54 protein-coding genes, 1 other RNA gene and 1 pseudogene (1 of these 56 cut by a window edge) are annotated in these 52,099 nt (G+C 65.7%); 43 read left to right on the top strand and 13 right to left on the bottom strand.

Annotation, left to right across the window (positions count from 1 at the left end; genetic code table 11):
• Together D5S18_RS34915 and prfB are read left to right on the top strand one after the other, a co-directional pair.
• The coding region (locus D5S18_RS34915) for a hypothetical protein (protein WP_203236785.1) at positions 1-219 on the top strand (219 nt) is incomplete at its 5' end.
• A 79-nt stretch (positions 220-298) separates the two neighbouring features.
• Positions 299-1,417 (top strand): peptide chain release factor 2, encoded by a 1,119-nt coding sequence (gene prfB, locus D5S18_RS18095; RefSeq protein ID WP_120042134.1) that lies wholly within the window; start codon positions 299-301, stop codon positions 1,415-1,417.
• Positions 1,418-1,468: 51 nt separating this feature from the next.
• On the opposite strand, the gene D5S18_RS18090 is transcribed toward prfB, so the two are convergent.
• Positions 1,469-2,665, bottom strand: coding sequence for an alpha/beta hydrolase family protein (locus D5S18_RS18090; protein ID WP_120042133.1), 1,197 nt, complete (start codon positions 2,663-2,665; stop codon positions 1,469-1,471).
• A 107-nt stretch (positions 2,666-2,772) separates the two neighbouring features.
• Between D5S18_RS18090 and D5S18_RS18085 the strand changes: the two genes are divergently transcribed.
• From D5S18_RS18085 to ssrA, 14 genes and pseudogenes are all read left to right on the top strand, one after another.
• Positions 2,773-3,375 carry a TetR/AcrR family transcriptional regulator gene (locus D5S18_RS18085; protein WP_120042132.1) on the top strand — a complete coding sequence of 201 codons (603 nt, stop codon included), beginning with the start codon at positions 2,773-2,775 and terminating at the stop codon, positions 3,373-3,375.
• 127 nt (positions 3,376-3,502) lie between these two features.
• A complete protein-coding gene (locus D5S18_RS18080) occupies positions 3,503-4,354 on the top strand; it encodes a mechanosensitive ion channel family protein (protein ID WP_120042131.1) in 852 nt (283 codons plus the stop codon).
• Positions 4,341-4,490 (top strand): Rv3103c transmembrane domain-containing protein, encoded by a 150-nt coding sequence (locus tag D5S18_RS34910; protein ID WP_158607899.1) that lies wholly within the window; start codon positions 4,341-4,343, stop codon positions 4,488-4,490. The genes D5S18_RS18080 and D5S18_RS34910 overlap by 14 nt, the downstream gene beginning before the upstream one ends.
• Before the next feature lie 80 nt (positions 4,491-4,570).
• Positions 4,571-5,251 carry a cell division ATP-binding protein FtsE gene (ftsE, locus tag D5S18_RS18075; protein ID WP_439651149.1) on the top strand — a complete coding sequence of 227 codons (681 nt, stop codon included), beginning with the start codon at positions 4,571-4,573 and terminating at the stop codon, positions 5,249-5,251.
• Entirely contained in the window at positions 5,251-6,153 is a 903-nt protein-coding gene (gene ftsX / locus D5S18_RS18070) for a permease-like cell division protein FtsX (protein WP_120042129.1), read from the top strand. Before ftsE ends, ftsX begins: the two co-directional genes overlap by 1 nt.
• 116 nt (positions 6,154-6,269) lie before the next feature.
• Positions 6,270-8,138 carry a DNA helicase RecQ gene (gene recQ, locus D5S18_RS18065; RefSeq protein ID WP_239003838.1) on the top strand — a complete coding sequence of 623 codons (1,869 nt, stop codon included), beginning with the start codon at positions 6,270-6,272 and terminating at the stop codon, positions 8,136-8,138.
• A gap of 124 nt (positions 8,139-8,262) precedes the next feature.
• Positions 8,263-9,738 carry an alkaline phosphatase gene (phoA, locus tag D5S18_RS18060; protein WP_239003837.1) on the top strand — a complete coding sequence of 492 codons (1,476 nt, stop codon included), beginning with the start codon at positions 8,263-8,265 and terminating at the stop codon, positions 9,736-9,738.
• A gap of 49 nt (positions 9,739-9,787) precedes the next feature.
• Positions 9,788-10,867, top strand: coding sequence for a metallophosphoesterase (locus D5S18_RS18055; protein WP_239003836.1), 1,080 nt, complete (start codon positions 9,788-9,790; stop codon positions 10,865-10,867).
• Between the two features lie 67 nt (positions 10,868-10,934).
• Positions 10,935-11,171 (top strand): WLR motif membrane protein, encoded by a 237-nt coding sequence (locus D5S18_RS18050; RefSeq protein WP_120042126.1) that lies wholly within the window; start codon positions 10,935-10,937, stop codon positions 11,169-11,171.
• A gap of 24 nt (positions 11,172-11,195) precedes the next feature.
• Entirely contained in the window at positions 11,196-11,399 is a 204-nt protein-coding gene (locus D5S18_RS18045; protein ID WP_439651140.1) for a CopG family transcriptional regulator, read from the top strand.
• Positions 11,396-11,770 carry a type II toxin-antitoxin system death-on-curing family toxin gene (locus tag D5S18_RS18040; protein ID WP_203236784.1) on the top strand — a complete coding sequence of 125 codons (375 nt, stop codon included), beginning with the start codon at positions 11,396-11,398 and terminating at the stop codon, positions 11,768-11,770. Before D5S18_RS18045 ends, D5S18_RS18040 begins: the two co-directional genes overlap by 4 nt.
• Positions 11,771-11,946: 176 nt before the next feature.
• Positions 11,947-12,420 (top strand): SsrA-binding protein SmpB, encoded by a 474-nt coding sequence (smpB, locus tag D5S18_RS18035; RefSeq protein ID WP_120042240.1) that lies wholly within the window; start codon positions 11,947-11,949, stop codon positions 12,418-12,420.
• Positions 12,417-13,335, top strand: a pseudogene (locus D5S18_RS18030) (EamA family transporter). The gene smpB and the pseudogene D5S18_RS18030 overlap by 4 nt, the downstream one beginning before the upstream one ends.
• Before the next feature lie 100 nt (positions 13,336-13,435).
• Positions 13,436-13,804: a transfer-messenger RNA gene (gene ssrA, locus D5S18_RS18025) on the top strand.
• A 150-nt stretch (positions 13,805-13,954) separates the two neighbouring features.
• Here ssrA and D5S18_RS36390 read toward each other — a convergent pair.
• Together D5S18_RS36390 and D5S18_RS34905 are read right to left on the bottom strand one after the other, a co-directional pair.
• Positions 13,955-14,407, bottom strand: a complete 453-nt coding sequence (locus tag D5S18_RS36390) for a Scr1 family TA system antitoxin-like transcriptional regulator (protein ID WP_369410408.1) — start codon at positions 14,405-14,407, stop codon at positions 13,955-13,957.
• On the bottom strand, positions 14,353-14,493 hold the full coding sequence (locus D5S18_RS34905; RefSeq protein ID WP_158607898.1) for a hypothetical protein: 141 nt from the start codon (positions 14,491-14,493) through the stop codon (positions 14,353-14,355). The genes D5S18_RS36390 and D5S18_RS34905 overlap by 55 nt, the downstream gene beginning before the upstream one ends.
• Positions 14,494-14,798: 305 nt before the next feature.
• Between D5S18_RS34905 and D5S18_RS18015 the strand changes: the two genes are divergently transcribed.
• From D5S18_RS18015 to D5S18_RS17980, 8 genes are all read left to right on the top strand, one after another.
• Positions 14,799-15,680 (top strand): VWA domain-containing protein, encoded by an 882-nt coding sequence (locus D5S18_RS18015; protein WP_120042123.1) that lies wholly within the window; start codon positions 14,799-14,801, stop codon positions 15,678-15,680.
• 221 nt (positions 15,681-15,901) lie between these two features.
• Positions 15,902-16,390 carry a hypothetical protein gene (locus D5S18_RS18010; protein ID WP_147403989.1) on the top strand — a complete coding sequence of 163 codons (489 nt, stop codon included), beginning with the start codon at positions 15,902-15,904 and terminating at the stop codon, positions 16,388-16,390.
• Positions 16,391-16,422: 32 nt separating this feature from the next.
• Positions 16,423-18,327: a lipopolysaccharide kinase InaA family protein gene (locus tag D5S18_RS18005; RefSeq protein WP_158607897.1), complete on the top strand. Its 1,905-nt coding sequence runs from the start codon at positions 16,423-16,425 to the stop codon at positions 18,325-18,327.
• A gap of 11 nt (positions 18,328-18,338) precedes the next feature.
• Positions 18,339-21,137 (top strand): AAA domain-containing protein, encoded by a 2,799-nt coding sequence (locus tag D5S18_RS18000; protein ID WP_120042120.1) that lies wholly within the window; start codon positions 18,339-18,341, stop codon positions 21,135-21,137.
• 623 nt (positions 21,138-21,760) lie between these two features.
• On the top strand, positions 21,761-23,212 hold the full coding sequence (locus tag D5S18_RS17995; RefSeq protein ID WP_120042119.1) for a short-chain fatty acid transporter: 1,452 nt from the start codon (positions 21,761-21,763) through the stop codon (positions 23,210-23,212).
• A 170-nt stretch (positions 23,213-23,382) separates the two neighbouring features.
• Entirely contained in the window at positions 23,383-23,868 is a 486-nt protein-coding gene (locus tag D5S18_RS17990; RefSeq protein ID WP_203236783.1) for a hypothetical protein, read from the top strand.
• The gene (locus D5S18_RS17985) at positions 23,869-26,562 is read left to right on the top strand and encodes a DUF4132 domain-containing protein (RefSeq protein WP_203236782.1); all 2,694 of its coding nucleotides are present in this window, start codon (positions 23,869-23,871) and stop codon (positions 26,560-26,562) included.
• A 134-nt stretch (positions 26,563-26,696) separates the two neighbouring features.
• Positions 26,697-27,155: a hypothetical protein gene (locus tag D5S18_RS17980; protein ID WP_120042117.1), complete on the top strand. Its 459-nt coding sequence runs from the start codon at positions 26,697-26,699 to the stop codon at positions 27,153-27,155.
• A gap of 575 nt (positions 27,156-27,730) precedes the next feature.
• Here the strand turns inward: D5S18_RS17980 and D5S18_RS17970 are convergent.
• Positions 27,731-28,126 carry a RidA family protein gene (locus D5S18_RS17970; protein WP_120042115.1) on the bottom strand — a complete coding sequence of 132 codons (396 nt, stop codon included), beginning with the start codon at positions 28,124-28,126 and terminating at the stop codon, positions 27,731-27,733.
• Between the two features lie 117 nt (positions 28,127-28,243).
• Positions 28,244-28,504: a hypothetical protein gene (locus D5S18_RS17965; protein WP_120042114.1), complete on the bottom strand. Its 261-nt coding sequence runs from the start codon at positions 28,502-28,504 to the stop codon at positions 28,244-28,246.
• A 151-nt stretch (positions 28,505-28,655) separates the two neighbouring features.
• On the opposite strand from D5S18_RS17965, the gene D5S18_RS17960 reads away from it, so the two are divergent.
• Positions 28,656-28,946, top strand: a complete 291-nt coding sequence (locus tag D5S18_RS17960) for a hypothetical protein (protein ID WP_120042113.1) — start codon at positions 28,656-28,658, stop codon at positions 28,944-28,946.
• Between the two features lie 434 nt (positions 28,947-29,380).
• On the opposite strand, the gene D5S18_RS17950 is transcribed toward D5S18_RS17960, so the two are convergent.
• On the bottom strand, positions 29,381-30,223 hold the full coding sequence (locus D5S18_RS17950; RefSeq protein WP_120042111.1) for an NAD(P)H-binding protein: 843 nt from the start codon (positions 30,221-30,223) through the stop codon (positions 29,381-29,383).
• 110 nt (positions 30,224-30,333) lie between these two features.
• Here D5S18_RS17950 and D5S18_RS17945 point away from each other — a divergent pair, with 110 nt between their 5' ends.
• Positions 30,334-30,822: a MarR family winged helix-turn-helix transcriptional regulator gene (locus tag D5S18_RS17945; RefSeq protein ID WP_120042110.1), complete on the top strand. Its 489-nt coding sequence runs from the start codon at positions 30,334-30,336 to the stop codon at positions 30,820-30,822.
• Between the two features lie 17 nt (positions 30,823-30,839).
• On the opposite strand, the gene D5S18_RS17940 is transcribed toward D5S18_RS17945, so the two are convergent.
• Positions 30,840-31,403 (bottom strand): TetR/AcrR family transcriptional regulator C-terminal domain-containing protein, encoded by a 564-nt coding sequence (locus tag D5S18_RS17940; protein ID WP_120042109.1) that lies wholly within the window; start codon positions 31,401-31,403, stop codon positions 30,840-30,842.
• Positions 31,404-31,493: 90 nt separating this feature from the next.
• Here D5S18_RS17940 and D5S18_RS17935 point away from each other — a divergent pair, with 90 nt between their 5' ends.
• Entirely contained in the window at positions 31,494-32,909 is a 1,416-nt protein-coding gene (locus D5S18_RS17935) for a glycoside hydrolase family protein (protein ID WP_147403988.1), read from the top strand.
• 242 nt (positions 32,910-33,151) lie between these two features.
• Here D5S18_RS17935 and D5S18_RS17930 read toward each other — a convergent pair whose 3' ends face one another.
• Both D5S18_RS17930 and D5S18_RS17925 read right to left on the bottom strand, forming a co-directional pair.
• Positions 33,152-33,613 (bottom strand): MarR family winged helix-turn-helix transcriptional regulator, encoded by a 462-nt coding sequence (locus D5S18_RS17930; RefSeq protein WP_120042107.1) that lies wholly within the window; start codon positions 33,611-33,613, stop codon positions 33,152-33,154.
• A 154-nt stretch (positions 33,614-33,767) separates the two neighbouring features.
• Positions 33,768-34,559, bottom strand: coding sequence for a helix-turn-helix domain-containing protein (locus D5S18_RS17925; RefSeq protein WP_120042106.1), 792 nt, complete (start codon positions 34,557-34,559; stop codon positions 33,768-33,770).
• A 131-nt stretch (positions 34,560-34,690) separates the two neighbouring features.
• On the opposite strand from D5S18_RS17925, the gene D5S18_RS17920 reads away from it, so the two are divergent.
• A complete protein-coding gene (locus D5S18_RS17920; RefSeq protein ID WP_120042105.1) occupies positions 34,691-35,131 on the top strand; it encodes a hypothetical protein in 441 nt (146 codons plus the stop codon).
• 35 nt (positions 35,132-35,166) lie between these two features.
• Here the strand turns inward: D5S18_RS17920 and D5S18_RS17915 are convergent, their stop codons facing one another.
• Complete coding sequence (locus D5S18_RS17915) at positions 35,167-35,820, bottom strand: GntR family transcriptional regulator (protein WP_120042104.1); 654 nt, start codon at positions 35,818-35,820, stop codon at positions 35,167-35,169.
• Positions 35,821-35,939: 119 nt separating this feature from the next.
• Here D5S18_RS17915 and D5S18_RS17910 point away from each other — a divergent pair, with 119 nt between their 5' ends.
• From D5S18_RS17910 to D5S18_RS17880, 7 genes are read left to right on the top strand one after another with little or no spacing between them, the layout of a single operon-like run.
• A complete protein-coding gene (locus D5S18_RS17910; protein ID WP_120042103.1) occupies positions 35,940-36,383 on the top strand; it encodes a nuclear transport factor 2 family protein in 444 nt (147 codons plus the stop codon).
• A 5-nt stretch (positions 36,384-36,388) separates the two neighbouring features.
• Entirely contained in the window at positions 36,389-37,147 is a 759-nt protein-coding gene (locus tag D5S18_RS17905) for an alpha/beta fold hydrolase (protein WP_158607896.1), read from the top strand.
• A gap of 29 nt (positions 37,148-37,176) precedes the next feature.
• Entirely contained in the window at positions 37,177-38,022 is an 846-nt protein-coding gene (locus D5S18_RS17900; RefSeq protein WP_282434858.1) for a carbon-nitrogen family hydrolase, read from the top strand.
• On the top strand, positions 38,023-38,697 hold the full coding sequence (locus D5S18_RS17895) for a DUF2848 family protein (RefSeq protein ID WP_120042100.1): 675 nt from the start codon (positions 38,023-38,025) through the stop codon (positions 38,695-38,697). It begins immediately after the preceding gene.
• Positions 38,697-40,178, top strand: coding sequence for a 4-hydroxyphenylacetate 3-hydroxylase family protein (locus D5S18_RS17890; protein ID WP_120042099.1), 1,482 nt, complete (start codon positions 38,697-38,699; stop codon positions 40,176-40,178). The genes D5S18_RS17895 and D5S18_RS17890 overlap by 1 nt, the downstream gene beginning before the upstream one ends.
• Positions 40,179-40,188: 10 nt before the next feature.
• Complete coding sequence (locus D5S18_RS17885) at positions 40,189-40,548, top strand: cupin domain-containing protein (protein ID WP_120042098.1); 360 nt, start codon at positions 40,189-40,191, stop codon at positions 40,546-40,548.
• On the top strand, positions 40,545-41,063 hold the full coding sequence (locus D5S18_RS17880; protein WP_120042097.1) for a flavin reductase family protein: 519 nt from the start codon (positions 40,545-40,547) through the stop codon (positions 41,061-41,063). Before D5S18_RS17885 ends, D5S18_RS17880 begins: the two co-directional genes overlap by 4 nt.
• Before the next feature lie 65 nt (positions 41,064-41,128).
• On the opposite strand, the gene D5S18_RS17875 is transcribed toward D5S18_RS17880, so the two are convergent.
• The gene (locus D5S18_RS17875) at positions 41,129-41,803 is read right to left on the bottom strand and encodes a DUF899 domain-containing protein (protein WP_120042096.1); all 675 of its coding nucleotides are present in this window, start codon (positions 41,801-41,803) and stop codon (positions 41,129-41,131) included.
• Between the two features lie 351 nt (positions 41,804-42,154).
• Between D5S18_RS17875 and D5S18_RS17870 the strand changes: the two genes are divergently transcribed.
• The 5 genes from D5S18_RS17870 (at position 42,155) to D5S18_RS17850 (ending at position 47,290) form a co-directional block, all read left to right on the top strand.
• The gene (locus D5S18_RS17870; RefSeq protein ID WP_239003834.1) at positions 42,155-44,506 is read left to right on the top strand and encodes an AAA family ATPase; all 2,352 of its coding nucleotides are present in this window, start codon (positions 42,155-42,157) and stop codon (positions 44,504-44,506) included.
• A 70-nt stretch (positions 44,507-44,576) separates the two neighbouring features.
• Complete coding sequence (locus D5S18_RS17865) at positions 44,577-44,909, top strand: WXG100 family type VII secretion target (protein ID WP_120042094.1); 333 nt, start codon at positions 44,577-44,579, stop codon at positions 44,907-44,909.
• Complete coding sequence (locus D5S18_RS17860; protein WP_120042093.1) at positions 44,906-45,199, top strand: WXG100 family type VII secretion target; 294 nt, start codon at positions 44,906-44,908, stop codon at positions 45,197-45,199. Before D5S18_RS17865 ends, D5S18_RS17860 begins: the two co-directional genes overlap by 4 nt.
• 1 nt (position 45,200) lies before the next feature.
• The gene (locus tag D5S18_RS17855; protein ID WP_120042092.1) at positions 45,201-46,826 is read left to right on the top strand and encodes a hypothetical protein; all 1,626 of its coding nucleotides are present in this window, start codon (positions 45,201-45,203) and stop codon (positions 46,824-46,826) included.
• 29 nt (positions 46,827-46,855) lie between these two features.
• Positions 46,856-47,290, top strand: coding sequence for a hypothetical protein (locus D5S18_RS17850; RefSeq protein ID WP_120042091.1), 435 nt, complete (start codon positions 46,856-46,858; stop codon positions 47,288-47,290).
• Here the strand turns inward: D5S18_RS17850 and D5S18_RS17845 are convergent.
• Positions 47,258-48,760, bottom strand: a complete 1,503-nt coding sequence (locus D5S18_RS17845; protein WP_120042090.1) for an FAD-dependent monooxygenase — start codon at positions 48,758-48,760, stop codon at positions 47,258-47,260. The genes D5S18_RS17850 and D5S18_RS17845 overlap by 33 nt on opposite strands.
• Before the next feature lie 59 nt (positions 48,761-48,819).
• On the opposite strand from D5S18_RS17845, the gene D5S18_RS17840 reads away from it, so the two are divergent.
• Both D5S18_RS17840 and D5S18_RS17835 read left to right on the top strand, forming a co-directional pair.
• The gene (locus D5S18_RS17840; RefSeq protein WP_120042089.1) at positions 48,820-49,359 is read left to right on the top strand and encodes a PadR family transcriptional regulator; all 540 of its coding nucleotides are present in this window, start codon (positions 48,820-48,822) and stop codon (positions 49,357-49,359) included.
• Between the two features lie 93 nt (positions 49,360-49,452).
• Entirely contained in the window at positions 49,453-50,244 is a 792-nt protein-coding gene (locus D5S18_RS17835; RefSeq protein ID WP_239003833.1) for an SAM-dependent methyltransferase, read from the top strand.
• Between the two features lie 7 nt (positions 50,245-50,251).
• On the opposite strand, the gene D5S18_RS17830 is transcribed toward D5S18_RS17835, so the two are convergent.
• The gene (locus D5S18_RS17830; RefSeq protein ID WP_239003832.1) at positions 50,252-51,229 is read right to left on the bottom strand and encodes a hypothetical protein; all 978 of its coding nucleotides are present in this window, start codon (positions 51,227-51,229) and stop codon (positions 50,252-50,254) included.
• Positions 51,230-51,497: 268 nt separating this feature from the next.
• Here D5S18_RS17830 and D5S18_RS17825 point away from each other — a divergent pair, with 268 nt between their 5' ends.
• A protein-coding gene (locus tag D5S18_RS17825) for an alpha/beta hydrolase (RefSeq protein ID WP_239003831.1) crosses the window boundary here: on the top strand, positions 51,498-52,099 show its 5' portion. It continues 421 nt past the right edge of the window; only the first 602 of its 1,023 coding nucleotides appear in the window; it begins with the start codon at positions 51,498-51,500; the stop codon falls past the right edge of the window.

The raw sequence follows: 52,099 nt of genomic DNA, 5'->3' as shown, positions 1-52,099 counted from the left end.
GGCATCATCGCCGGGACCGTCGTCGACCTCGCCGGACAGATCGGCCGGGCTGTCCTGGCCGTGCCCCTACCTGCCCGCCGGGTCCGCGCCTGCCCCCGCGTCGTCAAACGCGCCATCTCCAAGCACCGCGCCAAAGTCGGCATCGACCGCAACAGCTACCGCATCACGATCCACATCGAAGTCCTCAACCAAGGCTTGACGACACCGGCCAAGACTTAACTGCGCGGCATTGGGTCTAGACCATAGTGTGGGCGTGGGGTTTCGCCGCTGTCGGGCCGGGCCGGTAGCCTGGATTACTGTGCACCCCGATGTCTCCGCCGATCTCGCCGAACTCGACACCACCCTGAAGACGGTCGAGTCCGTCCTCGATATCGAGGAGTTGCGCCGCCGCATCGATGAACTCGAGCACCAGGCCGCCGATCCGGACCTGTGGAACGATCAGGAGCACGCCCAGCAGGTCACCAGCGAACTCTCGCACGCCCAGAGCGAGTTGCGCCGCGTCGTCGATCTGCGGCAGCGCCTGGAAGATATGCCGGTCCTCTACGAATTGGCCGAGGCGGAGGAGGGCGAGTCGCGTACCGCCGCCATGGCCGACGCCGATGCCGAGCGCGCCGCGCTGCACGGCGATGTGGAGGCCTTGGAGGTGCGCACCCTGCTGTCCGGTGAATACGACAAGCGCGAGGCGCTGGTCAATATTCGTTCCGGCGCGGGCGGTGTCGACGCCGCCGACTGGGCACTGATGCTGATGGATATGTACATCCGCTGGGCGGAACGGCACAAGTACTCGGTGGAGGTCTACGACACCTCCTATGCCGAAGGCGCGGGCATCAAGAGCGCCACCTTCGCGGTGAAGGCCCCCTACGCCTACGGCACCCTCTCGGTCGAGATGGGCACCCACCGCCTGGTGCGCATCAGCCCATTCGACAACCAGGGCCGCCGCCAAACCTCCTTCGCCGAGGTCGAGGTGCTGCCCGTGGTGGAGACCACCGACCATATCGAGGTGCCGGAGACGGAGATCCGCGTCGATGTGTATCGCTCGTCGGGTCCGGGCGGTCAGAGCGTCAACACCACCGACTCCGCCGTGCGCATCACCCACCTGCCCACCGGCATCGTGGTGACCTGTCAGAACGAGAAGTCCCAGCTGCAGAACAAGATCTCGGCCATGCGGGTGTTGCAGGCCAAACTGCTCGAGCGCAAGCGCCAGGAGGAGCGCGCCCAGATGGACGCCCTCAAGACCAACGAGGGCGCCTCCTGGGGCAATCAGATGCGGTCGTACGTGCTGCATCCGTACCAGATGGTCAAGGATCTGCGCACCAACTTCGAGGTCAACAATCCCGACGCCGTGCTCAAGGGCGATCTGGACGGTTTCATCGAATCGGGTATCCGCTGGCGGATGCGCGAGGAAGTCGCGGGCTAGGGCCTCCGCCTTCGCTGCGGCCATACGCAGGTCTATGGCAGGCAGCGCCCGTCAGGCGAGGACGGTGCTCAGCCAGTCGAACAGGTGCTGATGGGTGCGCAGCATCGCGCCCATGTGGCAGTGCTCGCCCGAACCCTCGTCCTCGGTGCCGAGGATGTAGTGCTTCTCACAGGTCAGCGCATCGTAGACCCGGCGCGCCTCACCCTTGAAGAACAGATCGTTCTCGGCATCGAAAACCAGTGTGGGGCAGGAGATCAGATCCGTCAGCCCGGCCAGGGTGTAGGGCGCGGTCTTGCGGATGTAGTCGGCCGGGTTGCTCGCGCCGAAGGTCCACACCCCGTTCTGCAGCGCCCATCGCACCGTGGTGTCGAAATGCATCATCATGCCCGCGACGGGCACCGCCTCGGCGTCGCGACCCGTCATCACCCACTGCTGCAGGAACGGGGGCATTTGGCGGACATTGGCGGCGTGATAGTCGTAGAGGCCGTCGTTGAGGATGAGCGCGGCGATGCGGTGCTCGAAGGCCGCCGCCCTGGCCACCAGGTGGCCGCCGAGGCTGTAGCCGAACAGGGCGATGCGGCGCGGATCGATCGCCGCGATGGTGAGCGCGTAGTCGACGACCGGGGTGATGACGGCCTCCCAGTCGTGCCGGAACGGTAGCCCCTGCTCCCGGATGACCGCGCCCTGTCCGGGTCCGTCGAAGGCCAGCACCTGGTAGCCGCGCGCCAAAGCGCCTGCGGCCAAGGCGAAGTAGGCCTCCTCGGCGGGGGAGTCGTAGCCGTTGTTGAGGATGATCGTCGGCCGGGGTTCGCCCGAATCGTCCACCAGGAACAGGTATCCCGGAAGGGTGGTGCCCTCGTAGGGGATCGACACCGGTCGCACGGGGGTGTCCATGAGTTGGGCGGCGGCGGCGAAGGTTTCGCGGTAGCGGCCGGAGAGTTCTTTGGCCTCCGCGTCGTTGGCCGGGTCCTCGCGCCGGTAGAACTCGGCGGTCCGGTAGTAGTTCGAGGCGCGCAGCAGCGCTTCGCGGGCGCTGACCCGGTGTCCTTTGGCGAGGCTGTCGAGGCCGATCTGGTGCACGTGCTCGGCGGTGGCTCGCCATTCGCGCAACCATGCCTCGGTATCGCCGTTGGGGATGCGCGCGGCGGTTGCCAGCACCTCGCCGAGCTCGGCGCCGCCGTAGCAGGCGAAGCCGGCCGCGCGCAGTGTCTCGAAGGAGAATGATTCGTCGTCGAAGAGGAATTTCACGGTTCTACCTCGCTGTTTGCGTCGATACGACTGCGTTTCGTCGTATGGGAAGACGGTAGCGGACATTTACGTGTAAACGCAAGCGTTTCGTCGTTTAGGCTGTTCGCATGCCCGAATCAGTCACCCGTCGCCGCGCCCCGGCCGGGGCCGCCGTCATGCAGCCGCAGGTCACCGCCGCCATCACCGAGGCGGCACTGGCCGAGTTGGCGGAGGTCGGCTACGGAAAACTGTCGATGGAGGCCATCGCGCGTCGGGCCGCGGTGAGCAAGCCGACGCTGTATCGACGCTGGCCCACCAAGGAGCGACTGGTCATGGCCCTGATCACGCAGGTCGCGGTCGCGGCCGCCGAGGTGCCCGACACCGGCGACCTGCGCGGCGACCTCATCGCCTTCCTGGACACCAACATTCGCGGCCTGTCGCACCCGCAGGCCGCGCGCATCATCCCCGACCTGCTGGCCGAGGCGGGCCGCAACCCCGTACTGCGCGAGGCCCTGCAGACCGATATCGGCCGCACCCGCCGCGCCAAGGTCGTCGAACTGCTGCGCCGCGCCATCGATCGGGGTGAACTGCCCGCCGACCTGGATATCGAACTGGCATTGGATTTCCTTGCCGCACCGACCTTTTGGCGCTCACTCACCGGCGGCGACATCACCGAGCCCGGCTATCTGGACCGACTGGTCGAGATGATCATCGGGGCGCTGCGGGCATGATTCGGCCACTCGCGCGGCGGGGTAACCTTTTGCCCGTGCGTGTTCGAGAAGCCGGTCGGCGGCTACAGGAAGCCTGTCGGCGGCCACATCGGGGAGCCTGTCGGCTCGGGTCCCCTGGACGGGCGGGATGAACATCACCCTCGCCTCCTCCTCCGACACCGTGAACTGGCTGCGCTCCAGCGGCCTGGAAATCGTGCTGCTCATCCTGGGCGCGATGCTGTTCAGCCGCTTCGCCACCTTCGTGCGCGACCGCGTCACCCGTCGGATCGACGCGGGCTTCCGCAGCAGCGACGCGCTGGTGCGCTCGGAGGCCGCCAAACATCGGCACGCGCTGGCCCAGGTCGTCACCTGGGTGGTGCTGACCATCGTGTACGTGCTGGTCGGCATGGAGGTGCTGCGCCGACTCGGCTTCCAGGTCAGCGGGCTCGTCGCGCCCGCGGCGGTGCTCGGCGCCGCGCTGGGTTTCGGCGCGCAGCGCATAGTCCAGGACATCCTGGCGGGCTTCTTCCTGATCACCGAGCGGCAATACGGATTCGGCGATGTGGTGCGCATCGCGGTCACCGGCCAGCCCGAACCGGCCGAAGGTACGGTGGAGGACGTCACGCTGCGCATCACCACCGTGCGCAATTCCGATGGCGAGGTCATCACCGTCCCCAACGGCCAGATCGTGAAAGTCACGAACCTGTCCAAGGACTGGGCCCGCGCCGCCATCGACGTCCCGGTGCCCGCCAGCGCGGACATCACCAGGGTCAACGAGATCCTGCATCGGGTCGGCACCGAGGCGTACGCGGATACGAAGCTGCAACCGCTGCTCCTCGACGAGCCGAGCGTGATGGGCGTGGAGGACCTGGCGATGGATCAAATGAATATCCGAATGGTTGCCCGAACATTGCCGGGCAAGCAGTTCGAGGTCGGACGCGAGCTGCGGGTGCGGGTCGCCGCGGCGTTGCGCCGGGAGGGTTTGAGTGAGAACACGTAGATCGACAGCGATCCTGATGGCCACCTGGGTCGCCACATTCGTGCTTTACCTGTTCGTCAAGCCGGATCACACCATGTTCTCCGGGCCGGAACTGGTGGTGAATACCGTGCCCACGGCAGGCAATACGGCTCCGTAACCGCGTGGGCCGCCCCGACGCCGCCTTCCACCGCATGGTTGTCGCGCGGTTGCTGGCTACACTGGCTCCCCGTGATCACCATGCGGAACGTCACCAAGTCGTACAAGACGTCGACGCGACCCGCGCTGGACAATGTCTCGGTCGAGGTGGACAAGGGCGAATTCGTCTTCATCATCGGACCGTCCGGTTCGGGCAAGTCGACGTTCATGCGCCTGCTGCTGCGCGAGGAGGCCCCGAGCGCCGGGGAGATCCGGGTCGCCGACTTCCGGGTGGACCGGATGCCCGGCCGCCGGGTGCCGGGACTGCGGCAGCGCATGGGAGTGGTGTTCCAGGACTTCCGGCTGCTGCAACAGAAGACGGTGCAGCAGAATGTGGCCTTCGCGCTCGAGGTCATCGGCAAACGCCGCCAGTTCATCGAGCGCACGGTGCCGGAGGTATTGGATATGGTCGGTCTCGGCGGCAAGGCCGACCGGTTGCCCAGCGAATTGTCCGGCGGCGAACAGCAGCGGGTCGCCATCGCCCGCGCCTTCGTCAATCGGCCGCTGGTCCTGCTCGCCGACGAACCCACCGGCAATCTCGATCCCGATACCAGCGGCGACATCATGATGCTGCTCGAGCGGATCAACCGCACCGGGACGACGGTGCTCATGGCCACCCACGACAACCACATCGTGGACGCCATGCGCAGGCGGGTGGTCGAACTGGACCGGGGCAAACTGGTGCGCGACGAGGCGACGGGTGTGTACGGGGTGGATCGATAATGCGCGTCAGCTTCCTAGTCGGCGAGGTCCTGCGCGGGCTGCGCCGCAATGTCACCATCACCGTCGCGATGATCCTCACCACCATGGTCTCGCTGACCATGCTCGGCGGCGGACTGCTCTCGGTGCGGATGGCCGACAAGACCGGCGAATTCTTCGCCAGCCGTATCGAATTGCGGTTCTACCTCGACGACGATGTCTCCAAGAACGATCAGGACTGCTCCCAGGAGCCCTGTAAATCGCTGGTGTCGGACCTGAAGAAGTCCAATGGCGTGGTCAGCGTCCAGTTCCTCAATCGCGACGCGGCGCTGAAGGAGGCACAGGACCTGTTCAAGGGGCAACCGACGATGGCCGAGTACGTCACCCAGACTCCGCTGCCCGCCTCGCTGCGCGTCAAGATGACCGACGCGCGCGACTATCCGCGGGTGCTGGACGAATTCGGCAAGCGCAAGGGCATCAAGTTCGGCACCAATGACAAGGAGATCGTCGACCGCATGATCAGCGTGTTCGACGGTCTGCGCAATGCCGCGTTCGGCCTGGCCATCGTGATGGCGTTGGCGGCGCTGCTGCTGATCGCGAATATGGTGCAGATCGCGGCCTTCACCCGGCGGACCGAGGTGGGGATCATGCGGCTGGTCGGCGCGACGCGCTGGTACACGCAGTTGCCATTCCTGTTGGAGGCCGTGGTCGCGGCGATCTTCGGGTCGATTCTCGCGGTGGGGGCGCTGCTGTTGGCTCGACCCATGGTGATCGACAAGGTGCTGGGGCAGTTGTTCGACGAGAATGTCTTTCCGCGCATCACCGGGTCCGATATCGCCAATGTCGCGCTGACCATCGCGCCGATCGGGATCGTGTTCGCGGCGCTCACGGCGTATGCGACGCTGCGGTTCTACGTGCGGGAATGAGGTCGGAAGTCGCCGGTGCACCGTGAGTTATCCACCTGTGCACAACCTTTCGTGCGACCTGGGATCTGCGGTCCGGGACGCGGGGGCGGTCGGTGGACGCTCGTAGGATGGGCCGCGTGACTCTCCCCGACCAGGTTGGCACCCCCACCACCGCATCCACCGCCGCCGCGGAATCCGGTGCGGCGCAGGAGGTTCTGCGCCGCGTCTTCGGCTACGACCGCTTCCGCGGCGATCAGGCCGAGATCGTGGCCCATGTGATCGACGGCGGGGATGCGCTGGTGCTCATGCCCACCGGCGGCGGCAAATCGCTGTGCTACCAGGTGCCCGCCCTGGTGCGTCCAGGCGTCGGGGTGGTCGTCTCCCCGCTCATCGCCCTGATGCAGGACCAGGTCGACGCGCTCAGTGCCCTGGGCGTCCGCGCAGGCTTCCTCAACTCCACCCAATACCCGGACGAGCGCCGCACTGTCGAGGCGCAATTCGTGGCGGGCGAACTCGACCTGCTCTACCTCGCCCCCGAGCGGCTGCGCCTGGAATCCACCACCCAACTGCTGGCGCGGGGCGAGATCGCGCTGTTCGCCATCGATGAGGCACACTGCGTCTCCCAGTGGGGCCACGACTTCCGGCCCGACTATCTGGAACTGTCGGTCCTGCATCAACGCTGGCCCAAGGTGCCACGGGTCGCCCTCACCGCCACCGCCACCGAACGCACCCGCGACGAGATCGTGCACCGGCTCGACCTCGGTTCCTCCCGGCAGTTCGTGGCCAGCTTCGACCGCCCCAATATCCAGTACCGCATCGAGCCCAAGAATCGTCCCGAGCGGCAACTGCTGGATTTCATCCGCACCGAGCACGCGGGCGATGCGGGCATCGTCTACTGCCTGTCCCGCAATTCGGTGGAGAAAACCGCCGCCTTCCTGAACGAGAACGGCATCAGCGCCGTCCCCTATCACGCCGGTCTCGACAATCGGGTCCGCGCCGCGAATCAGTCGCGCTTCCTGCGCGAGGAGGGGTTGGTGGTGGTGGCCACCATCGCCTTCGGCATGGGTATCGATAAACCCGATGTGCGCTTCGTCGCCCATTTGGATCTGCCGAAATCCGTCGAGGGCTACTACCAGGAGACGGGCCGCGCGGGCCGCGACGGTCAACCGTCCACCGCGTGGATGGTCTACGGGCTGGCCGATGTGGTGCAGCAGCGCAAGCTCATCGACAACTCCGAGGGCGACGCGGCGCACCGCCGCCAACTTCAGTTGCATCTGGACGCCATGCTCGCCCTGTGCGAGACGGTCGGCTGTCGCCGCACCCGCCTGCTGGCCTACTTCGGCCAGCCGGACCAAACCCCCTGCGGCAACTGCGATACCTGCCTCACCCCACCCGAATCGTGGGACGGCACCGTCGCCGCGCAGAAGTTGCTGTCCACGGTGCTGCGCCTCAAGCGCGAGCGGGGCCAGAGCTTCGGCGCGGGCCACATTATCGAGATCCTGCTCGGCAAGCAGAACCCGAAGGTGCTGCAATACGACCATCACGAGCTCAAGGTCTTCGGTATCGGCACCGATCTGCGCGATACCGAATGGCGCGGGGTGGTGCGGCAATTGCTGGCGGCGGGTCTGCTCGCGGTCCACGGCGACTACGGCGTGCTCACCCTCACCGAAGCCAGCAATGAGGTCCTCTTCGACGGGCGCAAGGTGCCGCTGCGCCGCGAGCCCGAACGCGCCGCCAAACCGGCCCGCGCGGCCAAATCCCCCAAGGTCGCGGTCGAACTCGCCCCGGCCGACGCCTCCCTGTTCGATCGGCTGCGCAAGTGGCGTGCCGCCACGGCCAAGGAGCAGGGCGTCCCCGCCTACGTCGTCTTCCACGACGCGACGCTGCGCGAGATCGCGGCCCGCAAACCCGCGAGCCTGGCCGAACTGGGCGCCATCAGCGGAATCGGTGAGAACAAGCTGGCCAAATACGGCGCGGGCGTCTTGGAGGTGCTGGCCGAGGAATAGTGCGTCCCGGTCCTTCATCCAGCGCTGGCACTTCATCCAACGGCCACCGCGCCTTTGCTGTTGATTAAGACAATCCGGGCACGCTCTGTCCGTATTTCTATCTGGAACAGATGAGGTTATAGCGATGTTCGATGTCACCGGGTCCCGGATCTTCCGGGCCTGCGCCATGGTTGGAGCCGCCGCGCTGCTGACCGGCGTGGTCGCGGGCTGCGGCTCCGATACGCCCAAACAGTCCAACGGCGAGCTGTTCAGCCAGGCCGCACCGGGCAAGGTCAGCGAGAACGGTGGCGCCCGCAGGCTCACCGGCGACCGCAGCGAGGCGCTGCGCGCCTCCATCAACTCCGCGCAGGCCAAGAATGTCATCCTGCTCATCGGCGATGGCATGGGCGATTCGGAGATCACGGTGGCCCGCAATGTCGCCGAGGGCGCGGGCGGCTTCTTCAAGGGCATCGACGCGCTGCCGCTCACCGGTTCCTACACCCACTACGCGCTCGACAAGTCCGGTAAGCCGAACTACGTCACCGATTCCGCGGCCAGCGGCAGCGCCTGGGCCACCGGCACCAAGACCTACAACGGCGCGATCGGCGTCGACATCGCAGGCAAGCCGCAGGCGAACCTGATCGAGATCGCCAAGGCCAATGGCAAAGCCACCGGCAATATCACCACCGCCGAGATCCAGGACGCCACCCCGGCGGTTCTCGCCGCCCACGTCACCGACCGCAAGTGCTACGGGCCGGAGGAGACCGCCGCCAAGTGCCCGACCAACGCCAAGGAGCAGGGCGGCCTCGGTTCCATCTCCGAGCAGTTGCTCGACACCCGCGCCGATGTCACCCTCGGCGGCGGCGCGAAATCCTTCGACCAGAAGGCCACCGCGGGGCAATACAAGGACAAGACGCTCAAGGAGCAGGCCCAGGCCCGCGGCTACACGATCGTCAACGACAAGGCGGGCCTCGAGGCCGTCACCAAGGCCGACCAGGACAAGCCCGTGCTCGGGCTGTTCGCCTCCGGCAATATGCCGGTCCGCTGGACGGGGGAGAAGGCCGTGCACAACGGCCTGAACAACCCGGCCCAGACCTGCAAGGACAATCCGGAGCGCAAGGCGGGCCAGCCCGAACTCGCCGCCATGACCCGCAAGGCGATCGACCTGCTCAAGGATCGCAAGGACGGCTTCTTCCTCCAGGTCGAGGGCGCGTCGATCGATAAGCAGGATCACGAGGCCAACCCGTGCGGTCAGGTCGGCGAGACCGTCGACCTGGACGCCGCCGTGCAGGCCGCCCTGGAATTCGCCAAGCAGGACGGCAACACCCTGGTCGTCGTCACCGCCGACCACGCGCACTCCAGCCAGATTGTGCCGCTCGAAACCAAGTCGCCCGCGCTGACCAGCAAGGTCGTCACCAAGGACGGCGCCGAGATCGGCATCTCCTACGGCAATGCCGAGGAGGGCGGTTCGCAGGAGCACACCGGCACCCAGTTGCGGGTGGCCGCCTACGGTCCGCGCGCGGCCAATGTCGTCGGACTCACCGACCAGACCGATATGTTCTTCACCATCAGTGACGCGCTCGGACTCGATCGCGCCAAGAAGGCCGCTCCGGGCAAGTGAGCGCGGCCCCCGGTCCCCGTGCGGGGCGCGCTCAGTAGTGTCACGGGATGTGAACGCTGAGCACGGATTCGGTCGCCGCGGCTTCCTCGCCGGGGCGGGCGCCGTCGCGGCCGGGCTGCCGTTCGTGGGACGCACTCCCGCGAACGCGGTCCCGGTCGCGGCGGATATCGCCAAACTTCCCTTTCCTACCGAGCGCTCGCTGCGCATCCTGATCACCGGCGATGCGGGCACCGGCAATCGCAACCAGTGGGCCGTCGCCGAGGCCATGCGCGAACAGCACCGCCGCGCACCCTTCGCGCTCGCACTCGGACTCGGCGACAATATCTACGAGCGCGGCCCGAACGGCGCGGACGATCCCCAATTCCGCGAGAAGTTCGAAAACCCCAATGCCGGACTGGATTTCCCGTGGCTCATGGCGCTCGGCAATCACGACAACAGTTCGGTTGTCCCCGGTGACGGCGGCTGGCTGCTGCGCGGCAATGACGAGGTCGAATATCACGCCCGCTCGGCGCGCTGGTGGATGCCGAGCCGCTACTACTCGGTGGCGATTCCGGCCCGGCAGCCCGTCGTCGAATTCTTCGTCCTGGACGTGAACCCGCTGGCCGCCTATCTCCCGCCGATATTCTCGCCCTACTGGTCGCCGGACGGGCAGTTCATGAACGAGCAGCGCGCCTGGCTCGACGCCGCACTGGACGCCTCCGCGGCCACCTGGAAAATCGCCTGCACCCACCACCCGTACCTGAACAACGGTCCGCACGGCAATGCCGGACGCTACGAGGGTATCGATATCGCCCCGCTCAATGGTGTGCACGCGCAACGCTTCTTCGAGGACCACGTGCTCGGGCGGACCCACCTGCTGCTCTCCGGTCACGACCACTCCCTGCAGGTGCTCGAGCCCACCCCGGCGACTAGGGGCACCCGCCAGATCGTTTCCGGCGCCGCCGCCAAAACCGTTGCCGCCGAACCGAAGATCAACCCCACCGGCACCAATCCGGCCCTGTTCGAGAACTACCACCAGCTCGGCTTCATGGTCATGGATCTCACCCCGGACCGCATCGACCTCGCCGTCCACACCGTCGACCCGACGGGCGGCCCCGCCGTCGAAGCCTTCGCCCGCCGTCTCGCCTGAGTTCCAATACCGTTGCGGTGCCGCATAATTACGCAACACCCAGGGTTCGCCCGACTACCGTGGCGGCATGCAGAACGACGGCCCCGCCGGGGCCGACCCCGGCGCGTCGGCCCCGGACGCCCCCGACCCACCGGACCCCATCCCGGCGCGCCGCCCCCGCCGCACCGACCCCGCCGTGGATCAGACCTGGCTGGTCCACCACCACGACCCCGCCCCGTCACCACCCCGCCTGTCCACCCTGCTTCTACTGGCCTGCTTCCTCGCCGTCCTGACCGTCTATCTCCTCTACGCCCCCGCCACGTAGCCGATGAGGTACCACAATGGTACCTTGGTGGTTGTGCCGATTCGATTGAGCGAGGACAACGAGATCAGACTGAGCAAGCAGGCCGAAGTGGAGGGGGTGAGCATGAACCAGATCGCGAACAAGGCAATCGCCGAGTACGTGGAGCGCCATGCCCACCGCGACCGGGTGCGCAAATCTGCCACCACCCAGGCTGCTCGGTTCGCTGAACTCATGGAGCGGTTGAAGTGATCGAGTACCTCGATCTCGAGGATGTGGTGTGGATTGCCAACGAACTCGTGATGGAGGGAAGCGCGCGGATTCGGGACCTAGGGCTATTGCAATCGGCGATCTTCCGCCCAGGGGCGAGCGCGTTCGGTGAAGATGCCTACCCGGACCTGTTCGACAAGGCGGCAGCGTTGCTGCAATCGCTGGCACGCAATCACCCATTCATCGACGGGAACAAGCGGACGGCGTGGCTGTCCACCGTTACGTTCCTGGATATCAACGGGATTCGGCTGAATGTGGAAACCGACGCTCAGGAACGCCTCGTGATTTCCATAGCAACCGGGGAGATGGAAGAGATAGACAAGATCGCCGCCGCCCTGCGGCACTTCCGCTGAGCGATCGGAGCGTTGGCTGCGCCGAGCGAAGTGAAACCGCTTGCCGCGCGGGTGGGTGCATCGGCTACAAAGGGTTGACGATCCCGCGGCTGCCGCACGGCCACGCCGGGGTGCAGAGCCGGAATATCGGACGGCAACAGGCCGTTGACCGGGCCGGACGGTGAGGAAAGGTGTTCATGAAGGAGAAGGGGCGCAAGGTCATCGCGACCAATCGCCGGGCGCGGCACAACTACACGATCCTGGACATCTACGAGGCCGGGATCGCACTGGTCGGCACCGAGGTCAAGAGCCTGCGCGAGAGCAAGGCGTCGCTGGTCGACGCGTTCGCCACCGTCGACGACGGCGAAGTATGGCTGCGCGGACTGCACATCCCGGAGTTCAGCCACGGCACCTGGACCAACCACTCCCCGCGCCGGACCCGCAAACTCCTGCTGCACCGCCGCGAGATCGACAAACTCACCGGCAAAGCCAAAGAGGGCAACAACACACTGGTCCCGCTGTCGATGTACTTCGCCGACGGCAAGGTGAAGGTCGAGTTGGCGCTGGCAAGAGGTAAACAGGACTACGACAAGCGGCAGGACCTGGCCCGGCGCACCGCCGAGCGCGAGGTCACCCGCGAGATCGGGCGACGGGTCAAAGGTATGCATTGATCACCGTCCTGCTCGCGTTGTCGGCCGCGGTCGGTTACGGCGTGAGCGATTTCTTCGGTGGTGTCGCGTCCCGGCGGGTCACGGCGCTGCGCGTGGTCATCGTCTCCTAACGGGCGCTGTCGGCGCAGCCGCCCGCAGACCCGCGCACGGCCGGAGCGGAGGCGGAGGTACGCCTACCCGCTGTCGATCCTGCTGGTCTCGCTGGTGCTGCCACTGGTCGGCGGCCGTCCCGACCTCGGATCCATCCTGTGGGGTCTGGCGGCCGGAGTCGCGGGCGGTCTGGCGGTGTGGTGGTTCTACGCCGCGTTGGCCGACGGGCCGATGGCGGTGGTGTCGCCGATCACGGCGGTCCTGGTCGCCGGGATCCCCGTCCTCGTCGGGCTGGGGCTCGGAGAGCGGCCCGGTGCGCCCGCCATCGGCGGGATCGCACTCGCCCTGATCGGGGTGCTGCTGGTCAGCCGGGAATCGCCCGGCGAGGCCACCGACAGCAGTGGACCGCGCTTCAACCGGCGGGTGGCACTGCTGACCGTCGGTAGTGGTCTGGCCTACGGGTTCGCCTTCGTCTTCCTGCACGAGACCTCCGGCGGATCCGGACTCTGGCCGCTGCTGGCCCAGCGGCTCGCGGCCACCGCCGTCGTCTGGGTGATGGCGCTCAGCGCGGGCGAATTCCGGGCGGTGCGCGGCAAGCCGCTCCGCCTCGCCGCCTACATCAGCGTGCTGGACGTGATCAGCAACGCGGCGCTGCTGTACGCCTTCCACGGCTCGCTGCTCTCGCTGGTCAGCGTGCTCGGCTCGCTGTACCCGGCGGCGACGGTCCTGCTGGCCATGGTGCTGCTCGGGGAGCAGGTCCGACGATCACAGCAGTTCGGGCTGCTGCTCGCCCTCGGGGCCGTCGCACTCATCGCCGTCGGATGAAGGCCGGTGCGGGGCAGCGCATTCGGCGCAGCCGGATATCGGGATGATCTTGGCCGCGCCCGGTGTTAACATAACTATCCCGGCACGGTGCCGGGCGTACGGGGCTGAACGGTTTCGACTGCGTACGTTGAATCAGGGGAAGCGTGTCGGTGCAGGCAAGAGACCACCGTAAGCGTCGCTGCAACCAATTAAGCGCCGATTCTCATCAGCGCGAGTACGCTCTCGCTGCCTAAGCGATAGCGTCTCTGTCGGCCCGGGATATGCCCTCGATTCCGGTGCCGGCATCAGCTAGAGGGCTCACCGTCTCACCCGGTCGCGGGGCGAGCCGGAACATCGAACAGCGACTGGGATCGTCATCCGAGCTCGTTCGCGTGACCCGGAGATCCAAGTAGAGACATAGCGAACTGCACACGGAGAAGCCCTGAAGACACGGCGGAGGACCCGGGTTCGATTCCCGGCAGCTCCACTTGATAGGCGGCCCATGCTCATGGAGAGCATGGGCCGTTTCTCGTTCCGCGTGTTTTTGTGGGGCGAAGCCCCCACGCCCCACCCGGCGGGCTGCGCCCCCGGACCCCCTTTGTGTTGGTCACCTTTTCTGGTGATGTCCAGTTGTTGGGTCTCATCCGTGCGCGCTGGTCCTGTTGCCTGCCCCCGGACCCCTTTTCTCGGCTCGCCTCCCCGATGCCGCGCCCCGGTCAACAATCATTTTCATTGTCAAGCAGTCCTGAACGCCGCGTCGGCGTTCGGCCTCGACACCTGCCCGAATTCCCTCTTCGTCGACGACCATGTCACCGCAGCCACCGCCATCGAGGTAGGCGGTCGCCGGTTCGGTGGGGATGTCCAGGACAGCGAACGAGCTGGGTGGGTGACCGCCGAGTTCGGCGGTGAAGGGCAGGAGACGGATGGTGATGTTCGGTCGCTCGCTGTCGAGGATCAACTTGTGTATTTGCTCCGCCATTGTTCGGGCACTGCCGACTACTCGGTAGAGCATCGACTCGTCGAGGACGACTGTGAACTTCAGTGGCGCGGACCGTGATACGAGAACGGATCGGCGTGCGAGTCGAGTCTCGATTCCGGACCGGGACCGATCAGCGCTTGGGCGTAGGAGGATCCGACGCCCACCGGGGCGGCGGTGCAGAAACGCCTCGGCATCGACATCGATGTCCTCGACGCCGAACTTCACGAAGCCCTCACCCAGTGCGGCGGACAAGGTGAGTGGGTCGTGCATCTGAGCGGTCCCCGATGACGAGACCACCCAGAACTTGAGTCCAGGCGATTTCGGTCCGTGTTCAGTTGGTCCGGCAGGCCACGGGTGGCTGAGTTGGTCCAGCCGCACATTTTCGGTCCGTGGGGCGTAACCTACGCGCAGGAACTCGTCGCGTACCGCACGGGGACGTGACGGGGTCGGCCATCCGCCGACGATCACGGGTGGTCAACACTTTATTCTGCGGGGAGGTACTTGGATGTATTCGGCCGAGATCAACAATAAGCAGCCGGCGCTACTCGTACTGCTCATTGATCAGTCCTTTTCGATGCTGGAGTCTTGGGCGGAGACCGAGCAGTCGAAGGCGGCTGCCCTGGCCGCGGCGGTCAACAATCTGCTGGGCAATGCCGTGGCCCTGTGCAGTCGCGGAGAAGAGGAGGTAAACGGATACTTCGACATCGGCGTGCTGGGATACGGGCAGACGGTGGGACCCGTGCTGAATGGCACCGACACCGAGCAGGTCGTCGCATCGATCCAGCATGTGGCCGATAATCCGCTGCGGTTGGACACGGTGACGCGGCGGGTCCCCGACGGCGCCGGTGGGGTGGTCGCGCGGCAGCAGTTGATGCCGATCTGGCTGGATGCCGCCGCCAACGGCGCGACGCCGATGACGGCCGCCTTCACAGCGATCGAGCCGGTGGTGCAGTCGTGGTGCGCCGCCCATACGTCGAGCTTCCCGCCGATCGTCATCAACGTGACCGACGGCATGAGTACCGACGGCCAGCCACGGGAGGTGGTGAACCGTATCCGGCAGCTGGGCACCGATGACGGGAAGGCGCTGGTGTTCAATCTGCACCTTTCCGGTATCCCGAGTCAGCCGGTTCGGTTTCCAGCGTCCGCGGCTGGTCTCACCGATCCGAATGCGGCCATGCTCTACGACCTTTCGAGTGAGTTGCCGCCGGCGATCCTGGAAGCCGCTGCGGCGCTACACTATCCCGTCGAACCGCATGCCCGCGGTTTCCTCTACAACGCCGATGCCGCAACCGTCATCGACTTCCTGGATATCGGTACGCGTTCGGTCACGCCGACCGGGTTACGAGAGCTGACGGCCGGAGATTCGGAGGACGGGACCGCTGGGTGACGACGCCTTCGGCGATTCTGGGATCAGTGCCCAAAAACGGTCGTACAGAGGCAGAGAACGATGATCGAGCAGCCGCGGGGCAGCTTCGGTACGCGGTGGCCGATGGTGCCACCGACTCGAGTCGCGCGGGAGTCTGGGCGGAGATTCTCGCCGCGGCATTCGTGCTGAACTGGCCGGTGCCGGTGCGCATTTTCGACACCCGGATACTCGACAGGCTGCGCATGCGCTGGCGGCGCACGGTGTATCGCGACACGCTGCCGTGGCATGCGATATGGAAGCTCGACCGCGACCCTGGCGCCGCGGCCTTCGCCGGGGTCGAGCTAGACCCGCCGTCGCGATCGTATGACGTTGTCGCGGTGGGAGATTGCTGCGTCTTTCACATCCGGCACCGGGAACTCGTGAATGTGGGACCGATAGACGATTGGCGAAAGTTCACCTCGCGCCCGGATCTGGTGAAAGCGACGCGAGGCGAGGAATCTCACCGCGCCGCCCTCTGGCGGTATCACGGGACCTATCAGCAGGGTGATCTTCTCGTCCTGGCCACCGATGCCTTGTCGAAATACCTGCTGCGCCGGTATGAACGCACCGGCGAGGTCGATATCGATGAGTGTGATGTCGGCTCGGATCATTTCGCCGACTGGGTTGCCGGCGCCCGCAGCACGGGCGAACTCGACAACGACGACACGACAGCCTGTGTGGTAACGCTATGAGGCCCCCGTCTCTGTTGCAGTATCAATTGGCTGTGCAGAACCCGGACATCGCATTCGCTCGCGACCCGGAACTGATCGACGGTGAATGTCAGCGCGATCGCCGGGGCATGCCGAAGGTCGCATCGGGCGGCTTCGCCGCGACTTTCCGGATCCACAACGGCGACCGGCACTGGGCGGTACGGTGTTTCCACCGCACCGGTGGCGGCGATCGGCACCTGCTGGAGCGTTACCAGCAGATCGGGAATTTCATCACAGCACATCCCGCACTCGATTTCCTTGTTCCCGTGACGTACCTGAGCAACGGAATCAAGGTTGGAGACAACGACTTCCCGACTGTGCGGATGCGGTGGGTCAACGGTGTATCGCTGGGAGTGTGGCTGGCACGCTGGGCGAGCGGCCCCGCACCGGTCCCGCAGGCGGTCGAGACCGTGCGAGCCGCCATCGGCGCGGCGGTGGCGGCGTTGCGGCGCAACGGAGTTGCACACGGCGATCTGCAGCACGGGAATATCCTCGTCCGGCCGGACTCGAGCATCTGGCTGATCGACTACGACGGGATGTACCTGCCCGCAATCGCGGACTACGGAGCGATCGAAGAAGGTCACCGCAACTATCAGCATCCCGACCGGGGAACGCATTACGACGACACCCTGGACCGATTCGCGGCCGAATCCATCGATCTATCGCTGTCCGCGCTGGCCCGCCGGCCCCGGCTCTGGGAAGACTACGGTGGCACCGGCGAGAATCTCCTGTTCACGGCAACGGATTTCGCCGATCCGGAGCAATCCCGTGTCTTCGACGAGCTGAAGTCGATCGGCGATCTGGCTGACCGAGTACAGCGATTCCGGGATGCGTGCAGGGCCGGATACTCCGATATCGAGACGGCATTGTGTGGCCGTCCGCCCACGACGTTGCACGGTCCGCGGACTGTGGCTTTCGGTCGTGTGGTTCCCGGTGACCAGGCCGATGAACTCCGGGCGCTGGCCGGGGAGGTGGTGACCGTTTTCGGCACGGTGGTTTCGACGAAGATGCCGATGGACGGTGTCGCACTGATCAATCTGGGAATCTGGCAGAGCGGAGATTTTACGATCGTCGGCTTTGACGAGGTCGCCGGCGCGTTGCACAAGAGTCACGGGCGAGACGGAAGGTATGGAAAGTGGCTGCCGCGCTTGGAGGGGGAACGAGTCGCTGTCACGGGTCTGGTAACGCTGTTTCAGAGTAAGCATGCGCGGCAGGCGACTCCGCAGATCATCCTAGACGATGCCCGGTTCTTGCAGATTCTCGATGACGCCCGGCTCGACGAGTACGAACGTGATGCGCGGCGGAGGTTCGATCCGAGTCCCGCACCGCCACAGCAGCCGAAAGCCTGTGATACACGTATCGAGACCCACCATCGGAGCGCTGCGCCGTCCGCACGCTCGGCGGCCGGAACTGCCCGGACCGCCTCGCGGGCACCACTCGAGACCGAGCGGGAGGCGAATCGTAATGCTCAGCTGGACAAGCGATATCGCAACAGGAAGCCGGGAACTTCTCAGGTTCCGCCACCCGATCCGCGGCTGCCGGCTGCGCCCGCACCGAAACCGGCTGCAGCACAGCGCCCGCAGGTGAGCCCGCCGCCTTCTCCGGGACCCGTCGCACCGCCCGCGAACAATCGCCCGCCGCCGGTCCCGCCGCAGTACCGGACCATCCGGATCGATCCGGCGCTGCCTCCGCCCTCCTCCCACCAGGCACCACCTCCACCCGTGCCGCCGGTGTATGTCCCGCCGCAGCCGGCGTACCAGCCGCCCCCGTCCCAGCCGATCTACCGGACTTCCCCGGCGTACTCGCCACTCCCGGCTCGCCCGTCGGCTTCGCCGCGCCAGAATCGGCGTCGCGATGCGTTCTTTCTGATACTGCTGGTGGCCGCTGTCGTGGGGCTCGCACTGGTGATACTTCTATAGCAGGAGGGGCGATGCTGGATTTGCAGGCAATCGCGATTGTCATACGCGGGAAGGACGACGGGGTTCCGGAGGATCGGACCAGCGACATCGCCCGATACGAATGGCAGGGTGATCGGGTGCGGGTGTGGTTCCACAATGGCAGGGACTATCCGTACAGCCGGGAGAGAGTGATCGTTCTCGACCGCCCCCAGCGGGTGCCGCTGGGGGCGCAGCATCGGGTTCTCGTCGACGGATCCCCACAGGGCGTGGCCGAGGCATACCTGTTTCCCGGGCCGCCGCGGGCCGGATCGTGGTGGCATCTGCGCGGCGCCAAGGGGAAATGGGAAGTTTGCGGTGCGGATCGGGTGACCGTGCTGTCGAATGCCGCTGCCGCGCCCGATTGCCAGAATGTTCTGAACTACTGGCGCACAATGGCCGAGCAACTGAACGACCCTTACGGCGTGCTGCTTACAAATCACAAGAAACTGGAGTTCATTCACCCCGAGAGCGCATTGGCCCGATTTCTCGGACAGACGCCGCCCGGGTCCCGGCCGGATGAGGAGATACCGCTTCCGGTGTATCCGTTCCGCACCAATATCAGCCAGAGCCAGGCGGTGCTCAACGCATTGCGGAATCCGGTCTCGGTGATCGACGGCCCGCCCGGAACCGGGAAAACGCAGACGATTCTCAACATTATTGCCTCGGTGATCTGCCGTCCCGGCGCGACGGTAGCGGTGGTGTCGTTCACCAACTCTGCGGTCGACAATATAGTCGAAAAGCTGACCGGCGAAGGCTTCGGGATGGTGGCGGCCAATCTGGGGAGCAAGGATAAACGACAGGAATTCTTCGACGATCAGGGACCACGCAATGTGGCGGTCGATGCCATGCTGAGCGTTGCCACCCCGCCTGGTGCAGACACCGCACGCAATCTCGCCTCGGTGAACCGGCGCCTGGACGAACTACAGAAACAGGATCGTCAACGCGCCCAGGTACACAACCAGCTGCACGGATATCGGCTTGAACAAAAGCACTTCCAAGCGTTTTTCGAGCACGGTGAGGTGGTGGACGCCGACGACCTGCCGCTGCTGCGCCGTTACAGCGCGGACAAACTACTCGACTTCATCGCCGACACCGATCCGCGCTGGATGCGCGATCACGGCCCGGGTCGGATGGTCGACACTATGAACCGATATTTCAAGTATCGGGCGCTGCGCAAGGTCGACGCCGGCGACAGCAATGTGATACTGCGAATTCAGCAACTGTACTACGCGAAGAAGATCGCCGAACTCGAGCGGCAGGCCGAAAAACTGGATAAAATGCTGGAGCGCAAGGATTTCGAGGAGCTGGCCGCCGAGCAGGCGCGGCTGTCCCAGCAGCTACTTCGGGACGCGCTGGTTACTCGGTACAGCCGGCAGCCCCGCACGATCCACGACGCCGGCCGGTATCGGCGAAATTTCGAGCGGTTCACCGACGACTATCCGCTGATCCTGAGCACCTGCCATTCGCTGCGAAACAGCATCGGCTACTCGGCTCTGCTGGATTATCTGATCATCGATGAGGCATCACAGGCGGATCTGGTCACCGTGGCCCCGGCCCTGGCCTATGCGCGCAACCTCATTGTGGTCGGCGATCTGGAACAGCTACCGCCGGTCTTCGACGATGAGGTCCTCGCCGATCCTCCGTCGTCGCCTGATCCGGTTGTCGACTTCCGGCACAGCATTCTGTCTTCGGTCATCGATCGTTACGGTGAACATCTGCCCCGGCAGATGCTGCACGAACATTATCGGTGTGATCCCGACATCATCGAGTTCTGCAACCGGACATTCTACGACGGCCGGTTGATCCCGTATACCCGGAGTTCATCAGGGTCCGCCCCGATGATGGTGGTGCAGACTCAGCCCGGTAATCACATGCGCCGGTCCTATGACGACGACGACCCGATGTCGACCGGACGCAGCAATCAGCGCGAGATCGACGTCATCCTGCACGAGACTCTCCCCTGGGTGTTCACCGAATTCCCGCCGGAGGAGATCGGGATCACCACTCCGTATCGCCGTCAGGCCAACAAGGTAGCCAAGGCCGTCCGGGACGAGGACATCGTCTCCAAGACCGTGCATAAATTCCAAGGGAGGGAAAGGGACGCAATCATCATGACCACGGTGCTGGACGACAGCCCGAGTGGTCGCAGCGGATTGCGGTTCGCCGACGATCCGAAAATGGTCAACGTGGCCGTCTCCCGTGCGAAGCGATTATTCGTTCTGGTCACGCATTCCTCCGGGCTGCCCAAGAGTCGGTACCTGCGCGATCTGAACGGCTACATCTGGTACCGGGACCCGGCCAACGCGGTCGTCCAGAGCGATGTGGTGTCGATCTTCGACCTGCTCTACTTCGACGCCGAGCAGCGGCGCCGCAAGCGCCCGTGGATCGGGTGGGGACGTACCGATTGGGACTCCGAGGACATCGCCCTCACCATGCTGGAAGGGGTGCTCGGCGAAGAAGGTTACGGCCACCTGGGCATATACCGGCAGGTGGCTCTGTGGAACATGTTCCCGCGCAGCCTGGATCGGCTCGACGATCGGCACCGCGCGTTCGCCCGGAACAGATTGTCGTCGTTCGACTTTGTCATCTACAACCGGATCACCGCTGCGAGCCTGGGCGCCATCGAAGTGGACGGTTTCAGCTCCCATGAGGCGAGTCCGGAGCAGCTCGCCCGCGACGAGCTGAAGGACGAGATCTGCCGACGCTACGACTTTCCGCTGCTGCGCCTGCCGACCACCGGAAGCGGTGAGGCCGCCGTGGTCCGTAGTTTCATCGACATCCGACTGCCGTGACCTAGACCGAGTTCGGGTGCACTCCGGCGGGCGGCTGGTCGCCGATCACGAACGGATATGGGCCTGGCACCCAGTGGGCTGCGGCCATGAGCGGGAGCCCCACAGCTCGCCGTCAACATTGCCGATGATCAGGCCCACCGGTCGTCGTATGAGTATCACCCGGTGAACTACCCAGCCCGGCCGACGCAGCCGTCAATGTCACCGTTGATCAGGTACTACCGGTGGTCGGTTGCCGAGAACGAAGGGGGTGGATCGCGAATTTCGACCCGCCGACCAGCACCGCCCGGTTCGTATGCCGGTCCGTCAGGTCCACTCGATGGCGGCCCATGCTCATGGAGAGCATGGGCCGTTTCTCGTTCCGCGTGTTTTCGTGGGGGCGAAGCCCCCACGACCCACCCGGCGGGCCGGCGCCCCCGGACCCCCGTTCGTATTCGTCGCTTTTGTTGGTGATGTGTCGTTGACCGGTGCCCCGCCTGGGGCTGCGCCCGTACTGCTCGGCGGCCCAGTGGGTGGGCGAATTGCGCCACTGCGATCACTATGGACAAATCCGCCGATCCGGTTCGCAGGCAAGTCAATTGCCCGTAGCCTCTGCAATCGGAGTTCGACAGAGTGGAGTTGCGCCGATGGCGACCGTGCATCAGCAAGCCGATCGGGAGCGACTGCTCGCGCGTATTGCCCTGCGGTTCACCGCGATCACCGAACGGTGGCTGCCCGACGCCTTCGGGTTCGTGCTCGTCGGCACCTTTCTGATCGTGGCGATCGGGCTCGGCACCGGGGTGCCGATCATCGGAAATGCCGATCCGGCAGCCACTTCGGGTCTCGGGCTGGTCGATGCGTGGGGCAAGGGATTCTGGAGCCTGATCACCTTCACCATGCAGATGGCCATGATCATCATCGGTGGTTACGCGGTCGCGGTATCGCCTCCGGTGGCGCGGCTGATTGCCCGGCTGGCGACCATTGTGCGCACACCGCGCGCGGCCATCGCCTTCACCGCTGCTGTCTCTATGGTCAGCTCCTATCTGAACTGGGCTTTCAGCCTGGTGTTCACCGCCATCCTGGCCAGGGAGATCGCCAGGGTGCTGCGCGGCGTCGACTATCGCGCGCTCGGTGCGATGGCCTTCCTCGGACTGGGAACGGTGTGGGCGCAAGGGCTTTCGGGTTCGGCGGCGCTGCAGGTCGCCAGTGCCGGATCGAGTCCGAAGGCGGTGCAGGACGTGATCGCCGCCGGGCGCGGCAGCGGACTGATTCCGTTGACCGACACCATATTCCGCTGGCAGGGTCTGGTGGTGACCGCGATCGTGTTCGTGGTGGCGGTGCTGGTGGCCTGGTTGATCGCGCCGACCGGCGCCGCGGCGAAATCGGCCGCCGATCTCGGTGTCGATCTGCATCCGGTGCGCGCCGAGGAATCCGGTGAGCAGCGCCGCCCCGGCGACTGGCTCGAGCACAGCCCGGTCTTCACGATCCTGCTGTGCCTGTTCGGCCTGTGGTATCTGGTGCGCTACTTCCAGCACGCGCGCGGCGGCGCCCTCAACGCCCTCGACCTGAATACGGTCAACCTCATTCTCATCCTGCTGGCCCTGCTGCTGCATTGGCGCCCGGCGCAGTTGGTGCGTGCGGTGCGCGAGGCCGCGCCCGCCGCTTCCGGTGTGCTGCTGCAATTCCCGCTCTACGGTGGCATTTTCGGCATGATCGCCTATACCGGTCTGTCGAAGACGATCGCCGGTTGGCTGGTGCACCTGACCAATGACACCTTCTACCCGGCGATCATCGGCGTATATTCCTGTGTGCTCGGCGTTTTCGTGCCGAGCGGTGGCAGCAAATGGGTGATCGAGGCTCCGTATGTGCTCGAGGCCGCCAATCAGCTGAAGGTGAACCAGGGCTGGATGGTGGTGGTGTACGACCTCGGCGAGGCGAGCGCCAATCTGCTGCAACCTTTCTGGATGCTGCCGACGCTCGCGGTGCTCGGCTTGAAGGCACGCCACATCATGGGCTACACCTTCGCCATGTTCCTGGTCTGCTTCCCGCTGGTGCTCGTCCTGGTGACAGTGTTCGCGCGAACTCTCGCCTTCCCCTGATGTTCTCAGCCCAGGACCGTGTGCGCTGCGGGGCGGACGAGTCCGGGGCGCGAGTCACAATCGCTAGCCGGATCCGGTCGGCGTCGAACCGGCGGAACGGGAGATTACGCAGGCCCCGTCCCACCGCAGATCATTCAGCCCCTTTCACTCCGATAGGCACAGGAGTGAGAGTGGCCGGCCCGCTGGAACATCCACGTCTGATCCGCCGGGCCGGCGCTGGGAACGGTTCTCGAGTCTTGTCGGTGACCGTACCTACCCTGTCGATCATGGTGAGTGTGAAGGTCGTCGACGAGGCGGTGTGCGGTGATCGCGACACCGGATGGTTGTTCGAGGTGGACGAGGAGCGACTACCGCTGCGGGAGATCATCCGGCAGCGGGTATTTCAGGAAGTCGCCGCGCACAACGCCGCCGCGGTGGATACCGTCTTTCGTGGCCTGGTGCGGCCGACGGATGCCGTGCCGGTGCGTGGCGGGTTCCGCACGACCGCTCTTGTCGACCCCGAAAGTCAATGCGAGGCGGCGTGGGAGGCGTTCGGGCGCAACGGTTTCGTGGTCCTGATCGGTGATCGGCAGATCGAGGAACTCGATGAGGTGGTGGCACTGACATCGGGTGTGGAAATCACGTTCCTGAAGCTCGTTGCGCTGGTGGGTGGCTGAATGTCGTTTTCGGAGTTGGCAACAGCGGCGCGCGCCGCCATTGCCGTGGACGATATGGACGTCCTGTTCGACGTGTACACGCGGATAGTCCAGCATGTGCGCGATCCGGATGGGTCAGAGGTCTGGGGTGAGGTGTTGGACCTGGCCCGAGACCTGTCGGATGAGGCATCGCAGCGATTGGCTCGCGTCTGTGCGGCGGCCTCCGCAGCCGCTTCGGAGGAGATGCGACATCTCATCGGGATCCTGGAGTTGAAGATTGTCCTGTCCGAAGACAAGACGGCGGTGCGCACTGCCATCGCGGCGGACGATATGGACGTGGTGTGTGCCGCGATGATGCGGACACGCCGAACGGCTGATGCGCGACGAGGCTTTGACGAGTGGCACTACTTGCTCGGCAAAGTTCGGGAACTATCCGCCGAGCAGTCCGAACGGTTGGCTCGCAGCTGTGCGGCCGCGTTCCCCGCTGCTTCGGATCTCGACCAGCATTGCCTGCTGATTCTTGTCTCGACCGTCGCGCCCACCTTGCCGATCCTGGTCGAGGAACGGCGGGCACGGCTGGATTCCCTGTCGAACCACCACGGCACGCGGAGCCTCTCCGTGGTCGACTTGGCGCTGGCGCAAGCGGAACTGACGGCCGGACGCACACTGACCCCCGAGGTCGTCGCGGTATACCGTCGTGAAGCCTGCGACAGGTATTCGTGCGGAGGTGTCGCGGAAATCGCCCGGCAATGCCCCGAACCAGTGGTGAATGTGGGTGAGCAATGGGCGGACCGAGCACTGGAATTGGCCTCCACGGCACCGGAGTGGCACGACCTGCTGGCCTTTGCCCGCACCGCCACCATGGGTAAACCGAATGAAAGGTGGGAAAGGACCGGTCGGGCACTGCTGGCCGAGGTGGCTGCCTTCGAACAGACGGTCCTGTCGCTGTTGGAACTGGTGGGCCGGCCGAGGACCCTGCTGTTGCGACAGCGTTTTGTCGGCGATCTCGGCCTCAACGACGAGTACGACCCGTTCAACGCCGACGCGGTGCGCGGTCTGCTGTGGTTGCTGACCTACCGTCCCCCGCAACCGACGACCGCGCGCATCGTGGGCGGCCTGGTGGAGACGTCGCTGCGCAAGATCAAGGGTGTGGGACCACGCAATCCGAAGGTGGCCAACGCCGGTGTCTACGCGCTCAGCCAACTCCCTGGCGAAATGGCACTGGGTGAGCTTGCCCGCCTGGCCGCCACAGTGACATACCGCGGCACTTTGAATCAGATCAACGCCGCCTTGGCGGCAAAGGCAGCGGCGCTCGGGGTGACCCGCGCGGAGATCGAGGAGATGGCCGTCCCCGCCTGCGGCTTGACGTCGGTGGGCGAAGCGCGGTTCACCTTCGGAACCGCGTCTGCGACGCTCACTGTGGACGGCACCAAGACCGTACTGCGCTGGTTTACGGACAAACCGGTGAAGAGTGTGCCCGCCGTGGTCAAACGCGACCACGCCGACGAGTGGAAAGAACTCAAGGCAGCGGTCAAGGACATCGAGAAGATGCTGACTGCCCAGGTCGAGCGGTTGGACCGGCAATTCCTGGCGCGACGCACCTGGGACTTCCGTTCCTGGCGGAAGTACTATCTCGACCATCCGCTGGTGGGCACGATCGCCCGCCGCCTGCTGTGGAAAGTCGACGGTGTCGTCTGCGGCTACTCCGGCGGCGCACTGCGCGACCTGACCGACAACCCGGTGGATGGGGACGTCGTCGAGCTGTGGCACCCCTTGGGTCATTCGGCGGAAGAGATCCTGGCCTGGCGCGACCGGCTGGAACACCACACCATTACCCAACCGTTCAAACAAGCTCATCGCGAGATCTATCTACTTACCGACGCGGAACGCCGAACCGGCACCTACTCGAATCGCTTCGCGGCCCATATCCTGCGCCAGCACCAATTCCACGCGTTGGCGGCAGTCCGGGGCTGGCGCAACAAACTCTTGATCGACGCCGATGCTATGGTGCCACCGCCGGTCCGTGAACTGCCGCAGTGGGGTATACGCGCTGAATTCTGGGTCGAGGGCGATCGGGACGACGGCGGGCACGCCGACGTCGCGGAATCCGGCAGCTACCTGCGTCTGCGCACCGACCAGGTGCGGTTCTACCCGATCGATGCACCACAGAACCTTGCTAACAGCACGTTTCGCGGCGGCTTCCGCGGGCAGGCCGAGCCGCTGCCGTTGGCCGACGTGCCAGAACTGGCCCTGAGTGAAGTACTGCGCGACGTGGATCTGTTCGTCGGTGTGGCGAGCGTCGGCAATGATCCGACGTGGTCGGACGGTGGCCCCGACGGTAGGTTCGCCGGCTACTGGACCGACTACGGTTTCGGCGAGCTGCACCAGACCGGGCAAACCAGACGCGACCTGCTGACCAGGTTGCTGCCTCGATTGGCCATCGGCCCGCAGTGCAGCGTGGAAGGCAGATTCCTGCATGTGCGAGGTAGCAGACATGCGTATCGGATCCACTTGGGCTCGGGAAATGTCCTGATAGACCCCGACAACCGCTATCTGTGCATCGTTCCGTCGGCACAGACACCCGCTCCGAACGCGTTCCTGCCGTACGACGGCGATAGGACACTGGCGGTCATCCTCAGCAAGGCTCTGCTGCTGGCGAACGACTCGAAAATCACCGATCCGACCATCCTGAGACAACTCCCCGTGACAGCCTGACCGAAACGGCCTCCGCCCGAAGATTTCTGGGCATCGGAGGCGCTACTCGAGTGGCCATTTGGCGATCGGCATGCGGTTGTGCTGCCGATCCGGTCGACGAATGATCAAATTCTGAATACGTTCAGAATTGAGGTATGGCGACCGAGGTGCAGTGGAGTGAGCTACAGCGTGATCCCAAGAGTGTGGCCGCCTTGGCGGATCAGGGCGATGTTCGCGTCCGTCGGCGTGATGGCGCCCCGCTCCTGTTGACTCGTGAAGACAGAGTGAAGGCGCAATCCGAGGGGGCGATCATCGCCGCACGCGCGCTGCGCAATATCGCTACCCATCTCTCGCCGGAAGTCGCGATGACCGGGCTGATCGACGAGTTCCCGTGGGTTGACTGTCTGCCCGAGTCCGCCCAGCGGCAGTTCGTGTCGGACTTCGTTCGTGGCTTCCAGGTGTCCGCTGAACTGGACCAGTGGTCGGTTCTGACTCAGACGATCGCCGAGTGGCGCAGCACTGCCGCGATCCGTGCCGATCCGATGTTGGGTCACAAACTAACGGGTCCGATCGATGACGATTTCGGCCCTGTGCCTGCGCCGACGGAATTCTGACCGTGCCTGCGAAACGTGGTGACCGGGTTGCTCCGCCGGCCCAGCCGGGGCGTTGGCAAGCCCGATTCGCTACAACCGATGCTGCCAAGGGATGGGAAGATCTCTGCCGCGTCGCCCAAGCGAACACCTGGGAAGCCTGGGTAGTGCTCACTGAACGCCCGACAACACCGGAGAATCCATCCCGTCAACACCAGCTCCGCGACGTGTACGGCACCAGGGCGATCGGCGGGAAGAACCTCGACCAATGGCGGTACGAAGTCACTGCCGGCGGCCGAATCTGGTATTGCCCGGACTCGGAACGCCGAATCGTATGGCTGACATTGGCGAGTGCCTCGCGTCCAAAGGAAACCGACTAGGCGAGTATCCACAGTAGGTTTGGTCACACTGAGGCGCCGACAGTGGCCGGTTGCCGGGGGCGAAGGGTCGGAGCACGAGTCCGACCCGTTGACGGGCGCTGTGCGGTTCGTACGCTGCACATCAGGCCCACTCGATCGAAGGCGTGCCCTGCTCGGCGGGCACGCCTTCGGTGTTTTCGATCGTTGTGGGGCCGAGCCCCCGCTGGTGTGGATCGGAGTTCAGCGGGCGAGTGCGGTCACCTCCACTTCGATCTGCCAGTCGGGCTGGGCCAGGGAAGACACCTGTAGCAGGGTGTCAGCGGGGTAGGGCTCGCTGAGGAATTCGCCGCGCAGCTGGATGACCTTGTCGAGGTTCGCGGCCATATCGGTGACGAAGATGCCGACCTTCACCACATCCGTGAGGTCGGCTCCGGCCTCGGCCAGGACGCGCTTGATGTTGGCGAAGGCCTGGCGTCCCTGTGTCAGGAAGTCGTCGGAGACGGTGCGTCCCTGCTCGTCGATGCCTGCTTGTCCGGAGACCAGGATGAGGCCGTTGGCCTTGATGGCCTGCGAGATCCGGTAGGGCTGGTACCAGTCGGGGGTGGTGGCGACCTTCTCGATGTGCTGGGTGGTCATGGCAATTCCCTTCCATTATCTGCATGCACATGCAAGTAATGTATGTGCATGCAGATAATGTCACCGCCTGCCGTCCGATGTCAACACCGAAGTTGGGCCGGTCGCGGGGGCAGGGGTTTACCAGGGGCCGCAGCGATCATCGCGGTGGCCGAGCTGGTCATCGTCGTTGTCGTGCCAGTAGCCGTTGCTGTCGCAGTGTCGGTCTCGGTCGGATGGGCCGCCGTCGCGCCAGTCGTGGTCATCGCCGGGGTCGCTGGAACCGGGGGGTTGTTGATGCATCGGGATCGCGGCTGCGACGGTGGAGTATGCCACCGGAACCGCGATTATCGAGCAGGCCGCCAGGGCGGCGAAAAGGCGAGAGATTGTGCTGCGGTTCATGATTTCCCCTTCGTGTTCGAGAGGAATGTCGAATTGGGCCGAATTGGTTCCCGTGGCCGGGGAATCTCGGCGATGAATGTGGCCGATAAAGCATAGTTCTTGGATGCTGAAAGGTTGCTGATATTTGCCGTATGGATACCGATGGTTCGAGATGTTCGAGCTGTTGGCATTTGGGCTTGATGGCCTGCCGCGCGCGGTGATCGCGTCGTCGACCGAATGGAGGACCGGTGCGCGTCCGTTCCGCGTGCACGGGCGCGCGTCCGTTCAGTGGGATTCCAGTGGTGCACGGCGTGGCAGTAGCGGGACCACCGCGCAGCACACCGCGGTGAGGCAGGCAACGGTTGTCAGTGCGGCCATCGCCGCGCAGGCAGGTGTGGAAGTACACGGTGGTGACGACGGCCGCGCCGAGGCTGTTGGCCAACTGTTGAGGAATACCGCTTGATCAACGGGCTGGTGGCGCGGCGCTGACGCGCCACGAACAGCGCGAAGCAGAGTAGACCGGCGAGTAGCGACAGGATCGATTCGGCAGACCAGGCGCGGGCGGAGCCCTCGATCAAGCCGTAGGGCACACCCAGCATGGCGGCCGCGAGCAGACCGGAACCGAGACCGTCCACAGGTAACTGTCCGATCGCCATCATCGTCGGGCAGCAGTCGCACGGCCAGCGCGACGGCAATTCCCCCGAGCACGATATTGATCAGGAACATCGAGCGCCAGCCGAGCCCGAAAAGGTCCGCGTCGATGAGAAATCCGGCGAGCAGAACAGGACGACGGCGAGCACGGCCCACCGGGCGCGCGCCGGGGCGCGCTGGTCTGGGGCCAGGTCAGTGGACATGAGAATCCTTGTGGGATAGCAGCTTCGCGGGAGCGAGGCGGACTTACTCGGGGGTGAAAGCTCCGGCGTTCTCGCGGACCCACCGGGCAAAGCTGCGGGCAGGTGCGCCGAGCAGGGTTTCGGTGGTGTCGGCGACGGGGGCCGGGTTCTCCGCGGCGGTTTCCCAGTAGTTGAGCAGGGAGGTGATGAAGGTCGGCGGCATGTGCTGTGCCATCTGCTCTTCGGCCGCGGCGCGGGTGATGACGCGCATGGGGATATCGCGGCCGAGCGCCTCGCTGACGATCGCGAGCTGGTCGCGGAAGGTGAGCAGTTCCGGTCCGGTGAGGGTGATGGTCCGGCCGCGCACCGAACCTCCGGTGCATGCGGCAACGGCGACATCGGCGATATCGGCGGGGTGGACTACGGCCATTGCGGCGTCCGGAAAAGCATGTTCGATGGGCAGGCCATTGGTGATGGGGTGGATCCAGCCGAGGGTGTTGGTGGCGAAACAGTCGGGGCGCAGCACGGTGACGGTGAGATCCGAAGCGGCCAGGGCCTTTTCGACGGCGAGATGGTGTGCGGCGAGGGGGTCGGCCTCGGCGTTCGGTGACAGCACGGCCGCGGAGGACAGCAGCACGACGTGTTCGACACCGGCGCCGCGGGCGGCGGCGATGAAGGCATGAATGCCTGCGGGTTCGGGGTAGAGGAAGACCTGCGTGGTGTTCTCCAGTGCGGGGCCGAAGGTGGCGGGGGTGTCGAGGCGCAGTTCGGCGATTTCGATTCCGACGGGGAGGTTGGCGGCGGCCGGGCTCGCGCTGGCGGCGCGGACCGGCAGTTCGGCGGCATGCAGGGCCGTGACGATCGCCTGGCCGATCCGACCGCGGGCACCGGTTACGAGGGTGGTCATCGTTGCTCCGATTCGAGAGATGATCTGTGCAGATTGCAAATGTATGCTGACATGCATTCAATTGTTCGTCAACATATAACTTCATCTCGACATGGAGTTACCATGTGCACATGACTGCGGATGATCAGCGGACGGCCGCCGACCTGCTCGATGCGGTGGGTCCGGCATTCGGCAAACTGCGGCGCACCGCGCTGCTGGAGGTGGACAACCCCATCTCCGCCAAGGACCTGAGCCGCACCCTGGTGCTGAATCTCGTGCTGGAGCACAGCTCGCACAGCGAGGTCACCGTGGGCATGATCGCCGAACTGCTCGGCAGCGACCCGTCCGTGGCCAGCCGCATGGTCAGCGACACCATCAAAGCCGGGTATCTCACCCGTGCCGCCTCACAGCAGGACGGCCGCCGCACGATCCTCCAACTCAGCGACAGCGGTCGCGACCTGATGACCCGCTTCCGTAAACATCAGCGCGACGCCTACGACTACATCACCGCCGATTGGTCGGAACATGACCGCCTGGAATTGGCTCGCCTGCTGGTGCGTTACGTGGATTCCGTTGCGGCGCTGAAGGAACGAAGCCGGACGAAAGAGGGAGATCAGTGACGCGGCGTTCTCCCATCTTACGGGCGCATGCCGCTGAGCAACCAGCGCAAGCCCACATCGAAGGTCTCGTCCGCGCTTGCGCCTGCAATGCTTTCGAAGCCGGCTGTACTGTTCGCGGCGAGCGCGTCCTGCTGCTGTTCGGCAACTGCGGCGCCGATGGTGTAGGTGCTCACCGCGATGAAAGCGGCTGCCGCGTCCTTGTGTGAAAAGCCCTGTGCGACAAGCCGTTCGATGAGTCGATTCAAATACTCGACCTGATAGTCCGCATTGGGGCGGGCCTTGATCATCAGCAGTGCACCGTCGCGCCGGGAGCGCATGGCCGCCCGCTGCGCGTGGGCGAGATGGGTCAACCAGGCGTCCCAGGCGTCCGACGCGGGCGGGTCCTGTTGCCGCACGGCGGGCCGGATCAGGGCGCGGGCCATCTCGTCGAGCAGATCCTGCTTGTTGCGGAAGTGGTAGTACAGCGCCGACGGATGCACCGCGAGATCCTTGGCGAGCTTGCGCAGCGAGAGCGCCTCCAGTCCGAGTTCGTCGAGTTGGACGAATGCGGTGCGCACGATCAGATCGCGGTCGAGAGCCATGGCGCAGAATCCTAGCCTTTTCTACTAGACAGTGTTCAGCTAGATTACTAGACAGTGTTCAGTGAACACTGTCTAGTAGGAAGGGAAACCATGTCTGACCTTGTCTTCGATCATCAGAGGGATGTTCCGCCGGGCATTCGACTCGGCGTCGTGCGCGGTATCACCTACGGTCTGGCCGCGCCGCCGGAGCGGATCATGCCCGCCGTGCGCGGGCTCGGTGCGGGGGTGCTGCGCTGCTTCCTCTACTGGTCGCAGATCGAACCCGAACCCGGTCGTTTCGTCTGGGATGCGGTCGACGCGCTGCTCGACCAGCTCGACGGCGACGAAGAGGTGTGGATCACCGTGTCCTCCGCGTCGCTGTGGGGCACGGTGCGGGCCACGGATATGCTGCCGCCTTCTCCGGCAAAGGATCTCGATGTTTTCGCCGCCTTCGTTCGCGCGCTGGTCGACCGTTGCCGCGGCCGAATCACCTACTGGCAGTTCGACAACGAGCCGTGCGTCCCGATCCTCTGGGCCGGTACCGTCGCCGAATACGCCGCCCAGCTAAAGGTTTTCGCGGCGGCGGTGCGCGAGTCCGATCCGGCGGCGCTGGTGGTCCTCGGCGGTGATCCGCCGGACCAGCAGGCGCGGCCGGGCACCTTCGAATACCTTGTCGACGTGGCGCGCGATGATTTCGACGTCTACGACATACACCTCTACGGCGATCCGTACACCATTCCCGACCGGATCGCGGCGGCCCGCGCCATGATGGCCCAGCACGGCTACGAGATGCCCATTGTCGCCGGCGAATACAACGGTCCACTGATCGCGCCGGAGGATATGGCGTTGCTGGGCAACGCATTGCAGCCGTTCGGCGAGATGATGACGGGCAGTGATCCCGAATGGTCTGTCCTCACAACCGATATGGGCACACAGGCACCAGAACACGACGCGATGCTCGCCTTCTACGAGCGGATGCCGGAATTGCCGCCGCGGGTCCAGATGTACATGCGGGGCTGCCCACCCGAATACGAGGAACTCCGTCATCGCGAGAACAGCCGCGAAATCGTCGTGCGCAATCTGCTCGCCCTCGCCTCGGGGGTGCGCCGCACCCTGTGCTGGAACCTCGCGCCCGAATTCCCCGGCCACCAGGCGCCCTACACCGTGCTGGGATTGATGTTCGACAAGTTCGCGCTGCTGGACTATGCGGACGGCGAGCTGACCCACCGCTATCCCGCCGCCGATGCGCTGGCGCTCACCGCGCGAATGTTGCAGGGGGCCGAGGCGATCGAGCGCATACTCGTGGCGGACCGGCCGGAGCTGTATGTCTTCGATGTGCGGCGCGAAGACGGGTCGCTGCTGGTCGCGTGGGCGCGTTCGGCCGAAGAGGCCGCGACATACCGTCACCCTTGGCTCGGTGCCGCCGCCCACGCGGTCGACGCCCACGGTGCGGCGGTGCCCGTCGAAGTGGCCGATGGTGCGGTGACCCTGCCGCTCACACCGACGCCCTTGTTCGTAACCCGGTGATCAACCCGGCTGGTCTCGGCTATCGGTGCCGGTCGAGATCATTCGGTCGATGACTAGGCGCGCCCCGCTCACCGCGCTGTTCATCGCCGCCCGCGAGATCCGCAACGCCGACGCCCACCGCCTACGGGCCGGGCCGAGGCCGCTGCCGCGAACTTCGGGCTGAGTCGGCACGAATACCCGGACATGCTGCATGGTTGGCCGCTGTTTTGCACAGTAGCCGCTGGGCGAGATCGCCGCATTCGTCACCGGGGTCCCGAATGTGGGGTCCGGATCGCGGTGAGGAGGGTGGCGATCGACGGGTCGGTGGCGGCGAGGTCGTCGAGGGCGGCGGTAACGGTGTCGTCGTAGGTGGTGCGGGCCTGGCGGTAGCGGGTGCGGCCTGCCTCGGTGAGCACCGTGTAGACGCCGCGTCTGTCGTCAGGGCACAGGTCACGGCAGGCGAGTTCGGCGGTGTCGAGTCGGCCCACCAGGCGGGTGACCGAGCTCTGGTTGAGGCCGAGTTTGTCGGCCAGTTCCTGCATGCGCAGCTCGCCCTTGGCGGCTTCGGCGAGGAAGCTCAGCGCGCGGTATTCGGACAGGCCGAGGCCGTGGCGGCGCTGCATTGTCGTCGCGAGCCGGCTCTCCACGTGGGTGTGCAGGGTGAGCAGCCGATCCCACAGCTGTGAGTCGGCGCCGGTTTCCGCCGTCGCGGCCTGTACTGACATGGGGAACTCCTGGGTCGGCGGGGTGGCCGAATTTCCGGCTCGACACAATCTTACTTGTACATGCATGCTTTTTGGGTCGGGGTCTGCTGATCGCCGCAGTGTTCGAGGTCATCTTCGCGCTGAAGGCCGCGGGAGCTGACCGAGTGCGCAGGAGCTAGCGACGTTCCGCAAGGTGACGGAGGATTTCGGCCGTTGCCCGATCGGCAGGCAAGAAAGCCTCCAGGTGGATTTCGGAGAGGGTGACGTCGGTGGCGGTGGCGAATGAGCTGATGGTACTCATCAGCCGCAGTTCTCCCGCCGCGCTCCGCAATCGCAGTGGAACAGCGAATCCGAGGTGATCGGGGCCGGGATTCGCCTGCGGGAGATAGCTTTCCAGTTCGGCGATCAGGGCATCCAAGGTCGGGTCGGGACTGCGCAGCGCCTTGCCGCGCAGCGCCTCGGTGATATGGCGCCCCCATTCGGGCAGGTTGATGACTCGTGGCGCGAGTCCATCGGGATGCAGGGCGAGACGATAGACATTCATCGCCGGTCCGAGCAGGCCGGGAACGGCCCCTTCGGTCAACAGGTCGAAGGCACTGTTGGCGGCAAGCAACTCGCCATTCGCGCGGGTGCAGATCGCGGGATAGGGCATGTGTCCGTGGAGGATTCGTTCCAACGCCTCCCGCACCGGTGCCAACTCCGGTGTGCTGAAGTCTGTTTCCGGGAAGACCGGTGCGTAGCCTGCGGCAAGAAGCAGGCCATTGCGTTCGCGTAGCGACAGTTCCAGTGATTCGGCCAACCGCACGACCATGGTTCGGCCGGGGTGCGAGCGGCCCTGTTCCAGGAAGCTCAGATAGCGCTGGCTGGTGTCGGCGCTGCTCGCGAGATCCAGCTGGCTGACCCTGCGCAGCGTTCGCCAATATCGCAGTTGCTTGGCGAAACCCGTGGGCGCCTGAGCCGTCGTCATGTCTCCAGTGATATCCGACCGGTCGCATTCTTGCCATTTCCCGCTGGGGGAACATGCCGCCCGCCCGCCTGTGCGGCATCATTCCCTGCAGGGAATCGCAAACCTGTTCGGTTCCACACAGACTCGACGGCATGAGCAATCGACCGAATGAGCACGCACTGGCCCGGTTCGCGCAGCGATACGCCGCTCAGTGGAACGAGCCCGATCCGGCGCTGCGGCGCAAGGAGATCGAGGATATCTGGGCACCCGATGGGGCACAGGTGCTCATCGACCCGCCGCAGGAGATTCAGGATGCCGCCACGAACCTGGCCTTCCCCGCGCCAACATTGGCGGTGCTTGGTCACGACGCATTGGCAGCACGGGTAACCCGCGCCTATGAGATGTTCGTCGAGCCTGGCGAGTTCCGGTTCGAGACCAGGGGCGCGACCGCACTGCCCGGCGGCCGAGCCCAACTCACCTGGGTGATGGTGACGGTTTCGGACGGCGCCATCGTCGGCGGCGGCTTCGACATCGTGACATTCGACGGCGACGGCCGGATCAAGCTGAACCACCAGTTCATCGGCCTCGACTGATACCGGGCGGCGTTGTAGGTGCGGCGGATCCGCACCTACTGCGTGACCGCCGCCGTTTTCGTAATGTGTTCCCGCGCGGCGGTAGCCGCGCCTTCGGCGTCGCCTCGTTCGATGGCGTCGATGATGGCGCGGTGTTCGGCGACGACCCGCTCCAAGCGGTGCGGGAGCTTCAGCGCTTCGAATCCGAAGAGCCACATGGCTCCGCGCAGGCCGACCATGGTGTCGTGGGTGCGTTCCAGTCCGAGGATCTCGGATTGGAGCAGGTGGAATTGCTCGTCGAGGGCGAGGAATTCCGATTCGCTTCCGCCGCTGAGTTTTTCCTGCGCGTCGACCAGGGCGCGTAGGCGGGTGATGTCGTCGGCGGTGGCGTTGTCGGCGAGGCGGCCCGCGACGAAACTCTCCAATAGTGCACGCAGATCGAAGATTTCGGCCCGTTGCGCGGCGGAGAGTTCGCGAAGTCGGAATCCGCGTTGGGATTCGACGACGATGATCCCTTCTCGGCTCAGGGTCAGTAGGGCTTCGCGCACCGGGGTTCGGGACATGCCGAGGGATTCGGCCAGTTCGTTCTCCGAATATTGCTCGCCGTGGGTGAGGGTGCCGTCCCGGATCGCCTGTTGGATCTGCAGGTAGGCGCGACGGCCCAGGGTTGGTGGCCGCACAACCGCCGCGATGCCGCTCAGTCTTGCCATGGGGTGAGGATAGCAGCTCGGTATCCAAGATTCTGTGCACTACGTACTTGTATACAAGATACTAGTTGTCGTAGTGTGGGCCGCGTCATACATCCATCCAGTGGCAAAGGAGCACACGGATGACTCTCTCCCCTGCGGACAAGTTCGCGATCACGGAGCTGTCGAATACGCAGATGCAGGCGCTCGACAATCACGATGTCGCCGCCTGGGTCTCGGCCTGGCTCCCCGACGGGGACTTCATTGCCACCTATGGGACGTTCTCCGGGCACGAGGCCATCACCGCGTTCATCAACGGCCATATCGCCGCCGGTAAGGAAGACGGCGCCCGCCACCTGATGACGAACTACGTCATCAGCGGGGACGGCGATACCGCGACGTCGACGTGCCGGGTCACCAAGCTCCAGGTCGACGCGCCCCCGTTCATCATCGCGACCGGCGTCTACACCGATGTCCTGGTCCGCACCGAGCAGGGTTGGAAGTTCCGGTCGCGCCGCCTGGATATCGAGCGCGGCGTCTTCGCCAGGGCCGAAATCGAAGCCGCGGCCGCGCAGCATCGGGGATGAGCGAGATGACAGACCTCGTCGCGGAACGGTGGGGCGCTTCCGGTCCCCGAATTGTCATGGTGCACGGCAGCCTGAGTTCGGCCGCCACCGCGTTCGGTGAGCAGCAGGTGCTGGCCGATCGGTACCGGATCGTCGCGCCATATCGCCGCGGCTACCGCCCCAGCCCGGACACCGCGCGCATCGATCCGGATCGGGATGCCGCCGAGATCGTCGAACTCCTCGGGGACGGCGCACATCTCGTCGGTACGTCGATGGGCGGCGTGATCGCCATGCGGGCCGCCGCGCTGGCGCCCGAGCGGGTCTGGTCGCTCACGGTGATCGAGCCGCCCGCGCTGCCCAATGGTGCGGGCCGTCCCGCCGCGGACAAGCTCGCGGCGGCGTTGCGCGCGCACTGGGCGCAGTCCGATCTCACCGATCTCGAGACCTTCGCGGCCGGATTCCTCGCGGCGCTCAGCATGGATATGCGACTGCCGTCACCGCTTCCGGAGCCGCTGGCCGAGGCCGTCCGCAATCTCACGACCGAAAGGCCGTGGGAGACGGGCGTTCCGCTCGAGAAGTTGGCGGCGACCACCTTTCCCAAATTGGTGGTCACCGGCGGCGGCACCCCCGGATTCGAGGATGTCGCAGACGCTTTGGCGGAGGGTATGTCCGCCAAGCGGGTGCTGTTCGAGGGCAGTCCCCATGCGGTGCAGCGCATCGGTCGTCGGTTCAATGACGAACTGCTCGACCACCTGCGCAGTGCCGAGGCCGCACGCACGGCCTGAAGTCCCACTGCGGCACGCGATCACCGTGCGTGCCGCACCGGTCGCCGAGAAAGGACCGAATCGCCTTGCGCGTAGCGCTTTTTCAAGTCGCAAGTCCCGATGATGAGTCGGTGGTTGACCGCATCCAGCGGGTAGGCGCCGCGATCACCGGCGAATCGCAGTTGCGGCAGGCCGATCTGCTGGTGCTGCCCGAACTGTGGCATGTCGGCTATTTCGCCTTCGACCACTACGCGTCGGCAGCCGAAACACTCACCGGGCCAACGGTTACGGCGGCCAAGGACTGGGCAAAGGCGCTCGGTCTTTTCGTCCACCTCGGCAGCGTCGTCGAGGTGGACGAGCAGGGCCGTCTCTACAACACCGCGATGGTGGTCGATCCCGACGGCGCGATCCGCGCCACCTACCGCAAGGTGCACGTCTTCGGATACGGGTCGCGCGAGCAGGAATTGCTCACACCGGGCGACGCGGTCACCGTCACCCCGGTCGCCGGACTGCCCACCGGCATCACCACCTGCTATGACCTGCGCTTCCCCGAACTGTTCCGCAGCATGGCCGATGCCGGGGCCGAAATGCTGGCCATCTGTTCGGGCTGGCCTGCCGCGCGCCTCGCACACTGGCGGTTGTTCACCAGTGTGCGCGCCGTCGAGCAGCAGTCCTGGCTGGTGGCCTGCAATGCGGTCGGCACCCAGCAGGGTGTCGCGCTGGCGGGCCACAGCCGGATCGTCGATCCATGGGGCGAAGTGATCGTCGAGGCCGGGACGGATGAGGGATTCACCGTCGCCGAACTCGATCCCACCCTGCCGCGTCGTGTCCGCGCCGAATTTCCCGCACTGGCGGACCGTCGCTGGCCCGCCGTGCCGATCCGAGTGGAGTCATAGATGACCACGGGCATCACCCAACTGAAGCTCCGGACCGCTTCCGGGCAGCCGCTGAACTTCGTGCCGGATACGGTCGTCGTCGGCGGATATACCGGACGCGACCGGGACGCCGTAGAGCATCACGTGACGGAGCTCGCCGCCATCGGCGTCCCGCGACCGGATACTATTCCGGCCTTCTACGATGTCGCGGTCGACTCGGTGACGACCGCCGCCGCGATCGAAGTCACCGGCGCGGCGACCTCCGGCGAAGTGGAACCGGTCCTGCTCTACACCGACCACCGGTACTACTTGACCGTCGGCTCCGACCACACCGACCGCGAGTTGGAGACCAAGAGTATCCACCGGTCGAAGGCCGCCTGCCCGAAACCGATCGCGGCGACGGCGATCGACCTCGGGACCGACCCGAGCATCGTCGACTGGGACGAGATCCGGGTGGCCAGCTGGGTGGACGGCGACCGGTATCAGCAGGGCACTCTCGCGAAATTGCTCCCGATCAGCCAGGTTCTGGCAAAGTGGGGGACCCATGCCGACGAATCGTCCCTGGTTCTGTTCGGCGGAACCCTGCCGCTGCTCGACGGCGGCTTCCGCTACGGCACCCACTGGCGGATGAGCCTCGAGGCTCCCGGCCACGAGCCCATCGAATTCACCTATCAAGTCACCGTCAGGAGTTGCTGATGCGCACCGGAACCGACTATTTGGCCTCGCTCGACGACGGCAGACGCGTCATTGTCGACGGCAAACCCGTCGACAATCCGGCGGGTGATCCGGCCTTCGCGCCCATTGCCCGCACGATCGGTGCACTGTTCGACCTCGCCGCCGATCCCGCCAATGGCATGCAGGTGCACGATGAGACGTTGGGTCGCGCCGTCAACCGGCTGTTCCTGGCGCCGCGCGCGGCCGCCGAACTCACCGCCTACCGCACCGCCGCGCAGGTCTGGGCCGACCATACCCACGGCTGGGTGGGTCGCTCTCCCGACCATGTCGGCGCGTTCCTTGCCGCCTTCTCCGCGCATCCGGAGGCATTCGCCGAGAACCTGCGCGACAATGTCGCGGCCTTCCACCGCCGCGTCGTCGAGAACGACCTCTACGTGTCCTACGCGATCATCCCGCCGCAGGTCTCCCGCGCGAGCACCGCGCACGCTTGGGAGGGCGAGTTCATTCAGGTCGGGGTGAAGCACGAGCGCGAGGACGGCATCGTGGTGCGCGGCGCGCAGATGCTCGCCACCGGTGGCGCCGTCGCCGACGAGATCCTGGTGTCGTGTATCAAGCCGTTGCAGGCCGAGGATACGGACTTCGCGATCAGCTTCACCGTCCCGGTGAGCGCCGCCGGTCTGACCCTCTACTGCCGTCGTCCGTACGCGCCGAGCGCGACCAGCGAATTCGACTATCCGCTCAGTTCGCGTTACGACGAGACCGATGCGCTGCTCGTCTTCGACGATGTGTTCATCCCGTGGAAGGACGTCTTCGTCTACAAGGATGTGGCAGGCCTGCGCAAGCAGTTCTTCGACACCGGCGCGCATGTACTCGGCAACTGGCAGGCGCAGATTCGCTTCGCCACCAAGTTGAATTTCCTCGCCGGTATCGCCCGCAAGATCACCGCGGTCAATGGTGTGGACAAGTTCCCCGGCGTCGTCGAGAAGCTCGGCGAGTTGGCCAGTCTGGTCTCGGTGGTGGAGTCGGGTGTCCTCGCCGCCGAGCACACCGGCGCCGCCGATGAGCAGGGCCTGTTCCGGCCCGGCGCCCCCTCGCTCTACGGGGCGATGGGGTTGCAGTCGGAGATCCATCCGCGCGTCATCGAGATCGTGCGCGACCTGGCGGGCGGCGGTGTGCTCCAGGTTCCGTCGAGCGTGCACGAACTCGAAGGCGCGCAGACCCGCGAGGATATGGAACGCTACGTCAGCAGTCCCGGCGTCTCGGCGGTCGAGCGGGTGAAACTGTTCAAACTCGCCTGGGACGCCATCGGCAGCGAATTCGCCGGACGGCACCAACAATACGAATTGTTCTACGCCGGAGCGCCTTTTGTGGTGAAGGGCTACGCGTTCCGCAATTTCGACTATGGCAGCGCGACCGGTGGGGTCGACCGCTTCCTGGCGTCCTACGGCCTCGATGAGGTGTCGGCACAGCGTGCGGACGTAGCGTCCCCGGTCAGGCCATAAGGAGTACAGCATGAGCAAGCCCGAATTCGAATTCTTCCCGGTCACCGACGTCGAGTTCACGGTGTGCGCGGGCGGCGATCCGCTGATCACCGAGCGGATCCTGAGCAAGGACCCGGTCACCGGCGTCGCCACCCGGATCCTGCGCTACGCGCCGGGCGCGGACTCCACACCGATCGGCGTGCAGCGCCACGACTTCTGGGAGGAGGTCTACATCCTCGAGGGCTCCTTCGAGGATCTGACCCTGGGCCAGAAGTTCGGCGCCGGTGAATACGCTTGCCGCCCACCGGGCATGCCGCACGGGCCGTGGCGTTCCGAAGAGGGTGTGCTGACCTTCGAGGTGCGTTATCCCGCGGGCGGGGAGAAGCGATGACCATGGCACCGGCGTCCGTCGACCCTTCGGTCATGCGCCGCACCATGGGCCGTTTTGCCACCGGCGTCGCCGTGATCACCACCGAGTTCGAGGGTGAGCCGCACGGTATGACCGTCAACTCGCTGACCTCCGTCTCGCTGGACCCGCCGCTGCTGCTGGTCTGCTTCACCCACGGCGCGCGCAGCTCCGATGCGGTGATCGCGGCGGGGCGGTTCGCGGTCAATGTCCTGTCCAGCCGCCAAGAGGCGATCGCCATGCGCTTCGCCAAGCGCGGGGAAGACCACTTCGCCGGACTCGGACTCGAATACGACGGTCACCGGGTCCCCGTGGTTCCGCGCGCCCTCGCCCACCTCGACTGCGATGTCGAACGGGTGCTCGACGCGGGTGACCACACGGTGGTTTTCGGCGCGGTCCGGGATGTGTGTTCGCGCGAGGGGGATCCGCTGGGATTCTTCCGCGGTCAATTCAGCAGTATCGTGCCGCACGACAGCGAACCGGAGCACTGGTTCTTCTGAGGCACAGCAGGTTTCGGATAGTCCCGGCAGCAGGAGCGTGTCTCCCGCTGCCGGGACGCCCTATTTCAGGGACCGTAGGTCGCGGCGACCTCTTTGGATGAGGGCCAGCGGGAGTAGGCGGGGGATTGGGGCCAGCCGGTGGGGGAGTCCTGCCAGTCTTCTTGGCGGCCATAGGGGAGGGTGTCGATGAGGGCGAAGGTGTGGGTCAGCTGCTCGATACCTCGGCTGGTTGTGAACCAGGTGCGGTAGACGGTGTCGCCGTCGCGGAGGAAGACATTCAGGGCGAAGCTGCCGCCGGGGGGTGCGTCGACGTCGGCACCGAAGGGGCTGTTGGCGGTCGAGTACCACGGGAACTGGTTGCCGACGCGCTGTTTGTAGGCGAGGGCCTGGTCGATCGGTCCCTGGGTGACGATGACGAAGCGGGCGTCATAGGGCGCCAGGAATTCCAGGCGGGTGAATTGCGCCGTGAAGCCGGTGCAGCCGGGGCACTGCCATTCCTTGTCCGGGAACCACATGTGGTTGTAGACGATCAGCTGGGATTTCCCGTCGAAGATGTCGACGAGTCGGACGGGACCTTCCGCACCTTCGAGGGTGTAGTCCGGCATCCGCACCATCGGCAGGCGGCGGCGCTGGGCGGCGATGGCGTCGAGTTCGCGGGTGGCGGCCTTCTCCCTGGCGCGCAGCGCGTCGAGGTCGCGTCGCCACTGCTCGGCGTCGACAACGGGTGGTAGTGCGGTCATGAGTCCTCCTGGTCGGGTCAGATATATATGTAGACGCGTTCAACTTGCTGAACTCATCGGAGTGTTTCCCGCTGGTCGCAGTTCGCTCGCGCGGTCGTGATTTCGTCGCTGTGCGCCAACTCCGCGGTGGCGAGGCTGTGTCACGGTCGGTGGCAGGCGGATTCGGACACCGGGCGTGTGGGGTGGGCGGGGCGGCGGTAGCGTCACGGGCATGACGTCGAAGTTGCTCGCGTACGGTTGGAAAGACTTGGCTGCCACGTGGTTCGAGTCCGAGACGCTGCGGGTTGCTCGGCCGTTTCCGGTCGTCGACTAGGTTCGCGCGAATAATCCTGAGAGAGGGGACTTTTGCCGGTGCGGGCAGCCAAGCTTCTACGGGGGGCGATGGGGCGGGTGGCCGGGGTGGTGAAATCCGCTGCGGCCGAGGGGGAGCCCGCACCCGAGGACGACGGTTCCGGGCTCACGATCACCGAGGAGTTCGCCGGGGCGCTGGCCCGTTTGGAGCGCGGGGAGAATCTATTCCTGACGGGGCGGGCGGGCACCGGTAAATCGACGCTGATTCGGCGTTTCCTGGCGTCGACGAATCGCAGGGTGGTGGTCGTCGCGCCGACGGGGATCGCGGCGCTCAATGTCGAGGGCTACACCATTCACCGGCTGTTCTCCTTCGGTCCGAGGATCACGGTCGAGCAGGTGCGCACCGGTCGGTACCTGCCGGGCCGATTCATGGCGACGCTGCGCACGCTGGACACCTTGATCATCGATGAGGCGTCGATGGTGCGGGCGGATCTGTTCGACTGTCTCGCGGTCGCGTTGCAGCGGTTCGGGCCGCGTCCCGGAACCCTTTTCGGCGGTGTGCAATTGGTATTGGTTGGGGATCTTTTCCAGCTGCCGCCGGTGGTTGCCGAGTCGGAGCGGGATTACTTCACGACGCGCTATTCCTCGCCGTATTTCTTCGCCGCCGACGCCTACGATCCGGAACACTTTCCGACGGTGGAGTTGACCACGGTGTTTCGGCAGATCGGTGATTCGCGGTTGGTCGAGATCCTGAATGCGGTGCGCGACGGCGCACTGTTGGATGCGGCGCGCGCGGAACTGAATTCGCGTACCGACCCGGATTTCCGTCCGCCGTTGGATGAGTTCTGGCTGACCCTGACCACCACCAATCGGATTGCGCGCGTGCGTAATCGGGAGATGCTGGCGCAGATTCCCGGTTTGGAGACGCGGCATTCGGCGCGGGCGACAGGTGATCTGGATGGTTTCGATCCGCCGACCGACCCGGAGTTGGTCTACAAGGTCGGGGCGCAGATCATGCTGCTGACCAATCATCCCGACGACAGATGGGTCAACGGGACTATCGGGCGGATCGCGGATATTCGTTCCGAACGTGGCGAACCCATTGTCGTGGTGGAAGTTTCGGACGGCAAGGTGGAGGTCGGCCTGCACACCTGGGAGGTCACCCGCCCCATCTTCGACGGCGGCGCGCTGGTGCATCAGGTGATCGGGACCTACACCCAGTTGCCGTTCCGGCTGGCGTGGGCCATCACGATTCACAAGAGCCAGGGCCAGACCCTCGACAGGGTGGTGGTGGATCTCAGCGGCGGAGCGTTCGCCGACGGGCAGCTGTACGTGGCGCTGAGTCGGTGCACAACCACCTCCGGATTGGTGTTGCGCCGGGCGGTGCAGCCGCGAGATCTCAAGGTGGATCAGCGGATTCGGCGCTTTCTTCGGTCGAGTGCGGCGCAACAGACGCGTGGCAACGTCTATCTGGGGATTTGTACGATCGGCGAGGAGGGCCGGGCTTGGCGGCCGCGTCCGGTGGAGATCGCGATGGTCACCGATGACGGACTCGAGCTGACCACGCTCGTGAATCCCACCAGGGATATGGCGCATTCGCGCTTGATCTACGGAATCAGCGCGGGTGATGTGCAATTCGCGCCGCTGCTGGATGAGGCGTGGGCGGCGCTCGCCCCGCATTTGGCGGGTCGGATTCCGGTGGGGCACGAAATCGACCGGCAATTGGGATATGTCGATCACGAACTCAAGCGCAATGGCCGGGTGATACCCATGCCGGTCGGTATCGATCTGGGCGAGGAGTTGTCGCCGGAGGAGCGTCGATTGCTGGCCGCCCCGCAGGCGCTCATCAGAGCCCGTGCCGCGCGGGTGATCTTCCGCCGCATGTCCGCGGCGGCGGCCGAACCATTCGGTCCGCCGGGGAATGAAACCGGGTACCTGCTCGAACGCGGCGGTCTGCCGGAGTGTTTCGCGGCGGGCGGCGAAATTCCGATGATCTCGAGTCCGGAGCGGGTGCTGGCGGAGCGGCTGCGCGTCAAAGTGCGCGAGACGCGTCTCGACGACGAGTCCATGGACTTGTTGCGTGGCCTCGAGGAGCGATTGGGCTACGCCATTATCGATCCCGAGGCCGAGATCAAGCGGCAGAACATCTACGCCACCCTCGGAGCAGGCGCCAGGGTCTGTTTCAGCGGCTCGTTCCTGGACGATCAGGGCGTCGAGCGTCCCCGCGAGGAGCTCGAGGAGTTGGCCAGGACGAAGGGGCTGGTGCCGGTGGAGACGGTCACCAAGTCCAAATGCGATGCGCTGATCGTGGCCGAGGCCGGATCCCAGTCGGGCAAAGCCAGGCAGGCCGTGAAATGGGAGAAGCCGATATTCACCGCCGAACAGTTCCTGGCCTGGTCCGATCTGTTCTGACCTGCGCGCCCGGAATCCGATAGCGCTGCTTCGGGTTCCGGGTCGTCGCGATCGGCGATAGAATTCTGGAATGGATGGAGCCGGGGGGTTCCCCGATCCACGACGCGACACGTATATCGCTCCGGATGCGGTTCGGACGTACGGTCGAAATGTCGGTGGGATCGCCAAAACCCTACAGAAAGCATTGGATTCGGCCGCCAAGGAGGTCGATGATCTGCTGTCGCGCGGCTGGAGCGGAGCGACAGCGCAGGAATTCGCCGATGGGTGGCGCGAGACGCACGATGGTGGCGAGCGAATTGTCCATGCCTTGCGGACATTGGCGGGGAAGTTGGGTGTCGGCGCCGATGAGTATCGAGATCGTGAAGACACCAGTGCCACCGATATAGCGAGTCTGCGAACATGAGCGAATTCAGTGTCGATCTGGATCATTTGGATCATATTGTGGCCAAGCTCGAGGCGCTGGCCGGATTCGTGCACGATCATCTGGACGACCTCGACAAAGGGGTCACCAAGCTGCCCGAGATCTGGAAGAGTCTCGGTGCGCAGGGCTATGCCGATGCCCATCGCGAATGGGCCGATGGTGCAAGGGAATTCGCCGACGGCGTGCGGGAGATGAGCGCGGCGGCCGAGGCGGCTCATCGTCGCTACACGGTGGCAATGCGCGCCAATGGCCGGATGCTGCGCGGTTCGTGAGATGAGCCCGCAGGAGAAGTTGGCCGTCGACCCGAATGTGTACTACATCACGGCGAAGAAGTTGCGGGAGTTGGCGGATCAGATCAGGGGCGCGGTCACCGGTGTCCTGGCGCCGGGACTGAGCGCGACCGGCGGAATGGCGGGCTCGGGTTCGACGGTCGAGGGCTGGGCCGCCGAATACAACAGGTTCGGCGCCGATGTCCGCGCCGCCACCATCGCCTATGCGGCGGCGTTGCAGCACTTCGCGGATGTCGTCGATGCCGCCGGATACAACTGGGACGCCGCCGAATACAACGGCACCAGTCCGGAGCGTCGGACCGGTCTGCCGCCGGTTCGGCCCGCGCCCGCCGCCGTGGCGGCGCTGAGCAACGGCGATTTCCCGGATGTGCCCAATGCCTCGTTCGATAACGGTCCGGGAGTGACGGTTTCGCCCGGTTCGGTGGCCACCATCGTGCCGAACGGTCGGTCCGGACTGCTCGATACGGCCGCCAAAGCGTGGGATTCCTTCGTGAAGTCCGAGGCGGTCCGAATGGCCCCGGTTACGCTACAGGGATTGGGATCGGCCTTCGACGCGGTGCGGGCGCCGGAGGTGCCGGATATCGTCGAGGGTCTCGGGGCGCTGCAAAACGGAATCGGCGATATCTTCTCCGCCGCGGACGCGCTCGGCGCCGCGGTCCGCGCCTACCACGACAATCTCGGCCCGATGCGCAAGGGGATCGTCGATGCCGCGCCCCGTGCGTTTCCCAAGGCGAAGCAGATCACGGCGACGGTGGGCGATGCCACCGTCACCGTCGCGGTGACGGGTTCGGACCAATGGTTCGATTCCTTCATGGCCGGGCTCGCTTTCGATTCCGCCTATTCGGGTAGCGCGCTGGCCGGTGTACTCGGAAAGACCGATTTCGTCGGCAAATACACACTGGACAGTGTGGCCAAACTGAAGGCGCTGGCGGAGTTGCCGATCATCGCCGAGACGGGCAATCCGGAGGACAACAAGTCCCTGCACGGCGAACTCGACAAACTCGCCGCCTGGGAGGCCAGGTCGCCCGAGTTCACCGAATGGGATCTCGGCAAGCTCGGCAATGTCGACCCCCGGCTCAAAAAGTGGGCCGCGGCGGCGGTGAAGTACGGCAATGCGGCGGGCGTTGACCCGCGGCTGATCATGTCGATCATCCTGAATGAGGGCGCGACCCGCACCTTGCAGGGCCTCGGCGAACCGTATGACGACTTCCGCTGGATTACCAGCGTCTTCCGGGACAACTCCCTCGGCCTGACGAATATGAAGGAGGATACGTTCAAAACGGTGAAACAGGCCTACCCCAACGAATTCCGCGACAAGGGCTGGTCCGATCTCGACGGCAACGAGGATCTCGCGGTCAAGGCGACCGCCTACAACCTGCGCCGCATCCAGGACAAATTCGACGGTCAGGTGCCACCCGAGATGCGCGCCAATGTGACCCGCAACGAATTTGTGACCGCCGTGTACAACGCGGGCGACGATCACGCCCGCGACTACATCCAGGCGGGCAAGCTCGGCCCGCATGTCACCCCGTATGTCCAGCGCGCGGATGGGCACTATGATCAGGCCGATCGTTGGATGCGCGGCACTGGAGCGTATGCGTGCAATTGAGTCCTGCGTCTCGAACCCGGTGGGTATTGGTGGCCGTCGCGGCAATTGTGGCCGCGTCGGCCGTCCTCGTCTGGTGGTGCACCCGCCCCGATGTCGCGCAGCGGCATCTCGCCGATATCCGAGTGCAGGGGTTCGGTCGCATCGCGGATGCCCCGGTGGCGCGGGGCTCCGGGGACTACGGCCCCAATGCGGGCGCGATCTTCCTCGGCCCGTTCGTCGCGGACCTCCCACCCTTGGTCACCGCCGATATCGCGGTGAAACCCGTTGTGCCGCCGATCATCACTGCCGAGGACCACTCCTCAACCGTCGCGGGCGCCACCTGGCCCGACGACTGCGCGCTTTCGGTCTCCCGTATCACCCCGCCCGCTCCGGACCCCGCCTGGAACCTGACCGAACGCCAAGCAGGCGACCTCGCCGCAGGCACCCTCGCCCTATTGCGAATCATTGTCACCTGCAACGGATAGGCCGCATCGGCCGAGGTAGGTGCGCACAGCATCCGGGTCGGTGGTGATCAACCCGATGTGGCCATCCGGTCGGATGAGGATGATGGATCCGGAGCGAGGTCGGAACGTTCGATGCGCGGAGAGGGCTGTGGACGGCGGGATTTCGATGACCTCGAGGCCCTCGGCGGCGGGCGCCGCGGCGTCGCAGACGAGGGCGGTGAAGTGCGTGCCGCGCAGGTGTGCGAAAAGTGTGGTGCCATCGGGAAGCGGGCAGTCGGGCGCGGAGTCACCCACCGCCGGTCCGCGCCCGCGCGCGGTGTCCTCGACGCCGAGTGGGCCGGTGCGGTAGGCGGGATAGTCCGCGCGGTCGCGGATTTGGGCGCGGCGCAGCAGCGGTTTGAGAGCCAAGGCGACGAGTGGCCGAATGAATGGCGGGGGAGTCGCGGCGGCGAAGCGTCGATCGCTGTCGGCCAGGATCTTTCGCGCGATCGGGGCGCGTTCGGCCCAGTAGGTGTCGAGAAGTTCGGGGTCCGCGCCGCGTACCGTGTGGGCGAGCTTCCAACCCAGGTTGTAGGCATCGCCGATGCCGGTGTTCATGCCGTAGGCGCCGAAGGGGCTGTGTACGTGGGCGGCGTCGCCGGCGAGCAGGACGCGGCCCACGCGGTAGCGTTCGGCCATGCGCAAGTTGTAGCGCCACACCGAGATCCAGGTCGGATCGGTGAGTTCGATATCGGCCCGCCCGGATCGCGCGGTGACCAGGTGCCGCAGCGTGTCCAGTTCGGGGGCGTCGTCGTCCTGCGGCGCGAGCGCGGCGACGACCTGGCAGCGACCGTCGCTGCCGGGCCGAATGACCAGCAGCCCTTCGGCTCCCATCCACAGGTGTACGGCGGCGGGATCGGCCAGGCCGTGCACCGTGACGTCGGCGAGCAGCGCGCGGGCGTCGTCCTCGGTGCGGCCGCGGAAGGCGATCCCCAGGCGGCGGCGCACGGTGCTGCGGCCGCCGTCCGCGCCGACCAGCCAGGCCGCCCGCATCGTCTCCACCGCGCCGCCGCGGCGCAGGGTGGCGCTCACACCGTTCGCGTCCTGGTCGAAATCGACCAGTTCGCAGTCGAATTCGACCTGCCCGCCGAGTTCGGTCAATCGGTCGCGCAGGACCGATTCGGTGCGCCACTGCGGCAGCGAGAGCAGATTCGGGTAGGGCCGCCGCGGTGTCGGCGCGGCCGGGGGCACGCGCAGTTCGAAGAGTTCGGTGTGGCCGAGATGGAAGCGAATCGGTGTGTGGTCCAAGGCGATTGCCGCGATCCGGTCGGCGACGCCGAGGTCGTCCATGATCTCCAGCGTGCGCGGTTTGAGTCCGAAACCACGCCCACCGGCCTGCGGGCCGGCCGCGCGGTCGATCACCCGGCATCGTATTCCTCGGCGGGCGAGGTCGCACGCCAGTATCAGTCCGGTCGGTCCGGCGCCCGCTATCAGGACATCGATCGCTGTCATGCCGCCGACTATGACACCTACAAATGTATAGGTCAATCCGTACCTGTCATTATGTACGTATGTCGCTGCGATACGCCCTGCTCGGGCTCTTGGAGGACGGACCCGCCAGCGGGTACGAACTGACCGCCCGCTTCGAGAACTCCTTGCAGAAGTACGCGTGGACCGCCAGGCAGAGCCATATCTATCCCGAGTTGAACCGACTGGCCGACGCCGGGCTGATCGAGGTGATCGCGCAGGGCGCGCGCGGTCGGCGCACCTATGCGCTGACCGAGGCGGGCCGCGCGGAGCTGCGGGAGTGGCTGACCGGGCCGATGAAGCCACGCGCCGTGCGCGACGAACAGGTGCTGCGCATGTCACTGCTGTCGGCGTTGGAACCGGAGCAGGCGCGTGCCTTGGTGCGGCGCTTTCGGGAACAGGCGCGCGCGGAACTCGACGAACTGCGTATCCTCGCCGCCCGCGCCGACGCCGATACTCACCCGCGCGGGCGACTTCGCTTCGGTCGCTTGGCCATCGAATACGGCGTCCATCAGTACGACGCGCTGTGCCGCTGGGCGGACTGGGCGCGCGATGTCATCGATGCGGCCGAGGCGGATCGCTAGCGCGCCGCGAATTCGATGGTGCACGATGCGAATTGCGTTGCCCCGTAGTCGAGTTGGCTGCGATACCATGGTCGCGGACAGCCAGGAGGTGCCTTGCCCGAGATCGAACGGGTCCCGGAGGGAGTCGATCCGACCAAGCCGAATACGGCTCGCGTGTACAACTACCTGCTGGGCGGCAAGGACAACTACGCGGTGGACCAGGCCGTGGCACACCGCATGCTGCTCGCCGCGCCCGATAGTCGAACCATGGCATGGTTCAGTCGAAAGTTCCTGGCACAGGCCGTCACTACGGCAGCAGTGGCGGGTGTCCGGCAATTCATCGATCTCGGGGCGGGCATCCCCACCACGCCTTCGGTGCACGAGGTGGCCAAGGAGGTCGACCCCGCGGCGCGCGTCGTCTCGGTGGATTACGATCCGGTCGTCTTCGCACACGCCAATGCCATGCTGGCGGGCGTGCCGGGTGTGACGCCGATGCTGGCCGATGTGCGCCGCCCCGAAGAACTGCTCGAACGCCTCGAGCACGAGGAACTGATCGATTTCACCCAGCCGGTGGCCATCCTCTGTGTCGGCGTCCTGCATTTCGTCATGGACCACGAGCATCCCGCCGAGATCGTGGCCCACTTCCGCGAGGCCATGGCCCCCGGCAGCTATCTCGCCTTCACCCACGGCTGCGACAACACCCACCGCGATTTCGTCGATATGGCCAATTCCGACACCGCGGGCAGTCCGGCCCAGTTCATTCTGCGGCCGCGCGATGAGGTCGCCTCGTACTTCAAGGGTTTCGAGATGCTCGAGCCCGGCCTGGTCACCGTGCAGCAGTGGCTGGGCGACGATCTGCCCGCCACCCGGCTGGTCATCCTGGGCGGCGTCTGCCGCAAGCCGTGAGTTGTCCCTAGTCCGCGGCCAGTTCGGCGGCGCGCGTCACCATCGCCTCCGCCACGGCGCGTGGTCTGCGTCCGAGTCCGCACGCACTCGCCACCCCGCCGACCCGAGCGCCGAGCGCGCATTCGATCATGCGCAGCGTCTGCACCTGCTGGGCCGAGGACGGCTCGTCGTGCACGAAACCGGCGTAGAACGCCGTCTCCGGTCCGAGCGAGAGTTCGCCCAGCGGTGCGTAGAACCCGGCCCGCCGCGGTGGTGGGATATCGCCCGCCGCGAGCGGGCCGTGCACATACTCCAGGGGGCGATCCGAGGGCCAATGCCGGGCAACGGAATTGGCCAGGTCCACCAGTGGTTGGGCGGTCCGCATCGCCGTGCGAGCCTTATTGCCCATACTGCCGAGGCAGAGGTGGACGCCGAATCGGGTGCCGGGCGGGGACGCGGCGGCCAGATCGGCTATGCCCCGGCCCAATTCCAGCGCGGCTTCGGCGGCCCGATGCAGTGGCTGTGTCAATGCGGACAGGACGAGTTCGGCCGTGGCCTCCAGTTGGATGACCACGCCGTCGCCGAGCAGGGCTCGAATTCCGGCGATCTCACGCACCGTCGCCGCCGCGAAGGCGCTTCGATAGCGCGGCACACCCGCCGGACCGAGCGCGATGAAAGCCATGGTGAACGGTGTCGGCATACCGAGTTGCAGTGTGACACCCGATAGTTCCCGTTCGGCACGCAACCGCTCGAACAGGGGCGCGGCCTGTTCCGCCTCGTGCAGGTAGCCGAGATCCATTGCGGTGCCGTTCAACTCGACCCCGCGCCGAACCCGGTGCAGCGGGCGGCTCCGCGAGGTGCGCCAGACGCCCGGTCGGCGGACCTCCAGCACGCCCTGGGCCACCAGGTCTTCGATGATCGGCTGGATATACAGCTCGTAGCGGCGCACCTCACCGGTCGGCAAGGTGCGCAACCGCCCGCCCGCACGATCGATCAGAGTTTCCATCGCCTCGGCCGTGGACTCCGCCGGAAAACTTCCCACAAGGTGCACGAGACGATCGCGCTTCGTCGTCCCCTGCTGTGTCGACCCCAACTGCCCGCACTCCTCATCGAACCGATTCTCGCCGCCCCGACCGTGCGCAAGCTGCGAATCACCGTGTGCGGAACTACCATTCACCACAATACGATGCGGCAAACCCTTGCGCGCGCCCCGTCGCGCGCTATAGCCTGCCCCTCTGAATGATCGAAAAGGACAGGCGCTAGGGAGCATCCGCGTGCGAACTTCGGTACGGAATCTGGCCGCGCTCGCGGCCGCCGCACTGCTCTGCCTCACACCGTGGGTGGCCACCGCCGATCCGGCCCCGGCCCAATGTCACGACTTCTTCCTCCCGGTGCCGCAAGGCCAATTGGCCGCCACCCTGTGTCAGCCGTCCGGATCCACCGACACCGTTATGGTGCTGATGTCGGGTTCCAACTACAACGGCACCTATTGGGATTTCCAATACGCCCCGCAGACATACAATTTCCGCCGCGCCATGAACGATGCGGGCTATGCGACGCTGATCGTGGACCGGCTCGGCACCGGTCGCAGCACCCACCCGCCGAGCGCCACCCTCACCGCCACGGCCACCGCGGCGGCCCTGCACGAGATCGTGCAGGGACTGCGGCACGGATTGGCCGGGGCCGCGCCCTTCGCCAAGGTCGTCACCGTCGGCCATTCGCTGACCTCGGGCACCTCGGTCATGGAGGCCACCGCGCACCACGATGTGGACGGTGTGCTGCTGACCGGATATTCGCACGCGCTGAATATCCCGGAGGTGCTCGGCGTGATCGCCACCTATCACCCGGCGGTGGAGGAGGCGCGATTCGCCGACCG

It is taken from the genome of Nocardia panacis, from assembly GCF_003598715.1.
In the GTDB taxonomy this organism is placed as follows: domain Bacteria; phylum Actinomycetota; class Actinomycetes; order Mycobacteriales; family Mycobacteriaceae; genus Nocardia; species Nocardia panacis.
The sequence above is the reverse complement of the archived record's forward strand: the minus strand, read 5'-3'. Positions and strand labels throughout refer to the sequence as shown.

Excerpts from the sequence above, each read along its gene's own strand:
- D5S18_RS17960 (WP_120042113.1), top strand. The coding sequence starts at position 28,656 with ATGTTCGAGCTGTTGGCATTTGGGCTTGATGGCCTGCCGCGCGCGGTG.
- D5S18_RS17905 (WP_158607896.1), top strand. The coding sequence starts at position 36,389 with ATGACAGACCTCGTCGCGGAACGGTGGGGCGCTTCCGGTCCCCGAATT.
- D5S18_RS17855 (WP_120042092.1), top strand. The coding sequence starts at position 45,201 with ATGAGCCCGCAGGAGAAGTTGGCCGTCGACCCGAATGTGTACTACATC.
- D5S18_RS17980 (WP_120042117.1), top strand. The coding sequence starts at position 26,697 with ATGGCGACCGAGGTGCAGTGGAGTGAGCTACAGCGTGATCCCAAGAGT.
- D5S18_RS18080 (WP_120042131.1), top strand. The coding sequence starts at position 3,503 with ATGAACATCACCCTCGCCTCCTCCTCCGACACCGTGAACTGGCTGCGC.
- D5S18_RS17950 (WP_120042111.1), bottom strand. The coding sequence starts at position 30,223 with ATGACCACCCTCGTAACCGGTGCCCGCGGTCGGATCGGCCAGGCGATC.
- D5S18_RS17965 (WP_120042114.1), bottom strand. The coding sequence starts at position 28,504 with ATGAACCGCAGCACAATCTCTCGCCTTTTCGCCGCCCTGGCGGCCTGC.
- D5S18_RS17885 (WP_120042098.1), top strand. The coding sequence starts at position 40,189 with ATGAGCAAGCCCGAATTCGAATTCTTCCCGGTCACCGACGTCGAGTTC.
- ftsE (WP_439651149.1), top strand. The coding sequence starts at position 4,571 with ATGCGGAACGTCACCAAGTCGTACAAGACGTCGACGCGACCCGCGCTG.
- D5S18_RS18010 (WP_147403989.1), top strand. The coding sequence starts at position 15,902 with ATGCGCTGGCGGCGCACGGTGTATCGCGACACGCTGCCGTGGCATGCG.
- D5S18_RS17995 (WP_120042119.1), top strand. The coding sequence starts at position 21,761 with ATGGCGACCGTGCATCAGCAAGCCGATCGGGAGCGACTGCTCGCGCGT.
- D5S18_RS17865 (WP_120042094.1), top strand. The coding sequence starts at position 44,577 with ATGGATGGAGCCGGGGGGTTCCCCGATCCACGACGCGACACGTATATC.
- D5S18_RS18015 (WP_120042123.1), top strand. The coding sequence starts at position 14,799 with ATGTATTCGGCCGAGATCAACAATAAGCAGCCGGCGCTACTCGTACTG.
- D5S18_RS17845 (WP_120042090.1), bottom strand. The coding sequence starts at position 48,760 with ATGACAGCGATCGATGTCCTGATAGCGGGCGCCGGACCGACCGGACTG.
- D5S18_RS17940 (WP_120042109.1), bottom strand. The coding sequence starts at position 31,403 with ATGGCTCTCGACCGCGATCTGATCGTGCGCACCGCATTCGTCCAACTC.
- D5S18_RS17895 (WP_120042100.1), top strand. The coding sequence starts at position 38,023 with ATGACCACGGGCATCACCCAACTGAAGCTCCGGACCGCTTCCGGGCAG.
- D5S18_RS17840 (WP_120042089.1), top strand. The coding sequence starts at position 48,820 with ATGTCGCTGCGATACGCCCTGCTCGGGCTCTTGGAGGACGGACCCGCC.
- D5S18_RS17880 (WP_120042097.1), top strand. The coding sequence starts at position 40,545 with ATGACCATGGCACCGGCGTCCGTCGACCCTTCGGTCATGCGCCGCACC.
- D5S18_RS18000 (WP_120042120.1), top strand. The coding sequence starts at position 18,339 with ATGCTGGATTTGCAGGCAATCGCGATTGTCATACGCGGGAAGGACGAC.
- D5S18_RS17970 (WP_120042115.1), bottom strand. The coding sequence starts at position 28,126 with ATGACCACCCAGCACATCGAGAAGGTCGCCACCACCCCCGACTGGTAC.
- D5S18_RS18085 (WP_120042132.1), top strand. The coding sequence starts at position 2,773 with ATGCCCGAATCAGTCACCCGTCGCCGCGCCCCGGCCGGGGCCGCCGTC.
- D5S18_RS17860 (WP_120042093.1), top strand. The coding sequence starts at position 44,906 with ATGAGCGAATTCAGTGTCGATCTGGATCATTTGGATCATATTGTGGCC.
- D5S18_RS17930 (WP_120042107.1), bottom strand. The coding sequence starts at position 33,613 with ATGTCAGTACAGGCCGCGACGGCGGAAACCGGCGCCGACTCACAGCTG.
- D5S18_RS17830 (WP_239003832.1), bottom strand. The coding sequence starts at position 51,229 with ATGGAAACTCTGATCGATCGTGCGGGCGGGCGGTTGCGCACCTTGCCG.
- ftsX (WP_120042129.1), top strand. The coding sequence starts at position 5,251 with ATGCGCGTCAGCTTCCTAGTCGGCGAGGTCCTGCGCGGGCTGCGCCGC.
- D5S18_RS34905 (WP_158607898.1), bottom strand. The coding sequence starts at position 14,493 with ATGTCGATGCCGAGGCGTTTCTGCACCGCCGCCCCGGTGGGCGTCGGA.
- D5S18_RS17920 (WP_120042105.1), top strand. The coding sequence starts at position 34,691 with ATGAGCAATCGACCGAATGAGCACGCACTGGCCCGGTTCGCGCAGCGA.
- D5S18_RS17875 (WP_120042096.1), bottom strand. The coding sequence starts at position 41,803 with ATGACCGCACTACCACCCGTTGTCGACGCCGAGCAGTGGCGACGCGAC.
- smpB (WP_120042240.1), top strand. The coding sequence starts at position 11,947 with ATGAAGGAGAAGGGGCGCAAGGTCATCGCGACCAATCGCCGGGCGCGG.
- D5S18_RS17935 (WP_147403988.1), top strand. The coding sequence starts at position 31,494 with ATGTCTGACCTTGTCTTCGATCATCAGAGGGATGTTCCGCCGGGCATT.
- phoA (WP_239003837.1), top strand. The coding sequence starts at position 8,263 with ATGTTCGATGTCACCGGGTCCCGGATCTTCCGGGCCTGCGCCATGGTT.
- D5S18_RS17985 (WP_203236782.1), top strand. The coding sequence starts at position 23,869 with ATGTCGTTTTCGGAGTTGGCAACAGCGGCGCGCGCCGCCATTGCCGTG.
- D5S18_RS17925 (WP_120042106.1), bottom strand. The coding sequence starts at position 34,559 with ATGACGACGGCTCAGGCGCCCACGGGTTTCGCCAAGCAACTGCGATAT.
- D5S18_RS17910 (WP_120042103.1), top strand. The coding sequence starts at position 35,940 with ATGACTCTCTCCCCTGCGGACAAGTTCGCGATCACGGAGCTGTCGAAT.
- D5S18_RS18050 (WP_120042126.1), top strand. The coding sequence starts at position 10,935 with ATGCAGAACGACGGCCCCGCCGGGGCCGACCCCGGCGCGTCGGCCCCG.
- D5S18_RS17915 (WP_120042104.1), bottom strand. The coding sequence starts at position 35,820 with ATGGCAAGACTGAGCGGCATCGCGGCGGTTGTGCGGCCACCAACCCTG.
- D5S18_RS17890 (WP_120042099.1), top strand. The coding sequence starts at position 38,697 with ATGCGCACCGGAACCGACTATTTGGCCTCGCTCGACGACGGCAGACGC.
- D5S18_RS17945 (WP_120042110.1), top strand. The coding sequence starts at position 30,334 with ATGACTGCGGATGATCAGCGGACGGCCGCCGACCTGCTCGATGCGGTG.